Below are 57,671 nucleotides of genomic sequence, written 5' to 3'. Positions count from 1 at the left end.
CGGGCCCACGGCAAAACTGCCGAATTATCGCCGACTCTCACCTCTGATGGTTTGTATGAGGGGGAAGATTTTGTTCGCATCGCTGCCGCTGCCAAGGCAATGGGATGTCCGGGGAAATTTTGGTTTACAGGGTTTTCTTTAGGAGGGCAATTGGCACTATGGGCGGTGAAGGTGGCTGGCGAGGTGATTAGGGAGTATGGAGATTTAGGACTAGAAGATAGCGATATTGGCGGTGGTATGGTGATTTGTCCGAGTTTGGATTCGGAGCGATCGCTATCTTATCTAGTTACAAAGCCCTTCGGCAGATATTTGGAAGCAGGGATTGCCCAAAATTTAAAAAAACTGGCATGGAAGATACACGATGCCCATCCTGGAAGTATTGACCCAGCGGCGATTGAACGGGCAAATAGCATTTGGGGTTTTGATCATGAACTGGTAATTAACCGGCTAGGTTTTTCTTCTGTGGAAACATATTACCAAGCGAGTAGTGCTTTACAAATATTGCCGCAAATCTCGAAACCGACTTTGATTTTATATGCTGCTGACGATCCACTTTTTGACCCAGCCATCATACCAGAATTACAAGAAGCGTGCGATCGCAATTCTGTAATAGATTTGTTCCTCACTCAATACGGTGGCCATGTTGGCTATTTGAGTAGCAAAGAGTGCCAGCGTGAAGTAAAGGATTCCGATCCTTGGTGGGCATGGAATCGGGTTTTAGAATGGTTGGAGGAAAAGCGAATAGCCTAAAAATACGGCGTCCTGACTTCAGAGCAACTAAATTTATTTACGGGGTTGACCCAGAAGCTACCACAATATCATTGGTAAACCAGCAATGACAGAAGCAATACCTGTCCAGAGGGTAAAGCGTTCAATATCTAGTTCATCCAAAGCAATGCTCATTTGCCTAATTGCTAATAGCAGCGCTGCCAGTAGTAGTATAAAAAAGGCAAAGTATTGCAAATTCATAATCATTCATCCTCACCAAAAAAGTTGTTCTAATAGGTTTTTAACAAGCTTTTGCAAGGTTTTTTTGTTCCAGATTTAACACTTTCAGAGATAAACTATTTATCAGTGAAGAGATACAGCAGATTTCAGGTAAATGAGGTGCAAAATCTCATAAAAAGATCCACCCATAATAATCGTTGTAATTAAACAAACTATTAGAGTACAATTCCCTTGACTTTTTGACCCAATGATCGGTTCTAATGATATTTGGCAACCTGCACCAACAGATTTAACTCTATTACAGGATGAGATTCATGTCTGGCGCATAGACCTTAACCAACCAGAATCACAGCTGCAAAATTTAGCTGCAACTCTTTCCAATGACGAAACGGCTCGTGCTGAACGGTTCTATTTTCCAAAGCATCGGCAGCATTTCATCGCTGGTCGCGGTAGTCTCCGAACTATATTAGGTCGCTATTTGGATATCGAGCCATCACAAGTTCAGTTCAATTATCAACACCGTGGTAAACCAGTATTAGCGGATACATTTGCCGATAGTGGACTGGCGTTTAACTTGTCTCACTCCCAAGAATTGGGTTTGTGTGCGGTGAATTGTACTCGCCCAATTGGTGTAGACCTAGAATATATTCGCCCGATGTCTGACTTGGAAGCTCTTGCCAAACGGTTCTTTTTACCGAGAGAATATGAGATGTTGCGATCGCTATCTCCCAACCAACAGCAAGAAGTATTTTTCCGTTACTGGACTTGTAAGGAAGCTTATTTAAAAGCAACTGGAGACGGACTATCCCAGTTAGAGCAAATTGAAGTGTCGCTAACTCCTACAGAACCAGCCAAGTTAGAGATATCTGAAGACTGGAGTCTTTTTGAACTAGTACCTGCTAACAATTATGTTGCTGCTGTTGCGGTAGCAGATTTTGGCTGGAACTTAAAATGTTGGCAGTATTGGTAAACTTCTAAGATTTTATAGACAAATAGGTAATTCTTCAGGATATTGCTATACATCAAAGTCTAGTTTTTTAGATCAAGATGATATACCAACTTCCAAAAAAGGTGTTAAACATTCTTTTAATGGGAAGAGAATAAAACGAGGTCTTTATAAATCTGCTAATGGAAATTTAATTAATGCAGATGTTAACGGGTCGTTAAATATTCTAAGAAAAGCAATCCCTAATGCATTCGCAGAAGGGATAAAGGGGATTGTAGTTTCTCCAGAGAAGGTAAAACTTCAAAAGTAAAAAGTGAAGGTTTGTCCACACTTTTTACAACTATTAATCTTAGTCATTAGTCATTAGTCATTTGTTATTCTTCTCCAATGCCCAATGCCCAATGCCCCATCCCCCTACTTATCTTCCTGCATACTTCTAACAATTTTTGTCACCAGCTTTCTAGGTGCAAATCTGACGCTTTTTGCCAATAGTTTATTGATAAAACCGGGAATAACAATGGTTTTGCCCTTCATTAAGGCGTGAAAACCAATTTCGGCTACTGTTCGCGCATCCATCATCTTCTTACCCTTGAGCAGCTTAGAGTCAGCCATTCCGGTTCTTTCATGAAAAGCAGATGCGGTTGAGCCTGGGCAAAGAACTGTCACAGTGACACCTGTACCTTCTAATTCATTAGCGATCGCTTCAGAAAAAGATAAGATATAGGCTTTAGTAGCAAAATAAACCGCCATCAAAGGCCCGGGTTGAAAAGCAGCAGCCGAGGCAACATTTAATATTTTACCTTCACCTTGCTTGACCATATACTTCACGAATAGCTTAGTTAAATGGGTGAGACACACCAAATTTACCTGTAGCATTTCCAATTCAGTAGCTAGGTCTGTTTCGTGAAATAATCCATAGATACCAAATCCAGCATTATTTACCAGCACATCAACCTCAATATCGGCTTTTTGCAACTCTGTAAAAATTTCTTCAGGAGCCGTTGATATAGATAGATCCTTAACAATAGTTTTGACAAAAATTCTAAATTCTTTTTGGAATTTAACTGCAATTTCTACAAGCTTTGGCCCGTTTCTGTCTACTAAAACAAGATTATAATCATGAGCAGCAAAAATACATGCTAATTCGTAGCCAATTCCACCGGCTGCCCCGGTAATAAGAGCAGTTTGTTTGCTCTGTCTTTGATGTGTTGTGTTCATGTAAGAATGTTGGTGAATTCAATTTGATGAAGCTGCGTTGCATTTACAGTGGTTCTCGTTCTACAATTAAGTACGCGTAATATCTGAACCGACAAGAAATGTCTTGAGTTATTACCCTTGCAAATGCTTGTGTGATGCGTTGGATAAATGTAGCAGTCCAAACGTAAACTTAGGATTTATGCATCGAAGAAGTTGGGCTTTAAAGGAGTTAGGTTACTTCAGACTGCTAGCATTTGGCTTTTGATCACTCACAAAAAGCCAGCGGTTAAAATCAAACTTTTATGCGCGACACTAACCATTCTATCCTCGATTGCTTCTGTCAAGGGGTGAATACTAAAAATTTACATGATTGAGCATAAAAAACAGGGCAATTATATTGCCGCTGTTAGTGTAGGAGTTGTTGCTGGCATTTGAAATATTGTCTATTCAGTAGTACTGAGTTTTAAAAAACATGGACTAAATAAAATTATCTTGTAGGGTGCGTTATGGAAGCAATAACACATCGAAAGTATCCAGGATAATGCGTTACACGTTGGGAGCATCTCACTTTTGTAGAAAGCTCTTTAAACCTCACCCCAACCCTCTCCTTACTAAGGAGAGGGAGCAATACTGCGTAGGTTTTGGAATTTCTTGGTTGAGGCAAGCTGTTCAATAGCCGGGGGAGAAATGGAGGCTGGCGTTGAGTTTTGCTTCCCCTGCCTCCCCTGCTTATCCGAGCAGTATTGGGAGAGGGAGCAAATATCTTGTTTCCCCCCTTACTAAGGGGGGTCGATTTAGAGTACATTTGCAAAACTGAGATGCTCCCTTACACGTTCCTAACACATCCTACGCAAGTTGTGAATTACTAAGCGATATTTAAGAAGCCGCTTTGAATCAAGTAGGCGGTATAAGTCATAAACAATTGAGAGTCAATTGGGGGACAAGCAATAGAACTACCTGCTAGTGCATGAAGAGTGTCTTGGCAGCTAATATGAGGTCTTCTAGCTTGTAAGTACAAATCAGGAATAGTTAGTTGTTCATCAGACCAACGCTCTAGTAAAAATGGTCGCAGAGTATACAAAGGATTGTCCACAGAAGAGACATTATTGATTAACTCTGATTGCCATTTTTCATAAGGAATCATCTCAACTGAATAACCAAAAGAGCGTATCCACTCAACGAGCATTTTCAAAGCAGCAGGTTGGGGATGTTGTAAATTGAAAGCCTTACCTATAGATTCTTTTTGCCGTGATAGATAAACGATCGCTTTACTTACATAGTCTACAGGTGACATATCCAACATATAATCTACATCAGGGAAATATCCCATTTGTAGACAGCCCTTGGTCATCAAATTAATAAAGTCATGTGTGTTACAAATGCCTGTTTTGCTATCACCGGAAATCAGTGGTGGTCTGTGGATAGTTACAGGAAGTCCCCGGTTACGGGCAATTTTGACTAACTTTTCAGCTACCCATTTAGTTTGAGAGTAACCAAGATAAATCCCTTCCCAATGATTGAATTCATCCTGTTCTTTGACAACCTTGCCAGCATAAGCTGTGGATTCAAAAACAGCCACACTAGAAACGTAATGTACAGGCTTGACTTTAATTTGACAAGCCAATCTCAAAACTTCTTGAGTGCCTAAAACATTGGCTGCCTTCAGTGCTGAGTATGGGAAAACATAATTCAACAAAGCAGCACTATGATAGATGGTATCAATATTGGCAGCTAAAATTTGAAACTGTTCCGAACCAATACCTAACAATGGCTGAGATAAATCGCCGACAATCGGAATAATTCTGGAGTTAAATTCTTCTTGCCAGATTGCATACTGCTGTAGATTTTTTTGGAGTTTGCTTTTGCCTTCTTCAGCATTAGCAGCACGCACTAAGCAATAGATATCCGCATTAGTTTCTTGTAGCAATTCCCGGATGATGAAAGCTCCTAAAAAGCCTGTTCCTCCAGTTAAAAAGATGTTTTTGGGTTCACCTATAACTACATTAGATGCAGCACCAGGATGGATGGTGGGGTCAAGAACAGCCTCAGCACCTAAATCTAGAACAGCGGGTGCAGTGTTAGCATTAGAAGCTGTCACCTTTGTATCTTGAATCGGTGAACCTTCTTGCACTTCTTCAGCTAAACGCTGTGAAAGAGCTTCAATATTTGGGTAATGCCACAGTAGCAACGGAGATGGTTGAAATCCGAGCAACTTTTCTAAGTTACTGACTAGAATCATTGCTTGGGCCGAATCCAACCCATAGTTTTCTAAATGTTCTTTGACATCTATTTCATCAGTTGCAACTCCTAGCAACTTAGCTAAGTTAGATACCAAAAATATTTGAATATCGTCTGCTGTGAAAGACTGTTTTATAGTCATTTTTAAATCTCCAACAATGATGTAGAACGAACAGGGTGATATTGACTGTAATAATCGGAAGTTTGCAGCCCTTGAATTTTCAAATTTTGGACACGATACAAAAAGGCTGCACCAGTCATAATTTGATTAGCAACATCAACTACACCACGATTATTTGGTTCAGACAGGTATGAACCGCGTACCCAGTCATTGAAACCGCCCATTGCCGGGCCACACCAAATTTGATAATCGACTTCTCTGCCTTTTTCACCAGAACTAGACCAACGAGAAGATAATCCTAGATACCAGCGAAAAATCAACGCCATTTTCAGTTTAGGATTATTGACTGCTTTCCCAAGTTTCTCAGGATTCTTTTGGGATAAATAAGCCGCAGTTCCTTCCCATACTTCAGCAATAGTTTTGCGAAAAACTTGTTTTTCTAATTTCTCTCTTTCTGCAAGGGGGATGCTTTCAATGGAATCATAAGCGCGATAGAGTTCAAATAATTTCTGCGCTCGCATGGGGAACATTGTACCCCGTTTGAGAACTTGTAATTTGACACCCATTTCAAACATATCTGCTGCTGGGGCCATAATCATATCAGCCATTTCTGCTTGGGCTAATAACTTTTTGGTATGTTCACAAGCCCCAGATTCAACGCATGACTGATTAATGGAACCAGTCATTACATAAGCAGCACCCATCATAAAGGCTGCTAATGCTGATTGTGGTGTCCCAATTCCCCCCGCTACTCCGATTCTAATGGGTGTTTGGTAATGATATTGTGCTTGAATTTCATCGCGCAAGGCAATAATAGAAGGTAACAAACAAACCAGGGGACGGTTATCTGTATGACCTCCAGAATCAGCTTCGACAGTAATATCATCAGCCATCGGAACTTTGGCTGCAAGAGTTGCTTGTAACTCAGTAATTAATCCTTGTTCAAGAAGTTCTTTGAGAATTTTCGCTGGTGCTGGTTGCAGAAATTTAGTCGCAACTTCTCGGCGAGAAATTTTGGCGATGACTTTATTTTTGATTTCAATTTGATTGGCGCTATTCAACCCCAATCCAGCAACGCGGTAATAAACAATGTTGGGGGTTAAGTCGAGAAATGCAGAGGCTTCTACTGTTCTTACTTGATATTTGAGGTATAAATCCACAGCCCGGCGTTCAATCGCAGGTTCATTCGGGCTGTGAATTAAATTAAATGCATAAGGCCCTTGAGGTAAAGCTTGTTGAATGCGATTTATGGATGCTTCCAAACGTTCTGGGGTTAAACCACCTGCACCAAAGGAACTCAAAATTTGCTCTTTTCCGAGTACAATGACCATTTCTTCAGAAGCAATTCCGCCAGCCATTGCGCCGGTAACGTAGGCATATTTCACTCCATGAGAGGAGAGAAAATTGGGATCTCCAAACTGTTGAATACGGATTGGGGCTGCAAATGTTAACAGTTCTACTTGTGCTGTTGTGCCATTATCACCTGGGGATAAATACCCCTCATTCGTGACACCGATTTTTCCGGCAACTTTCACGATGTAGCAGGGTTTATTTAACACCATCAATTTGTCTTTGATGGTTTGTTTCTCGAAAGATACAGTTTCTAAAGAACCTTTCCAAACCTGGTTTTTGTTATAAGACCAGGCGGAGAAGTTAAGGCCATTATCATGTTTACTTAGTACCGTATCTACGGTTGTCACGGCAGTTATCCCTCGGATTACAAGCAATGGATGATAAAGTTGAAGGGTGTAGACTCTTTATAGGAGTCTAGATTTTCATACCAATTCTCTAGGAAGATGCACGTAATAATTTTTAAACGAACCGCGAAGGACGCAAAGAGCGCAAAGGAAGAGAAAGTTGAGAGAGAATTGGTATGAGATATTAAGATTCGTCGTTAAGCAAGTTTTGGGCGCAAGCTAGTTGCAATTGAATGATTTCGCTCATCTGTTGACTGTAATCTTGTCTAGCTTGCAAGAAGGCAGTATGTGCTTTAGTTATCTTTGAATTATTAGCATTGAGCTTTTGATACTGTGTCTTATTTAAATCGAACATGCTGATGATGCTACTAATTTTTTTAGTGATGACAGGTGGTGAATGAAGAAGGTTTTGCTGCCCAATTGCGCTTGACTCAGAAGATTGTAATTGTTCTCTCAGTTCAAAAACGTTATCAATGATATTTTTCGCTTTTACTTCTTCTGGCTGAGGCAATATGTTAGGGAGGTAATTTTCTTCTGAGGTTATTGGGTTGGAAGTGTTAAGAGAATCTGTGATTTCAGATTGTTGGATGTTAGGTATATCTGGATGCTGTATTTTGAAGCGTTCACTCCTAATATCTCCAACAAAATCTTTAACAATCTGGCGATTTCCGTCGGTCAAAATTGTAGCAGTAATTGCTTTTCCACCCAAAGTAACTGTTCTCAATGTTGCTTTATTTGAATTAGCAGTTTCTTGGACTTTGCTATACAACGGTGATAAATCCACCTTCACCTGATGACTGAGTAGTTTTGCTAATGCTTTGACCATTGCAGCATGGTCATCCATCCCTCTACGATTTAGAGAGACTGTAATATGTTCTTGGTTGCCGAGAATTTTATCAATCCATCGTGAACAGACATTACCTGCACCGGCTTCTAGAAATATTTTGACACCATCGCCGTAGACACGATTAACTAATTGCGGAAAATCAAGTTCTTGACATAATCCTTTGGCGATGTTGTGCGCGATAGTGTTACTATCAAGTGTAATTGGTTGATAATCGGCGGCAGAATAAAACACAATACCAGGGAGGTTTTGAGATGGTAAGGTGTTTACCTTCTTGATTTCCTCGTACTGCGATCGCATCGCTTCACAATGTATCACATGGTCGAAGGGAGCGGGGAAAGCGTTGCAGCCTAGAGTTTCAATCACTCGCTTACAGGCGGCATCTTCACCAGCAATTAATACTTCTTCTGGTGTATTAATTTGAGTTAAGTAGACGCGCTTCTCATGTTTCAGGCATTCTCTAACTTGAGATGGTGTAGCCATGAGAACATAGGTATTCCAAAGATTGTTGTTTGGCGAATCGCTTAATCCCCAATATTCACGCACAGCATTTTTTGGCCCAGATAACTTATCGCCAAATAGAGGGGATGAGTTTAAGGTGTTACTTCCACCCTCAAAATCACTCCAAACCCCTTGGGCAACCATCATACTAGTTTCACCCAAACTATACCCAAATACAGATTGCGGCTTGACTTGAAAATCATCTCGGAAAATTGCTGTCATATATCTAGCAAAGGCGATTTCACTTTCAAACATTGCCAGTGAATCATCTAACAATTGCTTTTCGAGTGTTTCTAGTTGCCTGGTTGTCAATTTAGGTAAACTTCTGGGATAAACTAGCTTTTCAACATCGGCAGCCCGATTGTAGAGATTGTTACTTTTTAAATCCTCGAAGACTTTCGGAAATAAACGGAAGACACTGCGACCAATGCCGATATAAGAATTGACTGCTGCGGGGTAAACATAAGCAACTGCTCCAGTTTTGCCCAATGGTTTCGCTGTGAAATAGCTGCCTAGTGGTGTTTGCCAATCTGTGCCATTTTCAAAAGCATTGTTTACACCTTTGCGGGCAGATTCAATTTCCTTGAGTAAATCTTTTGTGTTACGTCCTGTAATTGATAAGACGTATTTCGGATTAGAATGCTGTTCAAAGGTAGCGAATGTTTGACTGGCGGTAGCTGATAAAGAAGAACTCGCTTCTATGGTATTTTGGAGATTGTTGAGAAGATCGGGGATGGTGGTGCGATCGCTAACTGCTATCGGAAACAGATGAAAAGGCATTTGCTGCAAATATCTGTTGTCGCGCTCCTCTTGGCTGGGTTCCTCCGATAAGATTAAATGGGCGTAACTGCCATCTATACCCATACTATTAATTGCTGCTATTCTGCGTGTGCCGCCTTTATCGACAAACCAAGGTCTTGATTCCATCGCCACATAGAAAGGACTACCTTCCCATACTTGCGGTATTTTGACACCAGACCATTTAGGTGTGGCGGGAATATACCTGTAATAAAGACAGAGAGCGGTTTTGATTAAGCTAGCAATTCCCGATGCTGTATAGGTGTGGCCGATATTGGCTTTGATGCTGCCCAATGCACAGTGCAGACCATTGCCCACTTTCGGATAAGCTTGGAGTAAACCTGTGATTTCGGCTTCATCCTCCTGGGGAACGCCACTACCGAAGACTTCCACATAGTTAACCTCTGTGGGTTGAATATCTGCCATCTGGAAGGCTTGTTTGCAGACGTTGCTGATAGCTGAAGCATCAGATTTTACCAGAGCGTCACTCAAAGTAGAATTACCTTGTGCGAAACTCATAGCATCAATTACTGCATAGATGCGTTCATTATTTTCTTTAGCAGCTTCGTAGCGCTTGAGGACGACAGCACCCGCACCTTCGCCAACCGTCCAACCATTGGCTTGTTGGTCAAAACCCAACGTGTTGACACCTGTATTAATTGGTGCAAATTGGCTGCGGAATAAGACATTTTCCACACCACCGGCTAAATCTACCGCACCCACAACCACCGCGTCTACTTCTCCCGTAGCGAGTAGCATTTGGGCAACTTCCAAAGCTTTGAGGGCAGAATTTTCGCCAGCGCTGACGGTGAATGCAGGGCCAGTGAAATTCCACAAAGCAGAAATCCGGCTGGCCATGATGTTGGCGATGTGACTCACATATTCGCCGATTTCTACAGGTTGGTGAATGCTATCTTTGACAATGGTTTCCAGTTGGGCAAGCTGTTCAGCAGGTAGAGAAATTCCTTGATTGAGTAAGCCATCCTTAACCTGCCAAGAGAGATTCCATCTTTGCTGTAGCTGATGTACAGAGAATTCTGTCTCGGCGGCGACTATAACCGCTACATTGCCGCCTTCCTGTAGTTTCGCATCTTTTAGGGCGCGATCGCTAACCTTCAGGAGCAACAATTGTTGTGGGTTTAACTTCTCTATTTCATTTGGTGGGATTTTGCACGATAAAGTATCGATTTCAAAATCTTTGATATATGCCCCTACTGGTGCTTTACCATCTGCTAAACCGTACTCTTTCAGGACATTTTCTTGATTTTCTATACCATGCCATCTTTGAGGCGGTAGAGAAGTAAAATGTTGTGTACCATCATAAATACTGCGTTCAAAAGCATCTAAGCCATTACAGTTACCGAAAAAGGCATCCATGCCGATGATAGCAATTTTACTAGGTGGAACAGGCGGAGTTGATTCAACTGATTCTGTTGTATTTCCTTGTTCTAAAATCAGATGAGAATTAGTGCCGCCAAAACCAAAAGCACTGATAGCCGCCCGTTTAATTGGTGCATTATTATTAGGCCATACCGTAGCCGTTCTAACAATTTTTTCGGCGGAAATTGTACTTTTTTCTGACGTTAAAGGATCAGAAACGTTCATGGTTGCTGGAATTACACCATGAGACATACTCAAAATCACTTTAGTCAAGCCAACCATGCCAGCAGCAGTTAGCAAGTGACCTGTGTTTGCCTTAGCAGAACCCACCAGAGGCGCAGCTTGATTTTGACCAAAAAATGTTTCTATGGAGTTGAATTCGGTTGTATCTCCCAGCAATGTGCCAGTGGCATGACACTCTAAATAATCGATGGTTTTGGGACTAAATTTCGCCTCATTATAGGCTCGTTCAAAAGCTAGAATTTGTCCTTTAGGATTCGGACTCAATAAATGCTTACCTTTGCCATCATTCGAGAGTCCATTACCGCAGATAGTGGCGAGAATATTATCACCATCTTTAACGGCATCAGAATATCTCTTCAGCATCACCATCCCAACACCATCGGCGGGAATTAATCCTCTAGATGACTTATCTAAGGGGCGGCTGATGCCGTTTTCTGCATACCCTTGAACACCGGAAAATAACATCCGCACGAATAGGGAATCTGCACAACTGATGGCTCCAGCTAACATGACATCAGCTTTGTGTGACCATAAGTAATGAGATGCTAGTTTAATCGCATAAAATGATGATGAACAAGCAGCATCCAGACATAAATTAATCTGAGATAGAGATAGAGCTTGAGCAACGATAGATGCTGGTAAACCAGATATCATCGCATTGTATAAAGACGCTTTAGTTGCACCTGGAAGAGCAGCTAAATCAAAGTCTTCATCCTGCAAAAGTTCTCTGACGGCAGGGGTAATAGCTTGCTGGTAAATTGGAGAGAATAATTGATTAGATAATTTTGTCGGGAATGACAAATTACCTAAAATTACGCCACATTTTGCCAGGACATTTTGATTACCCCAATAACCACTGTTTACAACTGCTTGTTTAGCCGCATACAATGACCATTTGAAGGTGTTATCTAAACCAGCAACAAATTCTGATGGTAGATTGTATTCAGATGGATTAAACTGGAAGTTGCGGATGTAACCGCCTTTGAGAGAATAGGTTTTGTCTGGTGTACCTTTAACTGGATTGTGAAATATTGTCGGATCTACTCCGATTTCTTCGACAGTTGCAGAGGATGTCGAATCTTTTTGATTAACGATATTTTGCCAATATTCTTCAGGATTCTTTGCATCGGGGAATAGGCATGATAATGCGATGATGGCTATTTTTTCCACGATTTATATGCTCCGAGTTTGGGTATTTAGCAAGAGATAATTAAAAGGCAGGATTTACGCTGTTCCCCAAACTTTGAAGTGGCAAGTTATAGCAATCCTAAGATTACTAATAGTTTTGATGGTTTGCAGTAAAGACTTTATTGCTTAGTACAAGATTTCTAGCGAAATCTCTGCGCTCCTTTGCGTTTCCCTTTGCGAACCTTTGCGTTTAAATTTAAACCCTCAATTCGCCACGACTTTACGCAAAGCTGTACTTATAAAATAAAAACTAAAGTCCTGACTACAAACTTTCAACAACCGATTACTAGCTTCTAAGCATTTTCATTGACCAAATAATGGCATGGGCACCGAGCATTCGTGAATAGATTTTACCTTGACGGTCATGTATGATGAAGTTTGCGATCGCACTACTTGGTGTCTTAGCGAGTACTTCACAAGAAACGTAAAATGTTTCGTTATGTGGTATGGCTTCAAACTGTTCAAACTTTTCCACTTTTCCAGGTAAACAACCTTCTTCATGAAAGTGTTGTGTCCAAATCCATAAGGCGTGCATACTCAAGTCAGTTGTATAAGGATTCACCCATTGGACAGGGAATTGTCCTTGTTGCTGTGCGCCCAGTTCTGGCCAAAGACATTCTGTAGTGATTTTTTCAGGGCTGATGTTTAAAACTCTCTTAACTTCCTGAAAACCGGGGCCGTGAAATAATGTAGCCCCACCATTTTGGTAAAAAGCTTTTCCTGTCGCAGTCATGATATTATCTGATTCGAGATTGAGAGATTCATAAGTTGGTGCAACTGGGATTTCTCGCTGGAGATTGAGTTGAGCGCTAAAATGAAAATGGATTCTACCTTCTGGGTTTTTACTCGAAATTTTGGCTTGAAGTTCGATTCTTTCAAGATTAACTTTAGAAATTTCTTCTATTTCTAAAATATGTTCCTTCGCTAATGTCTCATTAAAAGTAATCCCCTTTAAAACTTTGAAATCTTGGTAATTGAACAACCGATAGCCAGGATATAATTGTTCAGAAGCATTGATAATCCACGTCATTGCACAAGTTGCTGGTAAAACTGGATAACCAGCAATAGTATGATCGTGTAAAAATGGGTTAGCCTCTAATGTCATTTGGCGACGAATACGATAAGTTTTTAGTTCTGAATCTAACTCCGCCGCCAGTGGAACAAGTGGACTACCAATAACAACTTGTGAGGTTGCATAATTGGCATTATCCATTTCTTTCACAAGCATTTGTGCCCCAACTGCAATGGGAATTATATCGATTTTTCGCTCTTGAAAAATCTTCTTTAATTCTGCTGTCACCATCCCACTGTCCCAAGCGCCCCAGTTGATAGCGACTACATGACATGAGGGATAACTTTGCTTAAATATATGGGCTGATTTGTTCAGAATTTCATTTGCGATCGCATAATCAGATTGTCCAGGATTTCCGTAAAAGCCTGTTACGGAAGAAAACAAAACTAAATGCTGAAGTTGATTAGGGTTAACGCAAGTTAATAGATTTTCTAATCCCTGAACTTTGGCGGTGTAAACCTTTTCAAAATCCTCTCCTGTTTTCTTTTCAATTAACTTATCAGCTAAGTTTCCCGCGCCGTGGATGATTCCGGTAATTGGCCCAAGATGTTGCACAGCAGTGGCAATTTTTTCTTGTAAAGCTTGTGTATCTGTAACATCGACGCTGATATATTCTGCTTTAGCTCCGGTTTTTTCAATTGCTGCTAGGGTCTTTTTAATTTCACGGCTAGAGGTAATTTTGTTATATATTTTTTGCACATTCATGGGTGTGGGCTTCTCTCCTTGAGAAAGAAGATTTTCCATGATGCATTTTTTCAATGCGGATTCATCGGAATTTTGAGCATAATCTGGCTCGATTTCTAATAGTTCGGAGCGACCGAGGAGGATGAATTTGCAGGGTTGCTGTTGGGCTAATCTGATAGTACACTCAGCCGTAATCCCTTTTGCACCGCCGCTGACGACAAAGACAGATGATGGACTAAGTTGGGCTGTTTGTGTCATAAATCCTCGTGAATACCTACATAAATTGGGTTTTTTGATATACGAACCGCAAAGGGCGCAAAGGAGAGGCAGCGCGGTCTTCTCCCAAGGGGAGACGCCAAGGGCGATAGCGCAGCGTTAGCGAGTCCGCGAGCGTCTGGGGGTTTCCCCCATGAGCGACTGCCGTCGCCAAGTAAGAGAAATAAGCAATATTCTTGTAGTAGGAAGGAACGAATTAAAAAGCATACTAATAGCAGTCCTAAAAAATTTGTGAAATTCTCTGTTTATTTCTTTTCTTCGCGCCCTTCGCGCCTTCGCGGTTCGTTAAAAACAGGAATTTTCACAACTCAAATAAGACTGCTATATCAAAGGACTAATTAATCGGCAATAATGGTAACTCGTCCTTGTGAGCCGTAGCCAACTTCACTGATATAAAGGTTGGGGTCGTGAAGTTCGGCGATGATGTTTTGTACTGACTGTTTAGCATCAAGTCTCGGACTTAAGTCGATCGCACGAGTAAATACCTTTGGCCATTCCCATCTCAGGGTTTTGGTTAATCCGAATAAACCAGCGCCGATCGCACCGAAGTTGACTTTGTACTCTAAACCGAAGGCGCCATCAAGATGAGCAACTGTGCAGAAGCAAGTACGTCCATGCTTTGCGGCTTCGTTGAGGGAGGGTTTGAGGTGTTTCGCCATCAAAAATACGTGCTTGACGATCGCCTTTTCTGATTCGTTATAAGAAATACTTCCGGTGTGATTGGCTACAAACATCGGATGTAGATGGATGAAAGCCCCAATCGCTCCGCAATGAGATGCGATCGCTTGCAATTGTTGTTGGAGATGTTCTTCACTCAAGTTTGCTAAGGTGACGCGGGTTACTCCTGTGGGTAAGGGCGCTTGTTGGGCGATGAGCGATTGGGGGAAGCTGATAACTACTACTTTCCAGCCTTTCTCGATTAGGGATTCAGTTAATTTATAAGTGGTGAGGGAACCATCATCGGTGATTAAACCGATGTGTCCCTCTGGTAACGTGAAATCCAAATAATCTGGCTGTGGTAGGCTTTTGAGTTTGACGAGATGGCGCTGGATACTATGCTCTAATTCCGGTGGCTGCTGTTGGACAAACTCAGGCTCAGACTTTTTTTTTTCACCTCCAGCCAACTGCTGTAGGTAATCAACTATTTGACCAATGGTGCGGAGTTCTCCAAGTTCTTCGATATTTGGTTTGGGTAAGTTGGGATACGTTTCTTGCATCGCCCCTAAGATTTCTACCCGTTTAATTGAGTCAATCCCTAAATCAGCCTCCATGTCCATTTCCAGTTCCAGCATCTCCACTGGATAGCCAGTTTTATCACTGGTGATGGCTAACAGGGTTTCACCTAAGTTTGCAAATTCATCACCCTCCGGGTTCGCCAGTCCCTCTTTGTTGGAGGAACAAGACCGGGCTGGCTCAGTTGTTGCAGTTTCTGGTTCTGGGGTGAAGGCGACAACTACGCTTACTTCCGGTGCAGTCTCTACTGGAATCTCGGTTACTTGCTGTACTTCGTGAATTGCAATTTCGACAGAAACACTTTTGGAAGCGTGGGATTGCAGATACTCGACAACTTGACCGATGGTGCGTTTTTCTGACAGTTCTTCTAAATTGGGTTTGGGTAGGCTGGGGTACATCTCTTGTAGCGCCCCTAAGATTTCTACCCGTTTGATAGAGTCAATCCCTAAATCCGCCTCCATGTCCATGTCCATTTCCAGCATTTCGACTGGGTAGCCGGTCTTATCGCTAGTGATGGCTAAGAGGTTTTTATCCAAGTCAACAATATCGATGGTTGCGCCAGATACAGGTGTAGCAGTTGTAGGCGGTGCTTCTGGGATGAATGCAACAATTTCGTTGGCTGGAGGTGAGCTAATTTTGACTACAACCTCGGTTTGAGGTTCTACTACTGGGACAGGTGGCTCTACTGTCTCAACAGTGGCAAAGTGGGGAGTGGGCAGTAGAGACGCGATTGATCGCGTCTGTTCCGGGGAGTAGGAAGTTTCAACTACAGGCTCTACAGCAGCCGCCAGAGGTACTTGGGTAACATTTAAGCCATTTTTAGCTACAGGCTCAGTTACAGGCAAAGGCAGGCTTTCTACTATCTTAGTATTGGGCGGTACTGGTGCATCAGTAACAGTTGTTTCTGTGGTGAAGGGAGTGAAATTGCTGAGTTTCTCTGTTAGTTGAGTTACTCCCTCACCTGAGATAATTTGAGAATACTCTTGCTGTATGAGTTGGAAAAAGTTTTTAGTATATTCCAACTGCTCTTGAAGATACTGCTCATGGATGCGTAGAGTTTCACCTTGTTGGGAATGAAACTGCATCATGCTGCGCTCTAAGCTTTCCATGACAACGAGCTTCATTTTGGCAGTTTCGGCTGTTGATTTACTTTCACTCAACAAGGAATTCTGCTGCTGCATCAGTTGGAAAAATGCCTTGGCGTATTCCATTTGATGGTTGAGATAAGTTCCGTGAACTTGTAAATTCTCGGCTTGATTTTCCTGAAACTGTGTCAGGAGGTATTCTAAACTTGCTAAAAGTTGTTGGTAATTGGTAAGTTTTTCTGGTGTTGGTTGCATCTTAGATTCCTGGGCTGGTTGTGACAGGGTAACAGGATTCATCTGTTGCTCTGGCTGGGTGATGATATTAGCAGTCACACCGTTCATTACTGGGGTAAGTTTTTTATGTCCGTTAGTCTCTATCACTGCTAAAGGTGGAGTCACACCTGGGTTGCTAAACAAAGGAGCCGCAGTTTCAGAATATTCGGGGGTTGGTAATGTGACTTTGTGTCCATCCTGCAAAGCTAGAGCGAAGGCATTTTTCGTTTTTTCGGATCTGTAGTTGATGCCGTTTAGACGGACATTTAATGTCTTCTTCGTCTCAATTGGGGGTATAGTTTGGGGAAGTTGGTAAGGATCGAGGTTATTCAAAGTCAAACCAATTACCCGCAACTGCACAACCGCTTCCCGCAAAGAGCGATCGCTATTCTTTTGAGTACTGGGGTTCAAAGATACGGTAATATGTGGGCGATCGCCAAGGATCTCTTTCACCAAGTTGCTCAGAATTCTCCTCGGCCCAAATTCCACAAAGCAAGTACCACCCGCCGCATAGATATTTTCAATTTCTTGTTTAAACAGCACTGAATTAGAAAGGTGCGTCTCCAGGATTTTTTGAATACCTTGGGCTTCCTTGGGATACTGCTTACTGGTAACGTTGCTGTAAACAGGGATTTTGGGAGTTTGGAATTTGACAGACTTAGTCGCGATCGCAAAGGATTTCTGAGCAAAGGCAATTAGCGGTGTATGGAACGCTGCTGAGACAGGTAACAATACAGCTGTATATCCTTTCTCGTGTAAAGCTTCTCTGACTCTGGCTATTTCTGCGGTAGGCCCAGCCAAGACAAATTGAGTGGGAGAATTTTGATTAGCGATCGCAACTTGGGGAAAATGTCTCAGCACGGCTTCCACTTTGCTGATGTCTTCTTTGACAGCCAGCATACTACCCGCATCATGATCTGGATCTTCGGGTGCAGCCATTGCTTGACCCCTAGCTTTCACTAGGAACAAGTAATCTTCGGTACTCAAAACCCCCGCAGCCCATAGCGCTGTGAGTTCGCCAAAGCTATGTCCTGCCACAAAATCTGACTTAAACCCAGCTTGTTGCAGGATGCTGTACATCCCTGCACTCAACACCCCGATGGCTGGTTGAGCATATTCTGTGCGTTGTAAGGCAGCAATTTGGACATTTTTTTCTGCCTCTCCAAACACAGGATGAGGAAAAACGATTTCTGACAATGGCTGCAAATTATCTTTGAGCAAGAGGCTATCCATATAGCCATGAAGACGGCCCATCAAAGGGAAATTCATCACCAGTTCGCGGCCCATCTCCAGGTATTGCGAACCTTGACCAGAAAATAGAGAGACAACTTTTCCGCCCAACTCCATACCAGAGGCGCGGTAATAAATCCCTTGGGGATGTTCCCAAGATGCTGCTGACCCTTTGAGTTTCAACCAGTCAATGCTAGTTTGCAGCAACTTGCAAGCTTCTTCGAGATTCTCAGCGACAAACCCAAATCGGGGAGCAGAGAGGGGAATCTGTGGCGACTTGCATTCCTTGACTAATTGTGCATAATGTGTAGGTGCCTCTGGTGAACGCAAATTACCTAAAATCTCTTCAGATTTGCTCAACAATTGCTCTACTGTGGGAGCAAACAACAGCACTTCACTAGCACCACTATGTAAGCGGTAAGCGTGGTTTTGGTCGGCTTCATATTCTTCCAAAACGACGTGATAGTTGGTACCACCAAAGCCGAAAGAACTCACACCCGCACGTCTTGGTGCTTCCCCTTCTGCCCGAATCCAAGGTCTGGTTTCAGTATTCAAATAAAAGGATGAATTTTTAATGTTGAGTTTGGGGTTTGGCTCAGTGATGTTAATTGTGGGCGGTAATACTTTGTGATGTAAAGCCAAAGCAGTTTTAATCAAACTTGCTGCACCCGCAGCCGCTTTTGTGTGTCCGATTTGTGATTTCACACTACCCAAAGCGATGTGCTGCTTTTTGTCATCATGCACATCAAAAAAGTCTTTTAAAGAACCGAATTCTGTCGGATCTCCAGCCATTGTACCGGTACCATGTGCTTCCATCAAACCAACAGTAGCGGGAGAAAAGCCGGCATCTTCATAAGCACGTTCTAAGGCTTTAACTTGGCCTTCTTTGCGGGGAGCATAAATGCTCTTGTAGCGTCCATCGCTGGAAGTACCAATACCTTTAATTACGGCATAGATTTTATCGCTGTCCCGTTCAGCATCTTCTAACCGTTTGAGGACAATCATCCCAATACCTTCACCGAGCATCATCCCATCGGATTTAGCATCGAAAGGTTTGACATTTTCACTGGGAGAAACCGCCGGTGTTTTGCTGAACGAGATATAAGCCATGATGGTGTTGTCGGTATCAACACCACCAGTTAGCATCATGTCAGAACGATGCTCAACTAGCTCACTAATGGCCATTTTTAAAGCACCAAAGGAACTAGCACAAGCGGCATCAACTACACAATTCATTCCGCCAAAATTGAGGCGATTGGCAATTCTACCCGCGACTACGTTAGCTAACATTCCTGGGAAAGCATTCTCATCCCATTTCACATAAGCACTTTTGATTTTTTCAACGATTTTTTGCGTATCTTCATCAGATAAACCACTGCTTTTGAGTGCTTTTTCCCAAATCGGATATTCCAATCTGGCAGAAAGTGGCATTCCTAATTGCTTGGCCATAGCCACGCCTAAGATTACACCAACAGTCTCGCGGCTAAACTCACGTTTTTCGCCATAACCGGCATCTTCCATCGCCTCTTTCGCAACCACTAAACTTAATAGTTGCGATACATCTGTGACTTCCAAAATACTGGGTGGAATGCCGAATTCCATCGGGTTGAAATCAACCTCTGGAAGAAACCCACCTCTTTTACAATAGGTTTTATCTTCAGTAGTTCTGGGATTTGGATCGTAATAATCTTCCACGCTCCAATGTGTGGAAGGAACATCAGTAATACAGTCAATTTTGTTTACTATATTTTGCCAGTATTCTCGTAAATTTCTAGCTTTAGGTAATAGAGAAGCCATCCCAACTATGGCGATAGGATTGTGTTGTAATTGTCTGTTAATTTTGTTGATTGACACTGATTTATTTGGCTTATCTGACTTCATCTTTTTTTCCTCAATAGACCTCATCACAGCCTGTTCACAATTATTGACAAGGCTCTCTAACTCCGCTAAGGCAGTATCAATTGAATAAGCAGACATAGGGCATAGTTAGTACTGTGGATTGTGTAGCTACAGTAATTTCTGTTGCCTACTAAATAATGAAAATCTCTCGTCTTGTTAGCAGCTAGCTATCCTATCTGCCTCCAAATCGACACCACACGATACATACTGCCCTCATAAAGCCTTAGAAGGCGATTTTGGTAGCGATCGCGGAAAAATGTTATACAACGCTAGACGCTTAATATTGGGCCAATCAATTTTGGATTTTAGATTTGTGTTAGTGAGTCTTAAAGTGTCTTTTAGATTTGTTTCACCTACAATGAGTGCAGGACGAACCAAAAAAATCCAAAATCCAAAATCTAAAATGTTTTGAGCAATGGTATCCTAATGGAGCGATGAAAACTGAGGAGTAGCTAAGAGAACAGAAACGTTTTTTCACCCGAAACCGTTGGATTATCTAGCCTAACCACAACAATATAGCTGGTGTTAATGACAACGTTCTGTATCTTGATGAATGTCATAGCTAGTTTCAACGTCCGGGATAACATATTTTATGGTATTTGACCCAGTAAAGTTGACAAGTTCGTTACAGAAAAGACACCACCTTTAATCCGAGTTGAAAAAGTAATTAAACGATCGCAAGGTGATGACAAAGCAGTTATCTTTAGTTATTTTTAATTTAAAAATCTCAATTAAATAACTAGTTTGTCTAACTACTTTAAGGCATTGAATTAATAAAAACAATAACACACTTTACAGAAACTAAATCATTACTTTAAATTTATTTTATAAATAACCCGATACTCTTACTGATGTAAACTTTGAATAAAATTCAGCACTAAAAGTATAATTTATAACTATAGAAATGTATCAGAGATTTTCTTGTCTACGGGTTAGACATAAATATTCTCTTGATTAAATTAACAGTACAAATCTGTTGTTTAGTAAGTAACAATTCAATGAATACATAGATAAATTGAATAACCATAAGTATTTTTTCTCAGAGAAACATGATAATTGAACTAAAGTTTTTGGTCATTTTTAAATATAAGTCAAGTCAATAAGTAAAGCGGTTATTTATAAAGCAAATGTTAATTTTTAGTATGTTCCTTATTAAACATAATATGAGTGAAATGAGTCTTCAGTAAAAAGTTAACTGGAAACAAGGCTCAGAGCTTACATCTACGCGCTCCGCAATCAATAGTGTTCATAGCTCAAGTAGAGGCAATTCATAAATTACCTCTACTACGAATCACTATAAGAATGTCTTATAGTACACAACCTTGTTAATAATAATCTGTTAGTAATATCAAATCTGCTTAATAGCTAACTATTGGTTGGTATTCAATTGCTAGACAAGAGATTAGTAATGAGTAAATTCTTCAGTCTCTAATCTGACGATGATGAAATATTTTAGTGAGAGAATCAGGACTTATGCGAATTTAATTGGTTGACAAATCTCAATTTTTACGCCATGCTTAATAGCAAGTTTATCCCACCTTTGAGTTCATTTTTATTAGCGCTTCGTTGTTTTTGAGAGTTAAGTTTTCTGGCTAGCGCGATTGTATTTTACGCTACTGGACTAGATATCAAATTAGGATATAACTTAGGAAGCTTTGAAGTAACACGCCATTAATTTCCACGCCACAATAGTAAGTTTGGGCGGTAAAAGCGTACAAAAATCATATAAAACCAATTTAGATTCATCCACTTGATTAAGGTAGAAAACCTAGAGGAAAAGCCTCTTGGTAATTTGCGGATGAGTCTATTGTAATCGACTAAATATAACCAGGTTATCTCCTAAAAAAGCAGAATTGGAATGAAAATATGGCAGTAAATAAAGAAAGTCGATTATTCACAAAACCCGTAGGCCGATCGCAACTAATTTTAGCAGCTTCTCTCACTTTAGCGGCTGGATTAATCGCTTTCTATAGTTTGGCACCCTATTGGTCTAAACCCAAAGTTGTGACATCGCAAGCGTTTCCTCCCAAAGCTGCCACACCTGCAAAAGTTGCTGTGACAGCCTTGGGACGTTTAGAGCCAGAAGGCGAAGTTACTACTTTGACTGCTCCTACTTCTAATAATGGGGTACGAGTAGACAGACTGTTGGTGAAAGAAGGAGATATGGTTAAAGCAGGGCAACTATTGGCCTATCTCGAAAATTATGGTCGTTCTAGAACAGCTTTACAACAGGCTTTAGACCAACTGCAAGTTGCCAAAGCTAAACTAGCGCAGGTGAAATCTGGAGGTAAAACCGGAGATGTCGATGCTCAAAAGGCTGTAATTGCCCGGTTAGAGCCACAATATAAAGGGGATGTTGCGACACAACAAGCGACAATCGACCGCATCCAGGCGGAAGTAGACAACGCCCAAGCTGAGAATAATCGCTATCAGCAATTATATAAACAAGGTGCGATCGCAGCTTCTATAGCAGACACCAAAGCTTTGCAACTAAAGACTACACAACAGCAGCTAACAGAAGCGCAAGCCACCCTCAAGCGGACTCAAGACACATTCCAAGAACAACTCAAGCAAGCAAAAGCGCAACTCAAGAGTATAAGCGAAGTGCGTGGGGTAGATGTTCAAGTCGCACAAACCGAAGTCAACAGTGCAACAACTTCTGTGCAACAAGCAAAAGCTGACTTGGATTTAAGTTACATCAAATCTCCCATCAATGGCAAAATTTTGAAGATTCACGCCAAAACTGGAGAAGTCATCAGCACCAGCAGAGGATTTGCTGAGATAGGTAAGACATCTCAAATGTATGTGATTGCAGAGGTGTATCAAACCGATGTTCAAAAAGTGCGTGTAGGACAAAAAGCCACCATTACCAGCACTGCATTTACTGGAACATTAAAAGGAACTGTCAAAGAGATTGGTTGGCAAGTTGATAAGCAAAGCATCTTCAGCCTTAACCCTGGTTCAGATACAGACCGCAGAATAATTGAGGTCAAAATCTCCATCGATAATGCCGCAGATAGTGAAAAGGTAGCTCGTTTAACCAACTTACAAGTGGATGTTGCCATTCATATTTAGTCTATTAGGCATTAGTTATTAGTCATTCACAAATGACCAATGACCAATGACCAATGACAAATAACAACTAACAAATAAATCCATGATTTTCAAAATTCCTTTAGCATGGCTACAGCTAGCCCAGCAAAAAGTTCGTTTACTAGTAGCTGTAGCCGGGATTGGTTTTATTGTGCTACTCATGTTTGTGCAACTTGGTTTTCAAGACGCTCTCTATTCTAGCGCAACCGCAGTACATCAGAATCTCAAGGGAGATTTATTTTTAGTTAGTTCGCAATATAAATCTTTGACCTCAAATCAAAGCTTTTCGCGGACTCGTTTATACCAATCTCTAGGGTTTGATGGCGTAGAGTCAGTTAGCCCGATGTATTTGCAATTTGCTAAACTCAAAAATCCGGCAACTGGTGAGAAATATTCAATATACGTTATTGGTTTCGATCCAGGTAGACCTGTGATGAATATTCCAGAAGTCGAGAAAAATTTAGATAAACTCAAAATTCCCGATGTCGTGCTTTTTGACCGGAGTTCTCGTCCAGAGTTTGGCCCAATAGCTGAAAAATTTAATGCAGGAGATACTGCACAGACAATTGAAATATTTCCTTTCAATTCATTAATTGGCTATAAAGTGAGAATTGGTGGCTTATTCAGCTTAGGGCCTTCCTTTGGGGTAGACGGAAATTTACTCGTCAGTGACTCAACTTTTTTGAGGATAAATCCCAATACTCGTCCGGCAGATATGATAGATATCGGTTTGATTTCCCTCAAACCTGGTACTAATGCACAAACAGTACTAAAAAATTTGCAAGCAACTTTGCCTAATGATGTCCAAGTTTTTACACGTCAAGGCTTCATTGATTTTGAGAAAAAATATTGGGCTGTTAGAACACCCATTGGTTTTATTCTTAACTTGATGTTGACAATGGCTGCGGTTGTTGGTGTAGTAATTGTTTATCAAATTCTTTACAGCAACATTGCTACACAATTCGTTGCTTATGCAACTTTAAAAGCCATAGGATACGCCAATAGATATTTGCTGAATGTGGTATTTCAGCAAGCTTTAATTTTGGCAATTTTAGGTTATATTCCAGGATTTATTACTTCTGTCTTGTTGTATAGTTTTGCAGCAGATGCAACTAAGCTACCCATAATGATGACTAATAACAATGCAATGCTTGTCTTAACTTCAACAGTTTTGATGTGTATAACTTCTGGGGCGCTTGCTATCAACAAACTCCGCTCCGCAGATCCGGGAGATATCTTCTAAAAAAGACAAGAATACAAGTAAACTTTCTCCACAGCTTACTAGGCTTTTATTTTAATCCAAAATCCAAAATTGGCATACCCACTAATATATGAACCTCAACAACAAAACTCTTCTAATTACTGCAATTGATGAATTTGTCGGTTTGCGTACAGCAGAGTTAGCAATAGCGCAGGGAATGAAGGTTCGTGGATTACAAAGTTCTACAGAAAAGAACAAACAATTACAGGATTTAGGTGTTGAAACAATTATTGGTAGCATCACCGACTCTGCTATTGCTCAAAAGGCTTGTCAGGGAGTAAATGTCGTTTTACATACAGATCAAATTGCCGAAGAAGCTGGTGCAATTAGCCATTTTCGTGATGTCAATGTTGGGGCTACTGTCAACATGGCTAAAGCCGCGAAACAGGCTGGCGTCAAAACATTTGTGCATCTATCCAGTATAATGGTTTACGGTTTCAACTATCCTAATGGTGTTACAGAATCCGGGCCACTATCTGGCGAAAATAATCCCTACTGTCAAACGAAAATAGAAGCTGAAACAGCAGTCTTAGAACTAAATAATCCCTCAGATTTTGGCATCATTATTATTAGAGCCGGAGATGTTTACGGCCCAGGAAGTATCCCCTGGATAGTCAGACCAATTCTGATGATGCGTCAAAAGTTATTTGCCTGTGCCAATGATGGTAAAGGAGTGATCAATCATGTATATATAGATAACCTGATTGATGGCATCTTTCTGGCGATAGAAAAAGAAACCTACGGTGAAATATTTAATATCACCGACGGACAAGAAACTTCGTGGAAAGAGTATTTTATGCGTTTAGCAGCAATGGAAGGGTTACAAGCACCCCTTTCATTACCGAAGGATGAAATTAAGTTGTTTCTCAAGCTACGTGTTCAAGGGCAAAAACTTTTTCGGAAAAAAGTTGATATTTTACCAGAGTCTATAGATTTTATGACTCGTCCTTATGCTTGTTCTATTGTCAAAGCCCAAAGTCTGTTAAATTATAAACCAAAAATTGACTTAGAATCAGGAATGCAGCTAACACATGAATGGCTGCAAAAAACAGATATTCAAAGCTTGGTGAAATAGTTCACAGATTTTTTAAATCATTGTTGGATTGTAATGACGTAAAAATTTAGATCCCCGACTTCTTTAAGAAGTCGAGGATCTAGACACCACACATTATTCTGACTTCTGAATTCTGAACTCTTACGTTGCATCTACCTAACAGTTAGTTGTAATTAAGCATAAAATAATTCACCATTTTCCGAATACTTGTTTTCTATGAGTAGCAATCAGCCACGATTGAGCATCGGATTACCTGTATACAATGGTGAAAGATTTATCAAAGAAGCCATAGATTCACTCTTGGCTCAGACTTTTGAAGATTTTGAGTTAATTATTTCAGATAATGCTTCTACAGATAAAACTGAGGAAATTTGTAGAGCTTATGCAGAGCAAGACCAACGTATTTGTTACTACCGCAATGATACAAATATTGGTTGCGCCCGTAACTTCAATCGTGTCTTTGAATTGTCTTCAGGTGAGTACTTTAAATGGGCAGCTTATGATGATTTACACGTTACAGATTTTATTTAAAAAACAGCAAACCACACTTTGAATGCATCAATTCAGAAATAAAAGCTGGGGTTTGCAGTTTTTTATTCAGTTCCAAAATTACCTATTCTGACTACAAAATTATGCTGAAACTATCTCAATTATCTCATGTTTTGCTTGCTGCTTTAGTGAGCATCAGCTTTGCTAAAACAGTGAATGCAGAACCAACTGCGACACTAACTGTTGTAGTAAATGGAATACATCACAAAAAAGGCGAGATTTGCTTCAGAGTTTACGCAAATGAAAAAGGATTTCCGATGAGTAACTCTAGTGGATCTCAAAGTGGCTGCGTTAAGATTACTGGCACTTCTGTAAAAAAAGAATTTTCCGGTTTGAAGCCTGGAACTTATGCTGTCAGCGTACTTGATGATCAAAATGGCGATCGCAAACTCCATAAAGACTTTTTCGGTATTCCTAAAGAAGGTTTTGGGATTTCTAAAAATCCAACTGTGTCCATACAAACAGGTACACCAAAGTTTCGTGATGCCAGTTTTGTTGTAAACAAAAATACAACAGTCAACATCATCATGAAATATTCGCTTGATTCGTAAAGGGATTGGGGAGTGGGGAATGGGGATGAGGGGGATGAGGGGGATGAGGGAGATGGGGGAGATGGGGGAGATGGGGGAGATGAGGGAGATGAGGGAGATGAGGGAGATGAGGGAGATGAGGGAGATGGGGAATAACCAATGCCCAATACCCAGTGCCCCATACCCAGTGCCCCATGCCCAATGCCCAATGCCCAATGCCCAATGCCCCATGCCCCATGCCCAATGCCCAAGCAAGACAAGATTCTACCGGAGATTAAAAATTTAATGGAAGATTTGGCAATATTTCTGTCTAAGTCTTTGATGGGTTGGCTGGTTATTCAGGTGTGTTTAACGCTTGTCTTTATATGGTATCTGCGGTCATCTAAAAAAAACTTGTTACCAGATGACCAGTTGCCCAAAACAGCAGTGATTCTTTGTCTACGTGGTGCTGATCCGTTTTTGCCTAGATGTTTGCGATCGCTCCTAAATCAAAACTATCCACAGTATGATTTAAAGTTAATCGTTGATAGTCACGAAGATCCCGCCTGGAAAATTGCTAGTGAAACTATTACTGAGCAAGAAGCAACTAATGTTCAAATCAGCCCTTTGAGAATAGTCCGCAACAGTTGTAGTCTCAAATGCAGTTCTTTAGTCCAAGCTGTTCGTGACTTAGACGACTCCTATAAGGTGGTTGCCTTAGTAGATGCTGATACTATAGTTCATGTGAATTGGCTGCGAGAATTAGTCAGTCCTCTGGGCGATGCTAAAGTGGGAGCCACAACAGGTAATCGTTGGTATGTACCGACAGGTAGATATTGGGGTTCTTTAGTGCGCTATGTCGGCAATGTATCTACAGTAGTGCAAATGTTTATCTTCCAGATTCCTTGGGGTGGAACTTTGGCTGTGAAAACTGAAGTACTTCGCCAAACAGAACTCCTAGATAAGTGGGGACAAGCTTTAGGCGAAGATTTTATGATGCACGATATTCTGAAAAAACATGGTTTTCAGGTAAAGTTTGTGCCTTCGCTGCTGATTGTAAATCGTGAAGAGACTGATTTATTCAACTTAATAGACTATCTCAAGCGCCTCATTCTTTTTTCTCGACTATATCACCCACGTTGGTTAGCTCTTGTTAGTGAAGCTGTTTCTAGCATTTTGTTTCCGACTTTACTGATCATTTTAGTTTTAGAGTCGTTGTTAGAGGCAAAGTGGGAAGTTGCGGCTTTGTTGTTAGTCTGCTATGGAGTCTACACTGTCGGATTACTCTTGATAATGCTGGTGTTGGAATTAGAGATACAGCGAGTGGTTCGCTCTAATGACCAGGCGATCGCAAAATTATCAGCTGCTACAATCATCAGAATGTTAATTGGGATTCCCTTAACACAATGGGTTTATGGGCTAGCAATGCTATCAACCCTGTGGACATCAACAGTCACTTGGCGCGGTGTCAGCTATCGAGTTCAAGGGCCTTGGAATGTCCGCCTAGTGGAATATCGCCCTTATCAATGGTTAGATCAACCTATTAATAGCAAGGTTTCTCTTTGAATTGAATCGCTAGATATGAACTAGGGCATGAAACCCGCATTTCTCACAAGTTTGAAATGCAGAGGGGCAGAGGGGCAGAGGGGCAGAGGGGCAGAGGGGATTGAACTTGGCACATTGAACTCTCCTCTGCTCCCCTGCTCCCCTGCTCCCCTGCACAAGCACAGGCTTTGAGCATTGGTGAGAAATCCGGGTGAAAGTTCTTACACTAAACATTCCCTAGTATTCAAATTATATTATCTTATATTTAGTAGAACTATATTAGCTATAACCCTTGTCGAAATACACGCTTCTTATTGTTGATTAACAAAATGTATTTGCATTAATGGCAAGGGCTTAGACAAATATATTAAGGGGAATTTTGACTTAGTATTTTGGATGTTTTGATAGTTTCAATCCAGGTTGATAAACATCCACTTCAAATCGATAATTTCGGATATTTGACAATGCGTGAATCCTTAGTCTAACTGTATTAGTGGGGAATTTTGAGCCAAATAATCAGGATACTCATAAAACATTTGCTGCGTAAATCCTAAGTTCAAAACCAGCAATTTTGTGAAATATTCTCCTTTATTATGACTAAGCAAAAACTTCGCATTGCATTGTTTACAGGGTTGTATGCTCCTTTCTTGACTGGAGTTTCTGTTGCAGTTCACCAACGGGTTCGTTGGTTGCTAGAACAGGGACATGAGGTTTTTCTAATCCACCCGCAAATCAACGATCGCTACCCCAAAAATGTCGGCGATCGCCCCATGCCAGGTTTAGAAGAAATTCAGTCTTTCCCCAACTTCTCTGCTTACGCATTCCCTACAGAACCACTAGTATTCTACAAGTCTCTTCCTCAACCGTTGAACCATCGGCATTGGAGTGATACCAAGTTGCTGGAAAAATTCAAGCCTGATATTATCGTGGTTGAAGAAGCAGCACAAATGAGAGGTTTATACTCATTTTTCTTACAAGGTTATGGTCGTCCGATTGGCACCCAATACGCAAAACGAACAGGCACGCCAATAATATCACTCTTCCATACAGATATCGTTGCGTATATCAAATATTACTTTGGGGATCGCTTCTTCAATTTGGTTCGTCCTATCGTTCCCGTTTTAGTCAAGCAATTTAGTGAGTTTTATGACTTCAATTACTTCTCTTCTAAAGAACAACTCACTAAATACGAAGAACTGAAATGCCAACGCGCTGAATATGTCGCTTATCAAGGCATCGATTGCGAAAAATTTCACCCGCGAAACATCTGTTACGATCCAATTCCGAATGATAACCGACCAACTCTTTTGTTTGTTGGACGCATCACCCCTGAAAAGAATGTCAACCAATTGCTGGATATCTTTCCGGTCATAGCTGCTAAAATTCCTGATGTCCATCTGGTAATTGTTGGTAGTGGCCCGCTAGATGAAGAGATCCGTCAACGTGCTAAAAAGTTTGGATCGGGTATTACTATATGGGGTGAGTCTCATGGTACAGAACTTTTGGGCTGGTTTGCCAGAGCAGATATTTTTGTCAACCCCTCTGTCACCGAGAACTTCTGCACTACAAATAACGAAGCATTAGCGTCTGGAACCCCTCTGGTTGCCGTTGTTGCACCGTCTACCTCAGAACAGGTATTTCCTGGTCGTAACGGCTTCCTTGCCCAACCTAACAATCCTACAGACTTTGCCCAAAAGGTAATTGCGATTCTAGAAAATCCCGATTTGAAAGCAGATATGACTAGACACGCTCGCCCCTCTATACTTGACTTTGATTGGTCAGCATGTATGCAGAAATTTGAACAGAAACTTTACCAAATCGTTGAAGGATCGCAGAAGGTGGAGGTAGGTACAGGCAGTATAAGACACTAAACTATAACAAACATAGCGATCGCTAGTGTTTACAGTACTGGCGATCGCTAATTAGTTACTTTGAGTGACATACTCCTACACGGACTGCAAGCAGTGCAGTGTAGGCTTCTCACCCAATCCGGCTATTGCTTAGGAGGCGAGTAGCTCTATTAAAGAGACGGAATGCCCTACCGCCCCTATTTATTAATTTTAACTTAGATTTGTTCGTTTCCTCCACATCCCTTTTTCCCGTGCTTTACACATCCAAAAAGGGATAGTCGTCACCTCACTCGCATTCATCTCACACTCACTTTTAGGAGTGTGAGATGAATGCTGATCCAGCTAAGACAGTCCTGTGGCAATACTGTTCGGTTAAGACAAAAGACGCGATGAATCGCCGTCTCTACAATAATTTCTTGAATCTTTGCACTCTACAATTTCCATCAAAAAACCTTAACCGAACCGTATTGCCTCGCCACCCATGCAAAATAGGCATAGTAAACAATCCCCATGCCAAACCTGTAATTAACCCAAAAGGCGTAACTACATAGTTATTAAAACTCCACAAACCAAAAACTTGTGCTGCCAATTCCAAAGGATAAGCCATCATCAGCACACTAGCTAAAGCCGCACCACTCCAGCCATACTGACTTAACCAGTAAAATCCCTTACCACCGGTTAGCCCATACAGCAGACGAGTAATCAGCAAACCCGTGACAGTGCCATAGCAGCGCATACACACAGCCATAATAAACGGTGGTGCTAAATCAAACCCCATATCTGGTTGCGGACACACATGATTACCCATGAAATAAATGATGTCCGCAATCCCAGGAAGCAAAAACACTCCAGACGCAGCCAGAAAGGGAGCAATAGGCGGGCCAAAAACCATCCCTACCAACAAGAAATCAGCAATCAAACTGACCCAATTAACCTGCAACTCTTCACTAAAAGCTACTCTTGTCATCTCCCTTTCTCTGCGCCCTCTGCGCCTCTGCGGTTAGCTCTCTTAACCTACCTTATTCACATACGGACTTGTCAACTTATCCAACTGCTGAATCAACAGACTGAGGAACAAACCCACATCTGTCACCACACCCACTGATTCTACAGAACCGCGATCGCTTAACTTAGTTACCACAGCAGGATTAATATCCACACACACCATTTTCACACCTGCCGGGGTCATATTCCCCACGCCAATGGAGTGCAGCATCGATGACAACATCAAAATCATCTCTGCACCTTCAAGATGTTTGGCATATTCCTCCTGTGCTTGAATCAAATCCATTTGGGTATCAGGTAAAGGCCCGTCATCCCGAATGGAACCAGCAAGCACAAAAGGTATATTATTGTGGACACATTCATACATCACACCACTTTTAATTGCTCCCGCCTCCACAGCTTTCGGAATGCTGCCATAACGGCGGATACTATTAATTACCTTGAGGTGATGGCGGTGTCCACCACGGACGGCGACACCCCGCTTCATGTCCACACCCAAGGAAGTGCCCATGATATTTTGCTCGATGTCGTGAACTGCGATCGCATTCCCACCCAGCAACGCCTGTACATATCCTTCCCGAACTAGTTGCGCCAGGTGTTCGCCGCCACCAGTGTGAATCACCACGGGGCCAGCCGTGACAACTACTTTACCACCAGCATCGCGGATTTTACGCAATTCCCAAGCCACTTGCTCAACCACCAATTCCACGCGCCGTTCGCTGGAAACACCCGCCGACATGAAGCTGAATTCTTGGGTGCTGCGGAGTTCCCGCGATTCAGTTTTGCGGATGGTGCGGATACCTAAAACGTCTACAATTACCTGTTCGCCAACTTCTAAATCGCGTAGTATTTTACACCGAGCAACGGAACCACTAGGAGTTTGAGTAATGGCGATCGCGCCATCCATCCGCTGATTTTCTACCTTCACCCACTGACCATTAATTCTAACTTCGGTGGGATAAATGGTACTGACGTAGAAATCATCAGGCGCTACACCATCTTGGATTACCGGCTCCAGTTTGGCATCTCGCTCATCATGGGGTAAATCTACAGCACCCAAATCAATCAACATTGAGATGATTTCTTCCATCACCTCATGAGATGGTGCTGATACCTTCACCTCTGCGGCTGAGGTACTTTGGCGCTGTTCTCCCAAGTTGAAATTTAGGACTTGGAAACTTCCCCCAGCATCTATAATCAAATCCAAAGCGCGGTTGATTAAGCCAGCATCTAGCAAATGTCCTTCCATGCGAATGACGCGGCTTTCTACCGAGACATTGGCATGAATTTCATCTCTAACTGGTTCTGTAACCCGCAGAGTTAAGCATTTAGCCGCACCACCAGCTTTGAGAAATTCCGTCAGCGGTGTTTCCAGCACTTGGAAACCTACATCTGCAAGACGGGTTTTCAAAGCATCACTCGCCTTGTTCATGATGACGATGCTATCCACATTCACTGTATTACAAGCAAAGTTAACTGCATCGGCTTCAGCAATGGCGATTCGCTTTTCTGGTGCGACTCGCATTTCAATTAAGCGGTTGGAGTAAGAATCAAAAGCACCGGGATAGTATAGCAAATAGCCATTTGTTAAAGGACAAAAGCAGGTATCCAGGTGATAGAAACGTTCGTCTATTAATCGTAGGGATAGCACCTCAATATCCAGCCATTTAGCTAGATAAGGGTGAGAATCTAATTCCGAGCGGAAACCGTATCCCGCCCATAACCAGCGTCCTTCCCGATCCAGCAGTGCGTCTCCTGCTCCCTCAAAGGGCAAATCTTTGGGAAGCTCATTGACTGTGTAACCATTTGCCTCAAACCATTGTTTGAAGAAAGGCTCCTCGCCCTGACGTTCTTTGTGCAAAAAGCGACTGAGAACGACGTTATCACCTAGAACTAAGCCAGCGTTGGCGGTAAAAACCAAATCAGGCCAACCTTTTTCAGGTGGTACTAAATCTACAATGGCGTGTTGTTTGAGGATTTGATGTAGTCCCTGCCACTGTTCCACGGCGCGATCGCGCGATGATTTGTGAATATTCCCTTCCATCCAAGGATTAATCACATAGTCCACGTCGTAGTGGTCAGGAGGGCACATTAAAAAGCGAATCCGGGAAGTCATAAAAATCTTACAAGCGTTTTATATGCTACAAGCTTACTTTGAATACAGATTTTCGTTTCTCTACAGGTAAAATCTGCTACTAGAGCTTCTATTTTTTGAGAGTTGAAGACTTTACCAAGCCTTCGTTATCAATTCTATTACTGCAAGATGGTAATAATACTAATTCAAAATTCAAAATTAATAAGGGAACTCCAAGAAATAAATTAGACATAGGAGTGAAAATTAAATATCATTACCTGAAACCCTTTGTAGGGACAATTCATGTAGACGCAAAGCGGCTTCCCGCAGGGTATTGTCCAAAGTCCAATTCTTTAGATGTCTATTATCCAATATTGTGGGGTGGGCATCTTGCCATCAGTGTCAACTTAACGCGAAACGGGCGGTTAGAAACCGCGTCTACACAAACAAAAGCTACCGATCCTGGGTTTCAAAACCTTGATTTGACCTTAGTCTGCGGAGGCGGACAATGCCAGTGTAGCCGCGTACTCCTGCACAGAAGCAAGCTACACGAAGTGTGCCGCAGGCAATTCCATTCGCCAGGGCAAAAGTAGACACCAATGCAATACTGTTCGGTTAAGGCAAGAGACGCGATAAATCGCCGTCTCTACAATAATCATTCCTTTGTAGAGACGGCGATTTATCGCGTCTTTGGAATTTAGAATTTTAATCAAAAAACCTTAACCGAACCGTATTGGACACCAATGGCATCTTGCCCGCCATATAAACTGGGATCTCGTGTCGCCCACCCCACAAGAGTTAATTGGATATTTTGTTATTTGGAAATCCCTAAAGCCTGCTTTCATCTGGATTTCCAGGAAAGCGGGGCAGGTGAAAACACCGTTAAAAGCAGCAGATATTGGTAGAGATCGCGTCCCTTCCTCTTCCTTATCCTTTATATGACAAGGGATTGGGAAGGGGACAAGTTTTGCCCTTGTCCCCTTCCCAATCGCCAATCCCCAATACCGAGTTCAAGCAGTCACGATATAAGGCGAGTTGATCGCTGCTACACGCCCAGCATCCACCAAAGCTTGATACACGATCGCCGCTACCTCTGCGCGCGTAGCATCGTGGGTAGGATTGAGTTGTTTCAGGTTCGGGTGATTGACGATAATTTCCTTGTTGATAGCTTTTACTACCTCATCCTTGGCATATTCAGGAATCTTGGCTTGGTCATCGAAAACTTGGATAGTTGCCGTACCATCGCTAGATAACCCCAATCCATTCACCAGGGAGACAATCACTTGCACGCGCTGGATGTTTTTGTTGGGGCCAAAGGTATTATCGGGAAAACCAGAGAGAAATAAACCTTGATATGCCTGCTGAATTACCTTGGATGCCCAGAAGTCTGCTGGTACATCTTTGAATTTGCTCGCTGCACGATTTGGTGATGGGTTGAAAGCTTTTACCAATAATGCCGCATATTGTGCCCGTGTCATCGTTGCATCGGGCTTAAATGTGCGATCGGGAAAACCATTAATTATCCCCAATTTCACCAACTCCCGAATAAACCCACCTGCCCAATGATTCGCAATATCGGTTAATTCGATAGTTGGCGTTGGAGTTGTCGGTGTTGTCGGCGTTGGAGTTGTCGGTGTTGGAGTTGTTGGAGTTGTCGGTGTTGTCGGCGTTGGAGTTGTTGGAGTTGTAGGCGTTTGATTTGTCGGTGTTGGAGTTGTCGGTGTTGGAGTTGTCGGGGTTGGCGTTGTCGGGGTTGGAGTTGTCGGAGTTGGCGTTGTCGGGATTGGCGTTGTCGGGATTGGAGTTGTCGGAGTTGGCGTTGTCGGCGTTTGAGTTGTTGTGGTTGGCGTTGGAACCGAACTATCTGCAAACTCTATGTTTCCGGTGACTTTAGACGCATCTATTTTATTTCCTAGAGAAACCAGCTTGTTGGAACTGGCATTTTGCAAATCAAATTTACCGTTATTGCGTAGAGTATTACCCCCTGGATTATTGATACTACCGATATCTGGGAGAGCAGTTCCAATTACTGTGATACCATCATCAGTGTTATTTTCACTGACATTATTACGTAATATAGGACGAGCGCTACCAGAGATGATAATCCCAGAACGGTTTTCAGAAATTCTGTTATCTCGAAGAATAGGTGATGCAGTATCACTAATGGCAATGCCAAAACCTGTTTTGGAGCAGGTGTTATTTTCAATTTGACCTTTAGAATTTTTAGCGATCGCAATTCCATTAGCTGCATTATCACTGAACACATTACCTAGAACAACTGGATTAGCATCGCCTGTAGCAAATACTCCCTCCCGCTTATTATTGATGAAGGTGCTATTAGCAACAGTCGGGGCAGTTGATTCAATCCAGACACCACTACCACGGCTAGCCAAATTTGTTACAGTCACTCCCCGCAGTTCGGCTTTGTCCAGCAACACAAATGTGACATTCTGACCAGCAAAAGTACGGCTTAGGTAGTTACCACTTCCTTCAATCAAAATACCATTACCTTTGTTGGTTTCATTCCCCACCACTGTCACACCAGATGGAACCGTTAGCGGAAACACTTCACCGCTAGCAGCATTGTAATTACCATCTGCCAGTTGAATCTTGGTATCAACAGTAGCTACCTTGAGGGCTTGGGTAATGGTTTTGAAGGGGGCTTGTTGATTACCGGCGTTAGTATCGCTTCCTGATGCTGGATTTACGTAAAAAGTTTGAGCCATATTTATACTTTAATAAAATACATAGCTATCCTAGCGCTAACCGTGAAAGTGGGTAGCGTTTGATGCGTTAAGTAACTTAAAGTACTTCTCACTGCAAAGTAAAAAACTTATGCAAAAGCATTCATATAAGTTTTTATTCTCGCAAAAGCTATTAAAGAAGGATAATCTGCAATACCTCTTTTAGAGAACGAGAATCTATTACACGCTCAATCCAGCACTCAAAATTGGGCGGGAATAAGCTTATCGATTCTTATATAAGGGAACTCCAAGAAATAAATTATTCAATAAGGGTAAACGCCGTATAGGTGAGATTTACATATTATCTATCAGCAACACCTAACCTGTCGGCGGTTATCGGTGATAAATATTGAGCGTATTTCCTAAACACCAACTTTTAGGAGAAAATCACATGGTCTTCACAGTGGAAACAGCCCAGTTAAACAACCAAAGCATCTTACAAAATTTTGGTTTGGTTGAAGAACTTGACGCGCAATCTGCTGAAATAATTTCTGGCGGTAGAAATCGCCGTCGTGATGGCTGGGATCGTGATCGCCATTATTGACGACTCCCGCTTACAAACGAAAAAAAGCCAACTGCAAACTAATATTGAGCAAGCTAAGTTACAGCTAGTGCAAATTAAGGCTCAAATTCACACTTTTAACAGTCAAATTACCGCCGAAACTGCTAAAGTTAACCGGATTATCACTGCTACTAAGGCTGCATTAAGCGATCGCCATCGCCAATATCAGGAAAAAAAAATTACTACTGTGACTCCACCAACAAATAGCACAAATGGATCGCTTCCTTATGCCAATACCACTCCGAAAGCGGCTGTCTCAGGTACTTTTTATCACGTGACTATTGAGCCGGAAAGTCTGTTTTTAGGTAAAGGTAAAAATCTGTGTCCCATTCAGTTGGGAATGGAAGGTAGAGTGGATATTATTTCCCGTGAAGAAACAGTACTGCAATTTTTCTTGAGAAAAGCGAGGTTAATTGCAGATGTATGATTTTATCAGAAGAATTCATACTGAATTCTGTACGAGTGGGTGATAGCTTGCGGAGTGTGAGTCTACGATGCTACACGCCAAGAATCGTAGAGTGTGCGATCGCCTAATTTTATAGCGCAATACAGTTCAGATCAGCCCAAAACACTTGTAGAGACGGCGATTTATCGCGTCTTGAAAGATCAATTATCTACACTGAACCGTATTGTTTTATAAAAATGCATTATTGCACCACACAATATAGCCAAAAACCTTAAGTTGTGTAGGTTGGGTTGAGGAACGAAACCCAACCTTTTCATAGCTTTGTTGGGTTGCGCTTTGCTTCACCCAACCTACAATTTATCTCTTGCACCACACAATGATAGACAAAAACCCCCTTACTTTATAAGAAAGGGGCTAGACAATTTCTGCATTACATAAAAATCAAAAAGCGTGTCTTCTTCTTAATAAGGCCACTTCCAGTCACGAATTTCCGGCACATCGTCGCCGTACTTCTGAATGTAATGCTTGTGTTCAATCAGCTTATCCTGCATCTGCTGTTTGACATAAGCGGCCCTAGATCCTAATTTTGGCACGCGATCAATTACATCAATTACCAAATGGAAGCGATCTAAATCGTTGAGAACAACCATATCAAAGGGGGTGGTGGTAGTTCCCTCTTCCTTGTAGCCACGCACATGGATGTTTTTATGATTAGTGTGGCGATAGGTTAAGCGATGAATCAGCCAGGGATAGCCATGAAAGGCAAAGATCACAGGTTTGTCTGTGGTGAAAATTGTGTCAAAGTCTTTTTCACTCAAACCGTGGGGATGTTCACTTTTGGGCTGGAGTGTCATCAAATCGACTACGTTCACTACCCGCACTTTTAAATCTGCGAAATGCTGACGCAGGATATCTACAGTTGCCAAGGTTTCTAAGGTGGGAACATCCCCAGCACAAGCTAGGACTACATCTGGATCGCTGCCTTCATCGTTGCTTGCCCATTCCCAAATGCCGATGCCTTTGGTGCAGTGCTTGATGGCTGCATCTATGTTGAGATATTGCAATGCTGGCTGTTTCCCAGCAATGATGACGTTAACATAGTTGCGGCTTTTGAGACAATGGTCAGTTACCGACAGCAGAGTGTTGGCATCGGGCGGCAAATACACGCGAACAATCTCGGCTTTTTTGTTAAGTACATGGTCGATAAAACCTGGGTCTTGGTGAGAGAAACCGTTATGGTCTTGTCGCCAAACGTGAGAGGTGAGTAGGTAATTGAGAGAAGCGATCGGTCTACGCCAGGGAATATGTTTGGTGGTTTTCAACCATTTGGCGTGTTGGTTGAACATCGAATCAATGATGTGGATGAATGCCTCGTAGCAAGTGAAGAATCCGTGACGACCTGTGAGGAGGTAGCCTTCTAACCATCCTTGGCAAGAAGTTTCGCTGAGAATTTCCATCACCCGACCGTCGGGGGAAAGGTGGTCATCTTCGGGGTAAATCTCGGCTTCCCAAACTCGGTCTGTAACTTCTAACACAGGGTCTAGACGATTCGATGCTAATTCGTCCGGGGCGAAGATGCGGAAATTGCTACTTTCTTGGTTAAGTTGCATGATATCCCGCAGGAATTTGCCGGTCACTTTGGTAGCTTCTGCGATCGCCTTCCCTGGTTGAGAAACATCTACGGCATAGTCTTGAAAGTTGGGCATCTTCAAGTCATGCAGCAAAATACCGCCGTTAGCGTGGGGATTGTCACCCATGCGTCGATGCTTTTTGGGAGCAAGTTCTGCTAGTTCTGGAATCAGTGTGCCGTTAGCGTCGAAGAGTTCTTCTGGTTTGTAACTCTTCATCCAGTCTTCTAGGAGTCTCAGGTGTTCTGGTTTGCTTGCTATTTCGCCAAAGGGAACTTGGTGCGATCGCCAAGAACCTTCAGTTTTTTTACCATCCACTTCCTTGGGTCCTGTCCAACCTTTGGGGGTTCGCATAACAATCATCGGCCACTGTGGACGTTCCGTGAAACCATGTACACGGGCTTCCCTTTGGATACTTTGAATTTGGGCGATCGCGGTTTCTAAAGTTGCTGCCATCTGCTGGTGGACATCTGCGGGATCGTCACCTTCAACAAAGTATGGTTTGTAGCCGTAACCTACAAATAAACTCTCCAACTCATCATGGCTAATCCGTGCGAGTGTCGTTGGGTTAGCAATTTTATACCCATTCAGGTGCAGAATCGGTAGTACAGCACCATCACGTACAGGATTAAGAAACTTGTTGGAATGCCAGCTAGTCGCTAAAGCACCTGTTTCGGCTTCACCATCACCAACAACAGCAGCAACAATTAAGTCAGGGTTATCAAAGGCAGCACCATAAGCGTGGACGAGGGCATAACCTAATTCCCCGCCTTCATGGATCGAACCAGGAGTTTCCGGTGCTACGTGACTGGGAATACCACCAGGGAAAGAGAACTGTTTAAAGAGTTTCTTCATTCCCTCAGCATCCTGGGAGATGTTGTGGTAATACTCGGTATAAGTGCCTTCTAAGTAAGTGTTGGCTACCAGTCCAGGGCCTCCATGACCGGGGCCAGCAATGTAGATTGTATTTAGGTCATATTTCTTAATGAGCCGATTCAGGTGAACATAGATAAAGTTCAGCCCTGGCGTTGTTCCCCAGTGCCCTAAAAGTCTGGGTTTGACGTGTTCCAGCTTTAGGGGTTCTCTTAGTAGCGGATTGTCCAGTAGATATATTTGCCCAACGGAAAGATAGTTAGCTGCACGCCAGTAGGCGTTTATCTTTCGTAATTCTTCATCTGTTAAGGTCTTTGTTTGTGGAGTCGTTGCTAATGTCATTATCGACACTCCATTCCAAAAGGTTTTTGATGGATTCATCCGTAAGCAATTTTACTTGTTTTCCAGATTATGGCCATCTACCCATGATGAATTTTTTCAGCCTTTGCGACTAAATTTCTGTCTTTTACAGAGTTCTACAAAGATTTTGTTTTCTACCTCTATGTTTAAGCATTAAAAGATACTTTGCTATAATAAGTAAATATTTTTATAAGCTATTAGGTTATATGTGTAATGGGTGGAATCATGCTCCTGGGTGTGATTGTGGCTGGGGGGGAGCCTATGGGACTCACGGCGATGGAAACTTGCTTTCACCTAGCCTTGGAAATGTGATAAATCGCAGCCGTAATTCAAATATTTTAAAAGATGAGGAAGCAAAAACATTTCCAGTTTCCTGTCCGTGGTGTAAAGCAAGCGTTTTCTACCATACCAACGGGTTTGGTGATTCGGTTTACTTTGATAGCTTAGGCTATCCTTGGCAAGTCCATGAATGTTTTAAGAGGTATTGGGAAAATAATAAAGCTTCATTAAAAACAAATTCAAACTCGCCTGAAATCAATCAACTATCTGCCTTCTTTGGTATGATAGCCAATCAGCAGAAACGATTAATACTTGTAGGGGCTGCTCGCCAAATTCCAAATGTCATAGTTGGAGAATTTCTCATCTACAAAATAACAGAAGAATCCCTAGCAAAACAGATGAAAATTCCTATACAACAGCTGAGAAATCTTTATGGACATTTATATATTCAAGAAACTACTGGGATCAAGATTTTTTCAGATGAAGAATTAGAAGATATAATAAAATCGAAAGTTAAAACAAATACAATTAATAATCAGCAGCAAGCTTTTTCTCATAAATCTAATCAACCAAATAATCTTATTCCATCTCCATATGACCGTGTTCCATGTCGATATTGTAAACATAATGTTAGAAGCGACCGATTAGAAGAACACATCAAAAATAAGTGTGTAGTAAAAAATAGTCGCGTAAATGCAATTACCAACGAGAAGCAAATTGTCTCTACTAAATTTAATCAGCCAAATAATCATGTTTCGTGTCCTTATTGTAAGCAAGCTATTAGAAAAGACAGATTACAAACCCATCTAAACAAAAAGTGTTCCAAATTTTTCCGTAAGTAAATACAAATCAATCTGTCGCCTGGTCGATCATCAGAGGCTATGGAGGCAGATTAAGGAATAACCTAATTATTAATTTCCAATAACCCAGGCGGTGGTGTAATTTCAATGCGATTAGATTTCAAATCTACCACTGGTGCGATCGCTTCCACAAATGGAATCAAAACAGTCTTTTGCTTTTTATCGCCAGCAAATGATTCATGGAACTTTACTTCTAACAAATCATTGCCAGCAGGGATAATGTCTACCACCGTACCCACGAGTTCGCCAGATACCTGCATGAAGACTTCCAAACCAATCAAATCGAGGACATGATATTCATCTTCGCCTAATTGGGGGCGATCGCTAGCTGGCACCATTAACGTACAACCGCGCAACGCCTCCGCTTGATCGCAATTTTCCACACCAGCTAATTTGATTACATACAAGTTTTTGTTACTGATATAACGCCCTGTTAATAATTCGATTGGTTGCGGTTCTGTGTCACCTGAACGCAACAACCAACGTTTTCCCGGCACTTCAAACCTTTCAGGAAAGTCTGATACAGGATAAACCCGTAATTCTCCAGACAATCCTTGAGGGGAAACAATTTTACCAATTTCTAGCCAATTATCTGATTTGTCATTAGTCATTAGTCATTTGTTATTTGTTATTAGGCATTGGGGAAAGAATTCTTATAACTCCTAACTCCTAACTCCCCCTAATCAGGCAGTCACAGCCGCACGCTTATAAGCTTCTTCAGCTACTTTTGCTAAACGTTGCATAGCAGTGGCAATTTCCTCATCGCTGCCGGTGAGGCTGATGCGGAAGCATTGGTGCTTGTGCGCCCACTCTTCCTCTAAACCGGGGAAGAAGGTACTTCCAGGGACAATAATCACACCTACTTGCTTAACTTGCTGATAAAATTCCCAATCACTTATGGGTAAATCCTGTAACCATAACCAAGCAAAAATTGCTCCTTCACCGCGATGGAGGAACCAAGGTAAATCCTTGGGCATCGCTTCTTCTAAGCTGGTTTCTAAAACGGTAAATTTATTTTGGTAAAAGGGACGGATGACAGTGTGGGAAATTTCCACTAAAGCACCAGAATTGATTGCATAAGCTGCGATCGCTTGGCCGTAACGTGAAGAATGGAGACTCATATTTGCCTGAAAACACTCCAGCACCTCAATCCACTTTTCATCCCCAATAGCTATACCAATTCTTTCCCCTGGTAATCCCGCTTTCGATAAACTCATGCAGTGGAGGATATTTTCACCAAACACTGGTGTCATTTCGGTAAAGTTTAATGCTGGGAAGGGAGGCGCATAAGCGGAGTCAATTAACACGGGTAGATTGTAAGGCGCAGTTAGGGCGGCAATCTTTTTCACCTCATCATCGGTGAGGACGTTACCAGTAGGATTACAGGGGCGAGAGAAAAGTACACAACCAGTATTTTCTGTAATCGTAAGTTTGCTGAAGTCGGGGCGATATTTAAATCGGTGGGCAGCTGCATCAATATCGAGAGTTGGTTTGTAGGCAGTTAAGGCTTTTGGAACTAAGCAGATACCACCGTAACCTGTGTAGTCAGGGCTGAGGGGCAAAACGATTTGTTTTAACTCGCCGCTGGGGGTGTAGCCACCGAAGGTATTGGCAGCGTAGAAGTAGAGGGTTTGACTACCGGGGGTGATCAGGATATTGCGATCGCTTAAGTTTAACCCGTAGCGTTTGTTGAAGTCGTTAGCGATCGCTTCAATGAATGGTGCATAACCCTGACTTGAGCCGTAGCGGCAAACTACCTCACCATATTCTGGACTAGCAAGAAGTTGTGCAGTACAATCCCGCCATAATTGCTCTACCTCTGGCAAAATCAACGGATTACCAGCACTCAAATTAATAAACTGCTGCCCTGCACCCGCTCGTAATGTTTCGATAATATCCTTCATGATTGCTCTGACGCCAGTCAGGTTGGACATTTGAGCGCCGATTTGAGTTAGGGCAGGGTTCATAAGCTGTAATAAAATATATTAATTGAGGGGTGGACAAATTATTTGGGGTTTGCTGCTGACATCCAGTTTACATCGTTGTCAAAACAGCTGTTGCCGCCTTTAACCAATCTAGCTAGAGAATGATATTTTAACAAAGGTAATAATATTTATCGTTATAGCGGCGATCGTGCTGAGTAAATCCAATGAAGTAATACAAAAATTTATCATGTGTTTAATATTATGGCTCTTCAGTACTTGTTATACTAAATACGTCTGTAAATTAGCTTAAAACCCTTGCTGGGCAATAATAACAGCCGTCACTCTTAGCGCTTGAGGTAAGATTTTTGAAATTGAAGCTATAACTCCCTGTAAGGCTTGATTTTCAAGGCAAGTGACGGACTTTAATTAAAAGTTCAGCATAATACGTACTGAAGAACCAATATTATTTGATGAGGGGACTGGATACTGGGGATTGAGGACTGGGGACAAAGAGAATAACCAATGCCCAATGCCCAATGAAAAAACTATACAGGAGCGCTGACATTGGAAGTTAAAGCAGCAGTAGCTTACAGCGCAGGTAAGCTGTTGACGATTGAAACCGTTCAACTATCGGGGCCACAAGCCGGCGAAGTCTTAGTTGAGGTGAAAGCAAGCGGGGTTTGTCATACCGATGCTTTTACCTTATCTGGTGATGATCCCGAAGGTTTGTTTCCGGCTATTTTGGGACATGAAGGTGCTGGTGTGGTTGTGGAAGTAGGCGCTGGTGTCACTAGTCTCAAACCAGGGGATCATGTGATTCCTCTCTACACTCCCGAATGTCGCCAGTGCGAATATTGTTTGAGTTTCAAAACTAATCTCTGTCAAGCCATTCGCCTAACTCAAGGACGCGGTGTAATGCCCGATGGCACCAGTCGCTTTAGTGTGGATGGGCAGATGATTCATCATTATATGGGTACATCCACTTTTGCTAACTATACGGTGCTGCCAGAAATCGCCTTAGCAAAAATTCGCGAAGATGCGCCGTTTGATAAGGTTTGTTACATTGGCTGCGGTGTGACTACTGGTATTGGTGCAGTCATTAATACTGCCAAGGTGGAACCTGGGGCAAATGTCGTGGTTTTCGGTTTGGGTGGTATAGGCTTAAATGTCATCCAAGGGGCGCGGATGGTAGGGGCAAATATGATTGTCGGGGTAGATATTAATCCCAACAAACGCGCCTTGGCGGAAAAGTTTGGTATGACGCACTTTGTTAATCCTCAAGAAGTAGAGGGTGATTTAGTTCCCTATCTGGTTGATTTAACAAAAGGCGGTGCTGATTACAGCTTTGAATGTATTGGTAATGTCAAATTGATGCGTCAAGCATTAGAATGCTGTCACAAAGGTTGGGGTGTCAGCGTGATTATCGGTGTTGCTGGTGCTGGACAGGAAATCAGTACTCGTCCTTTTCAACTAGTAACTGGGCGCGTTTGGAAAGGTTCGGCATTCGGTGGCGCTAGAGGGCGTACAGATGTGCCAAAAATTGTTGATTGGTATATGGAAGGTAAGATAAATATTGATGATTTGATTACCCATGTAATGCCCATTGAGCAAATTAATGATGCTTTTGAATTGATGCACAAGGGTGAATCAATTCGGAGCGTGGTAACTTTTTAATTCTTAAAAGGGCGGTTAGAAACCGCGTCTACATAGGCAAAACCCACCTCTGTGGGTTAAAAAAAGCTTTATAATCGCCAGTTTTACCCAACATTATAAAAAAAATAGAGCAGTTGCACTGTAATACAACTGCTCTAAAAAGTACTTAGATAGATATTTTCTATCTATCCACAGATCCCATAATTACGTCAACACTACCGAGAATGACCACAATATCTGCAACCTTCATGCCACGCAGTAAATGTGGGACAATCTGGAGATTGTTGAAGTCCGCTGCGCGAATCTTCCAACGTGCAGGAAAGACGTTATCATCGCCAACCAAGTAAATTCCCAATTCACCTTTACCACTTTCTACACGAGAGTAGATTTCACCTTTGGGAATCTTAAAGGTGGGGGAAACTTTTTTACCGATGAATTGATAATCAAATGCGTCCCACTCGGATTTTTTACCTGCGGCTAAACGCTTGGCTTCCAGATTTTCGTAAGGGCCGCCAGGAAGTCCTTTAATTGCTTGGCGAATAATCTTCACAGATTCGCGCATTTCCCGCATCCGCACCACGTAACGGGCAAAGCAATCACCAGCAGTTTCCCACTGTACATCCCAGTCGAAATCGTCGTAGCATTCGTAATGGTCAACTTTCCGCAAATCCCATTGCACGCCAGATGCGCGTAACATTGGTCCAGAAAGTCCCCAGTTAATTGCTTCTTCACGGGTGATAGTACCAATACCCTCAACACGTCGCCGGAAGATGGGGTTATCGGTTACTAAGCGTTCATACTCATCAACTTTGGGTAATAGGTAGTCGCAGAATTCTAGACACTTATCTACCCAACCGTAAGGTAAATCGGCTGCTACTCCACCAACGCGGAAGTAGTTGTTATTCACCATCCGATAGCCTGTGGCAGCTTCCCACAAATCATAAATCATCTCCCGTTCCCGGAACTGGTAGAAGAAGGGAGTTTGAGCGCCCACGTCAGCGAGGAAAGGGCCAAACCATAGCAAGTGGTTTGCGATGCGGTTCAACTCCAGCATGATGACGCGGATGTAGCTAGCGCGTTTAGGGACAGCGACACCTGCAAGCTTTTCTGGGGCGTTGACAGTGACGGCTTCGTTGAACATTCCCGCAGCGTAGTCCCAGCGACTAACGTAAGGGACGTACATTACATTAGTGCGGTTCTCAGCAATTTTTTCCATTCCCCGGTGCAAATAGCCGATAACTGGTTCACAGTCAACGACATCCTCGCCATCCAGAGTCATGATTAGCCGCAGAACCCCGTGCATTGAGGGGTGGTGTGGCCCCATGTTTAGCACCATTGGTTCAGTGCGGGTTTCTAGTCTGGTCATAGATTTTGTGTTCTCCGTTCGTGAAAAGATTGAATTGAATCGCCCAGATGCCAACCAGACCCGATTTATCTAGTCTGCCAAAATGAGGTTTGTAGGAGCAATCTATATAATTAGGACTCTACAGGGTTATGTTGGAGAGAGGATAGCAGGCGAGGAGTTGTAATTGATGTTTCATTTCGTTGCACCTCTTCAATTATTATAGGGAAGCTTGATATGCAAGGGATTGAGGCACAGGTTTTTTTCATGTAATCTCTTTTTGCATTTAAAATCCTGATGTTGTTAAATCCTGTTCAATCTTGTATAAATTAGTAGCCCTGTTACAGTGAAACAGCCCTAAATGGTGAATCTCCCTAATTGATTTTCTCTGCTTGCTCTGTGCCTCTGTGGTTCGTTAAAAAAGCCAATTCTTACAAATCAGATAATTAAATTTATAGCCGCACAACTAAGAAATTAGTCCATCCCATTTATTTATCAAAAATAAAATTAAAGATGAAATCAGATTCACAAACACCGCTAGATTTAGAATATCTGGCTTTTTCCCATATTTCTGTTTTGGGTCGGGAGGTAATTGAGGGTTTGGCGGTGCGTCCAGGCGGACATTATTTAGATGTGACGGTAGGCGGTGGGGGTCACAGTCGCCTAATCTTAGAAGCTGCTGCGGATGTGCGGGTAACAGCAGTTGATCAAGATGAGGATGCTTTAGCAGCAGCGAGGAAAGAATTAGCTGAATTTGGCGTTAGCGTTCGCGAAGCGTCTCCGTCAGGAGAAGCTCCTCCGAAGGAGGCTCGCATACAATTTATTCATCGCAATTTTGCTGACTACGAATTTCCCACCAACACTTTCGATGGTATTTTAGCCGATTTGGGGGTGAGTTCTTACCATTTAGACCAAGCAGAAAGGGGTTTCAGCTTTCGCCAAGCTGCAAATTTGGATATGCGAATGGATCGGGGGCGATCGCTAACTGCTGCTGATGTGATTAATAATTGGGATGAAGCCGAATTAGCAGATATTTTCTTTAAGTACGGTGAAGAGAGATTATCGCGGCGTATTGCTCGTCGTATTGTCGAACGGCGACCGTTGCACACAACTACAGAATTGGCTGATGCGATCGCTTCTTCTGTTCCCCCTAAATACCGTTATGGGAGAATTCACCCCGCTACCCGTGTTTTTCAAGCTCTGCGAATTGTCGTCAACGATGAGTTAAAATCCCTAGAAACCTTTTTAGATAAAGCCCCAAATGCCCTTGTCCCTGGTGGCCGAATTGTGATTATCAGTTTTCACAGTTTAGAAGACCGCCCGGTGAAGCATGGTTTAAGAAATTCACCTTTATTAAAAGTCTTGACAAAAAAGCCGATTATTGCTCAAGAAGAGGAAATTGCGAAAAATCCGCGATCGCGATCGGCCAAGCTAAGAATAGCCGAAAAGCTGCTGTAACTGCAATGCAGCCTTAAACTGCTCCATCTCGTGGCTCAGGGCTGCTGCTGCATTAGCTCAATGGCTACTACTTACCTTTTTTCTTGTCTAGTGCTTCTTGGATAGCACGTCTACAGAATTCTGGCGGGTCTTCTTGTGCTTTCACCTCTTCCTTCATATCCTTAGTAACCCGGAAACTGAGATTATCGGTTAACTCTCTACTTGGTTGAGATGATTCAAAATTTTGAGGGTTCCCCTTGGGGTTAGGCATTGTTGAGATATATAAATAACGCTTGATTTGATGTATACAAGGAAATAGAGTTTTAAGTCGGTAGGTATCATCCCTGGAAAAGTTGTTACCTACCGATACCACTTTTACAAGAGGTAACTCTATTTTATGTTCACGCGTTCCGAGTTAGAATTGAACCTCACACCACTAGAAGTGGCGTGATTCCTGCTTCAACGATCTGAGCCGGAATAGAAAACAGGACTTACAAGTTCTTTCCCCTCTGCCCCTCTGCCCCTCTGCCCCTCTGCATTTCAAGCTTGTGAGAAATGCGGGTATAGACTTGCGATGCCTATAACGGGCTGCGCCTATGGAAATTGCCTGTTGCTCATACTCTTGCTCAAGTGTTGAGTACAAAATTTTTTTCACCACCACCAAGCCTTTCAGGTCACATAAGCGTTAGCTTAAGAAGATGTACCAGTTGTGCCAAACAAAAAGTAATTTTTAGAGATTTCTAGGAAACTAGTAAATAACTATATAATGAAAAACTTTCAGGAGGAGCGGTAGTGAGCCTACAGACTCTCGTTGACCAAGCCACCATCCCCCCAGATTCAGGGTCAGCATCTAGTCCCTTTGAGGTAGATAGCTTTAATGAAGCTGTCATGTCCACCTACGGCCGGTTTCCCTTAGCCCTAGAACGGGGTGCTGGATGCCGGGTTTGGGATACACAGGGAGGAGAATATCTGGACTTTGTGGCGGGAATTGCCACTTGTACTTTAGGACATGCCCATCCAGCGATGGTAGAAGCGGTGACACGTCAAATCCAGAAGTTGCACCATGTCTCTAATTTGTACTATATTCCTGAGCAAGGTGAATTGGCAAAATGGCTTGTCAATCATTCCTGTGCCGATCGCGTATTTTTCTGCAATTCTGGGGCTGAAGCTAACGAAGCCGCAATTAAACTAGCACGAAAATATGCTCACACAGTATTAGACATTGAAAAACCAATTATTCTAACCGCCAATGCCAGTTTCCACGGGCGGACTTTGGCGACCATTACCGCTACGGGACAACCAAAGTATCAAAAGTACTTTGACCCCTTGGTTCCTGGGTTCCACTACGTAAATTACAACGATATTAACGCTGTGGAAGTGGCGATTAGTGAGTTGGATGAAGGCGATTATCGGGTGGCAGCAATTCTAATCGAGCCATTGCAGGGAGAAGGCGGTGTACGTCCAGGAGATGTTGCCTACTTCAAAAAACTCCGGCAGATTTGCGACGAAACTGGCATTTTATTGATTTTTGATGAAGTGCAAGTTGGTATGGGGCGCAGTGGCAAATTATGGGGTTACGAACATCTCGGCGTTGAACCGGATATTTTCACCAGTGCCAAAGGCTTAGGTGGCGGTATCCCTATCGGTGCAATGATGAGCAAGAAATTCTGCGACGTTTTTCAACCAGGGGAACACGCTAGCACCTTTGGCGGAAATCCTTTTGTGTGTGGTGTAGCACTCGCTGTTTGCCAGACATTGGAACGGGAAAATATTTTGCAGAATGTGGAAGATAGGGGTGAACAGTTGCGAGATGGATTGAGAGCGATCGCAGCCAAATATCCTCAGCACATTAGCGAAGTTCGGGGTTGGGGTTTAATCAACGGTTTGGAGTTGCGAGCCGACATTGCCCTAACCGCAGGCGATGTTGTCAACGCTGCCATCAAAGAGGGCGTATTACTAGTACCAGCCGGGCCCAAAGTAGTCCGGTTTGTGCCACCGCTAATTGTCACAGAGGCGGAAGTAAACACTGCCTTGCAAGCTGTAGACAAGGCAATCGCGGTTCTCACCAAATAGAATACTGTTTGTTTTGTGTAGAGACGTTGCATTGCAACGTCTCTTTTTCATTCTGGGGAAATTTCCCGATAAGCTTGCCGACACTGCTCATAATTGTCTGGCAAAATATCGGCATTACCAAAACATAATTGCTCGTGAGTGGTAATTAAAGTTTCATAAGGCTGTATGGGAGTCACAGCCGATCGCAGTAATTGCAGATATTCTCCATCTGTACGGCTGAGTTTGTGAGGTGCGATCGCGTTTTGATGTAACTGCTGCAACATTGCTAAATAAATACAACGGCAAGCTTCACGGTAGTTACCTTGACGGTAAAATTCTTGCGATCGCTCCAACAAAAGGGCTATGGATGATTCACCAGAGGGAGTTTTGACGCGAAAATCAATGAGATTGCCAGTTTTATTGAGCCAAGAATATATATAAGGACTGAATTCTCGCCATAATCGCCAACACACCCAAGCGATAAATAAGCCCAGTACCAGCCAAAACAAGAATTTCAGCAACTCAGCAAGCCAAGGGCTAATCGACCATCCAGTAGGCAATTCTGGCAAAGCTTGCTCAAAGCGGTAAAACTGGTATTCCCACCATTCACCCGCTTGTTGTTGGAATTGAGATAACTGCCAACTCCAGCTAGTTTTTTCAAAAGTTTCTGTCATAGGGGGGAGTGGGGAGTGGGGAGTGGGGAGTGGGGGAGATGAGGAAGCAGGGGGAGCAGGGGAGAAGCAAGGGAGCAGCGAGCAGGGAGAAGAATTTTCCCCTCCGCCCCCCGCACCCTGCCCCTCTGCCTCTTTTCAATGCCCAATGCCCTTCAGGAGTGCTGAGTGCCTAGTGCTGAGTTGGGAATTTCACTTCTTTACTCAGCACTCGGAACTCGGAACTGTTTTGCCCAATGCCCAATGCCCAATAACTAACGACTCTTTTTTATCATTATCGAGCCGATAACAACAAGTAGGGCACCGAATGCAAGAAATCCTAAATCCCAAGCTAACTGATTTGGGCCTGGTTTCACGTGATGGATACCGAGAATTTGGTGGTCAATTAAACCTTCAACCAAGTCGAATAACCCAGTTCCAATCAGTATTGATCCAATAAAAGTCTGTGATGACCAAGGAACATCATCACGCCCTCCAGCACGCCATAGTAACACAAGTCCGACCACGGTAAATACCCAATTCAAGGTATGAAATAACCCATCCCACACAATGTTCAAATCTATATTTGCCGTGTTGGTCAGAGGTCGGATGTTACTGAGCATGTGATGCCACTGGAGGATTTGATGCAGTAAAATCCCATCAATAAACCCTCCAAGACCCACACCAAGAAAAATTCCAGCAGTAATCAGCGGTGCGCGTCGGTTGAAGGTTTCACTTTTCGCCTCCATTGTCAACCTCATAGATAGGCTTTTTTACCATACTCAGTGCTGAGTGCTGAGTGCTGAGTTCTGAGTAAGAAGAGGAGTACTCGGTACTTTCGCACTTGGGTTTTTGCCCTGCCCGAAGTCAAGCGGAATTTTTTTCTATGGAGTTGGTTGATACCCCGCCCCTTGTGGGCGGTCTTTCAACTCAGCACTCGGAACTCAGCACTCTTCATAAAAATACAACTCTTTGAGGAGAAATATCTTCTATCTTGAGGCAAGTAAAATCATTCAATTGACGGCGTTTTTCAAGTAATTGAACTACACCATTTACTTGAAAAATGCTGTAAATTAATCAGTCTTCAAATTTAATCTGCATACCCGCCTTCACTGGATCGAAATCTTGGGGAAAATGGGTGTTGCGTTGGCGTAGCCTACCGTAGGTAATCGTAGTCTACTTTTTCCAGGTTCGCTCCTTTGAGAGAGGCTTGGCGGAGATTCGCTGACATCAATAATGCTCCCCTAAGATCGGCATCCTTCAGATTCGCTTGACCCAGATCGGCAAAACTCAAATCAGTTCCCCTTAAATTAGCCCCACTCAGGTTAGCTTCACTCAAGTCAGCATAACTAAGGTCAGATCCTTTCAAGTTAATGCTTTGCAAGTCAGCATTACCTAGTTCTGCTTTACTAAAGTTCCGTTTTCCGGCTGCATAACTCTCCACAAGAGTAGCGGTACTATTGATGGGCTGCTGAGAATTGACTTCAGGCATATAACAGCGTTACAGGTTGCTAGTTATTACTTTCAGATACCCTTTTTAATTACGAATTAGTAATTATTTGGTCATCCTTCCTAAATGTAATACATTAGTTCCTTCTGTTCTCGGATTGCTCTTCGATCGCAAAGGTCTTGGAGTGTATATTTTTCCAAAACGGAGTTAGCAGCCTGACGTGCTTCCTGCCAGACTTCCTGAATTAGCTCACCTTCTACCGTGTTGGGAGTCGGCTCACAAGGAGAGACAACAATATCTGACCCCTCCATGCAGCTAAAAGCATCAAACACTGTAATCTTTGAAGGATCTCGTGCCAAAACATAACCACCTTTGGCTCCCCGTATACTTTTAATTAAACCTCCACGTCTTAATGTTGCTAGAAGTTGTTCTAGATAGCGGTTCGGTATGTCTTGCAATGCCGCTATTTCTCGAATTTGCAGGGCTTCACCCTTAGGGTAGCAGGTTGCCAACTCTAACAGGGCTAGAAGCGCGTATTCTGATTTATTAGAGATTACCACAGGCGTAATATTTTAAACTCATACCTAAAAATACAAAGTCTTGAAGTCTGTTTCCTTAAGCTAATGCTAAGAAAACTTTACAATCAACCTATTGTCGACCGGCTAACTCTACTTTAAAGACCTTTTAGGATAGAAGCAAATACTTTTTTTTTTAAATTCAATAAATAAAAGTGATTGATTATTATACAGTCTTCATATCTGAAAAGTGAGTTAAAAGCTTAGTGTATCTAGTACCGCAAGGCGGAAGTCGCTTCTCTACGAGACGATGCGCTAACCAGTCATACAGAATTCATTCTGTAACTTGCTTCCCTGAAAGGGTATTCTGACTCCTGAATTCTGTTCGATAAAAGCACTTTTTTGGGGCTGTGGAATTTTTACACTTACTCTTTGGCGCATTTGAGATACAGGAACCTAAGTAGAAGGGGGTTCAGCAAAGAAAATTGTTTCGTCTCGTGGCTGTTCTCCGCCAATACGTTCGACTTTTCGCTGACAACAGCCACAGAGAAAATAAAAGCGAATGCTGTCAGTGTCGGGTTTTATTAATTTAGCTAAACGCGATCGCAATTTAGCATACTGAGTGGAAGTAATATCGCATTCAAACACACTCAGCTGCATCCATTGTCCGTAAGACTTGAGAATTGAATGAATTTTAGTCCGACGCTTATCTTCTGGAATGTCGTAGCTGACAACAATGTACATGGGAGTGGGGAGATGGGGGAGATGGGGGAGATGGGGGAGGTGAGGGAGATGAGGGAGGTGAGGGAGATGGGGGAGATGGGGGAGGTGAGGGAGATGGGGGAGGTGAGGGAGATGAGGGAGATGAGGGAGATGAGGGAGATGAGGGAGAATGACTAATTATTTGAGAATTAAAGGGGGATATTTATCGATTTCGTTCATGAGGTACTTACTCAATAACCTCGCCTGAATTTCAAAGGCTTCTTGGTAGGTGCATTTGTTTCCCATGACTGGATGTTTGAAAGTTGATAGTTTCTTTTGTTGGTAGGCGCTAAGAAATGTACGTAATCCTTCTTTGGTTAAATTTACGGCACCACTGAGCGGTTCGGTGGTAAAGTCAGGTAAGGTGAGCGATCGCTTGTTAATCAGCGACAATACTACAGCATCCACTATTAAAGGACGAAATTCTTCCATCAAGTCTAAGGCTAGGGAAGGTCTACCATAACGCTCGACGTGTAAGTATCCGAGATAGGGATCGAAGCCGACAATATTTAAAGCACTTTGCACATCATGGCGTAGTAATGAATACCCAAAACTCAGTAGGGCATTAACTGGATCGGTTGGTGGGCGGCGGCGTCTGGCTTCAAATTGAAATTCTGAGGTTTTAATTAGCTGTTGAAAGCAACCGAAATAGGCTGCACTACCGACACCTTCTAAGCCTCTGAGGGAATCAATATTGTTAGTGTTTTCAATTGGTGCGATCGCGTTTTCCAATCGAGTGATGTTATTATTCAGGTCAATATCAGGATGTTCTCGCTGAGTGCGAAGTAAGCTATGACGGTAATTTTTTAATTTACCCCGCACAAATCCTTTGACTAAATGTATCGCTGGTTGTGATTCTCCTACAGCTTGCCATTGGGCTTTACGAACAAAGATATTTTTAGTAACTTCTGGTTCTAAACGCCCTAAATATCGTCCGTTTTCTGTGAGAAATGTTATACAAATATGACGATTTAAAAGTTCACTTACAACTGATGGTGAAACGGTAGCCCGTCCTAGTACTACAATTCCTTCTATTTTAATTAAAGGGATATCCAAGATTGTTTTTTGTTCAGCTTTGACAGTGAGACGTTCGTCAAGTTTGCCAATAAAAGCATCAGTTTGTGTTACGTAAACTGTTCCCATTTTTGATGATTCCTAGTAATAATTGGTGGTGGGCGAATTCTATTGGCCAGGGTATGATTTAATTCAATACAGTTCAGTTAAGGGCTAATGGTAAAAATTTTGGGTTTTTGAGACGCGATAAATCGCCGTCTCTACAAGTGTTTTGGTCTTATCTGAACTGTATTGTGATTTAATTTACTTCTTGATAACTTTTGACTCTATCGGTTGCTTTGGGTAAACATTGCGAATAAAGACTGCATCCTTGGCAGCGTTTGCTGTAAACTGGTTTTGGCATTGCTCCTGTTTCTAGGAGATTTGTGACAGATTCAATAGTCGCGATCGCACTTTGCCGTAACTCTTGATTAATCTCTACTAATTGCCGTTGATGGGAGTGGGCATAATAGATATATCCAGTGTTAACAGGTTGTCCTGTCATTTCTTCTAAACATAAGGCTTGGGCACAAACTTGTAACTCATCGTTATCCCATTCGCCTTTGCGTCCCCGTTTGTATTCCACTGGGTAAATTTGACCGGATTCGGCTTCAATCAAATCAGATTTACCGATGAGTTTATATTGCTCCGACTTGAGCCAAATTGCTCGAATCTGCCAAGTTTCTCCTCGCTGTATATCGCTTGTCGTGTGGACGCGATCGTGTAATGTAGTGCCTTCAATTGTATATTGATTATCCGTAAATTCCCCTGCACAAAACATCCGCCAACAGCGATGCGGACAATAGGGCTGCTACAATGTTTGCATATCAGTTAACAAAAAGCTGATTTCCACATTCTGAGCATTTATTGAGCATTATGGTAAACAGTAGTAAAACACCGACTGGGAAAGCTAGAAAAGGGCAAGTAACCATAAGGGAAGATTCAGGGTCAATCAAGGCTTGTTTCCCTAGGACTCATTTTGCTGATGAGAAGCAAGTCAAGTTAGCGACTGGTATCTCCCTAGTAGAGGGATGGGAAGCTAAAGCAAGTCAATTACAGCGACGATTACAATTAGAACTTGATGAAGGTAAGCTGGGTAAGGCGGATGGAACCTTCAATAAAGATAGATATCATGAAATACTGTTTGAGTATGGCTTTAGACCGAATTTAAGGGTCGTGAAAGGAGAAGACGTCGTAGGATTAGATAGTCAGCTTCCTCCCAAGCCTGAGTTATCTCTAATGGAAGTATGGGATATGTATTGTTCGTTTAGAAGGGAGAGTCTTGCAGAAACCGTATATCAATTAAAATTCAAGGGAGAGTATTTACGTGCCATCAAAAAATCATTAGATGAAGTTGGTGAGCGTCCTCTGGAGATACGTAATTGGTTACTAGAAAACTACAGTCATTCAACAGTTAAGCGAATTTTGTCTTGCTTATCAGAGGCTTATCGATTAGCTATTAAGCAAAAAATAGCTAATCAAAATCTTTTTGACGGGATGGCAGAGGATATTAATACCAAAAAAAAAGGTGAGCGTATTATCGACCAAAACAAAGAAATAGAAAGTGATGACGATGTATTAGACAAAAGTAAGGCTTACACGTGGGATGAAGCACAAGAAATATTGAAATATATCCAAAATGATAGTAGCAAGATCAAGCATTACTACAATCTCATTAAATTTAAATTCCTTACTGGATGTAGGACAGGTGAGGCGATTGCTATTTGGTGGGCAGATGTTGACTGGGGAAGAGAAAGGATACTGTTAAGAAGAAATTACAACAATCGTCTCAAAATCTATAAGTCTACTAAAAACGACACAACGCGTATGTTCCCCATGCCTAGAGATGGTGAACTATGGAATCTCTTAAAATCGATACCACAAGGTGAACCAAATGAGAATCTATTCAAAAATAAGGCGGGCAAAGCGATAAATGCTGATTCACTTCAGCGTGTATGGCATGGATACGAAGCCTCTCGCAATAAAGGTATTATCCCTGAGTTAATCAAACAAGGTAAGGTGAAAAAATATCTACCTTGCTATAACACACGGCATACCTTTATTACCCATCAGATATTCGATCTGGGTAGAGATTCAGCGATAGTAAATACATGGTGCGAGCATAGCGAGGAAATGTCTAGGAAACATTATAGAGATATTGCAAAGTATGCAACTCAAATTAATCCTGAACTACCAGCTAATAATCAGCAATCAGAATTTAATCTACTCAATGAACAACTTCGTAAACAACAAGAGTTGATTGATAAACTTCTCAAGGACAAAGAATGATACCCCATAAAATAAAGTGACAAAAAAACTGACATAATTTCTGTCAAAATAAATGACATAAAAAGTGTCACTTTAAAATATAGGGTATACCTCATAAAAATACCCCAAGATTGCAATACTGCTTTCCTGGGGTATTAGTGTGCTAACACTTTCTAGGAAGCAGTATTCCAAGTAATTCCATACATCGAAGAATAGTAAGCACCGATGCTATTGATGTTGGCAAGAGTTGGGGAAAGTACTATTGTCGTTTCTGCAATGTACCCATTGGTGAAATTTTGGGCGCTTCCATCCCACTTTGCACCAATAATATCGCGATTTTCGTACCCTCCGCTTACTCCTCTGATTGCCCCACTATTACTGCCACCGCTAATATTAGTTCCACCGTTCACCCAAGATTTCCACACATTACTCAGCCGTGCGAAAGCTTTGATGTACCAGGTATTGAGCGACATTGTGAGATTTGTTTGCACGAGTGAACCACCTGCGACACTGTAATCATTTGTGCAACTCATTTGTAATCCCCAGTTACCAGAAGTGGCATTCCCACCACCATAGCTGCAAGAGGCAGTAGTGCCATAATTTACTACTTGAAATATTACAAAATCGCCTGGGTCGGCTATCAAGTTTGCATTACCCAAGTCTAGGTAATTCGTGGAGCCATTGAATAGCAATGCTGGATAACCATTGATGATATTGGTTTTATAGGTTGGCTGGGCTGTACCCGATGCCGTTGCAGTAATGTTATTCCCGCTACTATCGCTAATCGACCCTACGCTAACGCCATTTACATATCCCGATTGCTGTGCTGCGCTAAAGCGATATTTTGGGGTAAGTGGGAATGTTGGCACTGTGGGTATGCTGCTATAGCTACCGATTATACTCCAGCCAGTAGAAGTGAAGTAAACTAACGTTACTTCAGTATTTGGGGTATTGATGTAAAAACTACTGTACGGGAATCCACTAGACGCAGCGATGCCTACAATATTGCTATTGCTGCTGTTGTTTTTCCCCAAGCCAATCGTTACTGCCTTGCCATTACTAGGAGCCGCTGGCAAAGTAATAGTAAAGCTACCAGACGAACAATCAGCAATAATGTTGTCACCCGAACTTGCGGTATAGTTACTATTTTTGTATATCCATACTGGACTGCTGCTTCCACTTGATAAGCCTGAAAATAAGTTTGCTTCAGTAATTTTGTAAGGAGTACCACTACTGCTAATTGCAAAAATATAGTCACCACTCACAGGTGAAGTTTGCACTGTTGATGGTATGGAGTTCGCCGCTACACCATTTTGCAGTGACGATATTTCACCATTTATTGTAGTAATGCTGGATGCTTGGGATGTTTGTGTGCTTTGCAGTGAAGATACTTCTGAGTTCAGAGTATTTATGCTACTCGCGTTAGCTGTAATGTTTGATGCGTTAGTAGCAACATTGGAGTTCAACGTTGTAATGCTGCTTGTATTACTAGATATGTTTGCCGTATTAGTAGCCACTTCACTATTAAGTGTCGTGATACTTCCATTAATAGAAGTGATATTGCTACCTTGGGATGTTTGGGCAGATTGTAGTGTTGATACTTCAGAATTTAGTGTAACAATGCTAGCTGTATTAGCCGCGATATTGGTCGTATTTGTGGCTACTGCTGTACTTGTTGCAGTGTTATTTTGCAAGCTTGTCACTTCACTTTCAAGTGTCGATATTTCACTCTCCAATGTTGCTAATTGTGAATCACTACTTCTATAAAGTGGCATATTTTTATCCTTCTATTAAATCGTTAGCGTCAACAGTTTCTGTGTACAAAAATAGTGTACCTATCACCACATCAACACTGTTATCTTCCTTGTCAACGGCGATAATTGTACCGTAATTTTCCTTCCCTAGCGAGTCCCAGAATTTCACTTTCTGCCCTATAGTGACAGTAATTTCTTCGTACTCTTCACTTCTTATTTGCTGGTTTGTATACAACATTTCGTTTTTTACCTGTAAGGTCTACTAAGTTAATCGGAGGAACACTTGTGCCTACATTCAAGTAAGC

At 42.3% G+C, this 57,671-nt stretch carries 40 protein-coding genes and 3 pseudogenes (1 of these 43 running past the window's edge); 18 read left to right on the top strand and 25 right to left on the bottom strand.

The genetic code is table 11. From position 1 onward, the window contains the following. Window positions 1–750, top strand: the 3' portion of a protein-coding gene (locus V7K67_RS21950) for a YheT family hydrolase (RefSeq protein ID WP_335168383.1). It extends 315 nt beyond the left edge of the window; 750 of the gene's 1,065 nt are visible here — the last part of the coding sequence; its start codon lies off the left edge, out of view; it ends in the stop codon at window positions 748–750. Window positions 751–807: 57 nt separating this feature from the next. On the opposite strand, the gene V7K67_RS21945 is transcribed toward V7K67_RS21950, so the two are convergent. Beyond that, entirely contained in the window at window positions 808–969 is a 162-nt protein-coding gene (locus V7K67_RS21945) for a hypothetical protein (RefSeq protein WP_334706303.1), read from the bottom strand. A 226-nt stretch (window positions 970–1,195) separates the two neighbouring features. Between V7K67_RS21945 and hetI the strand changes: the two genes are divergently transcribed. Beyond that, the gene (gene hetI, locus V7K67_RS21940) at window positions 1,196–1,918 is read left to right on the top strand and encodes a 4'-phosphopantetheinyl transferase HetI (RefSeq protein ID WP_334732874.1); all 723 of its coding nucleotides are present in this window, start codon (window positions 1,196–1,198) and stop codon (window positions 1,916–1,918) included. 390 nt (window positions 1,919–2,308) lie between these two features. Here the strand turns inward: hetI and V7K67_RS21935 are convergent, their stop codons facing one another. From V7K67_RS21935 to V7K67_RS21910, 6 genes are all read right to left on the bottom strand, one after another. Beyond that, window positions 2,309–3,112, bottom strand: coding sequence for an SDR family NAD(P)-dependent oxidoreductase (locus tag V7K67_RS21935; protein ID WP_334732873.1), 804 nt, complete (start codon window positions 3,110–3,112; stop codon window positions 2,309–2,311). Between the two features lie 844 nt (window positions 3,113–3,956). Further along, window positions 3,957–5,471, bottom strand: coding sequence for a thioester reductase domain-containing protein (locus V7K67_RS21930; protein WP_334732872.1), 1,515 nt, complete (start codon window positions 5,469–5,471; stop codon window positions 3,957–3,959). Between the two features lie 2 nt (window positions 5,472–5,473). Then, window positions 5,474–7,150: a PfaD family polyunsaturated fatty acid/polyketide biosynthesis protein gene (locus V7K67_RS21925; RefSeq protein ID WP_335168380.1), complete on the bottom strand. Its 1,677-nt coding sequence runs from the start codon at window positions 7,148–7,150 to the stop codon at window positions 5,474–5,476. A gap of 181 nt (window positions 7,151–7,331) precedes the next feature. After that, window positions 7,332–12,083, bottom strand: a complete 4,752-nt coding sequence (locus tag V7K67_RS21920) for a PfaB family protein (protein WP_335168378.1) — start codon at window positions 12,081–12,083, stop codon at window positions 7,332–7,334. Window positions 12,084–12,387: 304 nt separating this feature from the next. Beyond that, on the bottom strand, window positions 12,388–14,115 hold the full coding sequence (locus V7K67_RS21915; protein WP_335168376.1) for an SDR family NAD(P)-dependent oxidoreductase: 1,728 nt from the start codon (window positions 14,113–14,115) through the stop codon (window positions 12,388–12,390). 356 nt (window positions 14,116–14,471) lie between these two features. Then, window positions 14,472–19,931 (bottom strand): beta-ketoacyl synthase N-terminal-like domain-containing protein, encoded by a 5,460-nt coding sequence (locus tag V7K67_RS21910; protein ID WP_335168374.1) that lies wholly within the window; start codon window positions 19,929–19,931, stop codon window positions 14,472–14,474. Window positions 19,932–21,719: 1,788 nt separating this feature from the next. Here V7K67_RS21910 and V7K67_RS21905 point away from each other — a divergent pair. The 8 genes and pseudogenes from V7K67_RS21905 to V7K67_RS21870 all read left to right on the top strand — a co-directional run bounded on the left by V7K67_RS21905 (window position 21,720) and on the right by V7K67_RS21870 (window position 29,735). After that, window positions 21,720–22,928, top strand: a complete 1,209-nt coding sequence (locus V7K67_RS21905) for an ABC exporter membrane fusion protein (RefSeq protein ID WP_334706311.1) — start codon at window positions 21,720–21,722, stop codon at window positions 22,926–22,928. An 82-nt stretch (window positions 22,929–23,010) separates the two neighbouring features. Next, entirely contained in the window at window positions 23,011–24,189 is a 1,179-nt protein-coding gene (devC, locus tag V7K67_RS21900; RefSeq protein ID WP_334732867.1) for an ABC transporter permease DevC, read from the top strand. A gap of 88 nt (window positions 24,190–24,277) precedes the next feature. Beyond that, complete coding sequence (locus V7K67_RS21895) at window positions 24,278–25,282, top strand: NAD-dependent epimerase/dehydratase family protein (protein ID WP_334732866.1); 1,005 nt, start codon at window positions 24,278–24,280, stop codon at window positions 25,280–25,282. Window positions 25,283–25,477: 195 nt separating this feature from the next. After that, window positions 25,478–25,789: pseudogene (locus tag V7K67_RS21890) on the top strand (glycosyltransferase family 2 protein); the annotation flags it as partial. Window positions 25,790–25,893: 104 nt separating this feature from the next. Continuing rightward, a complete protein-coding gene (locus V7K67_RS21885) occupies window positions 25,894–26,361 on the top strand; it encodes a DUF2141 domain-containing protein (protein ID WP_334732865.1) in 468 nt (155 codons plus the stop codon). 12 nt (window positions 26,362–26,373) lie between these two features. After that, entirely contained in the window at window positions 26,374–26,496 is a 123-nt protein-coding gene (locus tag V7K67_RS21880) for a hypothetical protein (protein ID WP_335168371.1), read from the top strand. Window positions 26,497–26,625: 129 nt separating this feature from the next. Further along, window positions 26,626–27,885: a glycosyltransferase gene (locus tag V7K67_RS21875; RefSeq protein WP_334732903.1), complete on the top strand. Its 1,260-nt coding sequence runs from the start codon at window positions 26,626–26,628 to the stop codon at window positions 27,883–27,885. A 572-nt stretch (window positions 27,886–28,457) separates the two neighbouring features. Further along, on the top strand, window positions 28,458–29,735 hold the full coding sequence (locus tag V7K67_RS21870; protein ID WP_334706317.1) for a glycosyltransferase: 1,278 nt from the start codon (window positions 28,458–28,460) through the stop codon (window positions 29,733–29,735). 382 nt (window positions 29,736–30,117) lie between these two features. Here V7K67_RS21870 and V7K67_RS21865 read toward each other — a convergent pair whose 3' ends face one another. The 4 genes from V7K67_RS21865 to V7K67_RS21850 all read right to left on the bottom strand — a co-directional run bounded on the left by V7K67_RS21865 (window position 30,118) and on the right by V7K67_RS21850 (window position 35,519). Then, on the bottom strand, window positions 30,118–30,681 hold the full coding sequence (locus V7K67_RS21865; protein ID WP_334732863.1) for a DUF2085 domain-containing protein: 564 nt from the start codon (window positions 30,679–30,681) through the stop codon (window positions 30,118–30,120). A 42-nt stretch (window positions 30,682–30,723) separates the two neighbouring features. After that, on the bottom strand, window positions 30,724–32,835 hold the full coding sequence (gene argZ / locus V7K67_RS21860) for a bifunctional arginine dihydrolase/ornithine cyclodeaminase (protein WP_334711652.1): 2,112 nt from the start codon (window positions 32,833–32,835) through the stop codon (window positions 30,724–30,726). A 503-nt stretch (window positions 32,836–33,338) separates the two neighbouring features. Further along, window positions 33,339–33,506 carry a hypothetical protein gene (locus V7K67_RS21855; protein WP_334732862.1) on the bottom strand — a complete coding sequence of 56 codons (168 nt, stop codon included), beginning with the start codon at window positions 33,504–33,506 and terminating at the stop codon, window positions 33,339–33,341. Window positions 33,507–33,803: 297 nt separating this feature from the next. After that, complete coding sequence (locus V7K67_RS21850; RefSeq protein WP_334732861.1) at window positions 33,804–35,519, bottom strand: DUF1565 domain-containing protein; 1,716 nt, start codon at window positions 35,517–35,519, stop codon at window positions 33,804–33,806. Between the two features lie 367 nt (window positions 35,520–35,886). Between V7K67_RS21850 and V7K67_RS21845 the strand changes: the two genes are divergently transcribed. Then, window positions 35,887–36,081: a hypothetical protein gene (locus V7K67_RS21845; RefSeq protein ID WP_334732860.1), complete on the top strand. Its 195-nt coding sequence runs from the start codon at window positions 35,887–35,889 to the stop codon at window positions 36,079–36,081. Beyond that, entirely contained in the window at window positions 36,050–36,526 is a 477-nt protein-coding gene (locus V7K67_RS34500; protein WP_442943890.1) for a hypothetical protein, read from the top strand. The genes V7K67_RS21845 and V7K67_RS34500 overlap by 32 nt, the downstream gene beginning before the upstream one ends. Before the next feature lie 440 nt (window positions 36,527–36,966). Here the strand turns inward: V7K67_RS34500 and V7K67_RS21835 are convergent, their stop codons facing one another. After that, complete coding sequence (locus V7K67_RS21835) at window positions 36,967–39,348, bottom strand: phosphoketolase family protein (RefSeq protein WP_334732859.1); 2,382 nt, start codon at window positions 39,346–39,348, stop codon at window positions 36,967–36,969. A 224-nt stretch (window positions 39,349–39,572) separates the two neighbouring features. Between V7K67_RS21835 and V7K67_RS21830 the strand changes: the two genes are divergently transcribed. Further along, window positions 39,573–40,487 carry a hypothetical protein gene (locus V7K67_RS21830; protein WP_334732858.1) on the top strand — a complete coding sequence of 305 codons (915 nt, stop codon included), beginning with the start codon at window positions 39,573–39,575 and terminating at the stop codon, window positions 40,485–40,487. Window positions 40,488–40,549: 62 nt separating this feature from the next. Here V7K67_RS21830 and rimM read toward each other — a convergent pair whose 3' ends face one another. Continuing rightward, entirely contained in the window at window positions 40,550–41,116 is a 567-nt protein-coding gene (gene rimM, locus V7K67_RS21825; protein WP_334732857.1) for a ribosome maturation factor RimM, read from the bottom strand. A gap of 72 nt (window positions 41,117–41,188) precedes the next feature. Continuing rightward, a complete protein-coding gene (locus V7K67_RS21820; protein ID WP_334732856.1) occupies window positions 41,189–42,472 on the bottom strand; it encodes a valine--pyruvate transaminase in 1,284 nt (427 codons plus the stop codon). 522 nt (window positions 42,473–42,994) lie between these two features. Between V7K67_RS21820 and V7K67_RS21815 the strand changes: the two genes are divergently transcribed. Further along, the gene (locus tag V7K67_RS21815) at window positions 42,995–44,104 is read left to right on the top strand and encodes an S-(hydroxymethyl)glutathione dehydrogenase/class III alcohol dehydrogenase (RefSeq protein WP_334732855.1); all 1,110 of its coding nucleotides are present in this window, start codon (window positions 42,995–42,997) and stop codon (window positions 44,102–44,104) included. Between the two features lie 160 nt (window positions 44,105–44,264). On the opposite strand, the gene V7K67_RS21810 is transcribed toward V7K67_RS21815, so the two are convergent. Continuing rightward, window positions 44,265–45,449, bottom strand: coding sequence for an NAD(P)H-quinone oxidoreductase subunit H (locus V7K67_RS21810; protein ID WP_179067814.1), 1,185 nt, complete (start codon window positions 45,447–45,449; stop codon window positions 44,265–44,267). 489 nt (window positions 45,450–45,938) lie between these two features. On the opposite strand from V7K67_RS21810, the gene rsmH reads away from it, so the two are divergent. Then, entirely contained in the window at window positions 45,939–46,883 is a 945-nt protein-coding gene (rsmH, locus tag V7K67_RS21805; RefSeq protein WP_334732854.1) for a 16S rRNA (cytosine(1402)-N(4))-methyltransferase RsmH, read from the top strand. A gap of 67 nt (window positions 46,884–46,950) precedes the next feature. On the opposite strand, the gene V7K67_RS21800 is transcribed toward rsmH, so the two are convergent. After that, window positions 46,951–47,133, bottom strand: a complete 183-nt coding sequence (locus V7K67_RS21800; RefSeq protein ID WP_334695333.1) for a hypothetical protein — start codon at window positions 47,131–47,133, stop codon at window positions 46,951–46,953. A 521-nt stretch (window positions 47,134–47,654) separates the two neighbouring features. Here V7K67_RS21800 and V7K67_RS21795 point away from each other — a divergent pair. Beyond that, window positions 47,655–48,935 carry an aspartate aminotransferase family protein gene (locus V7K67_RS21795; RefSeq protein ID WP_334732853.1) on the top strand — a complete coding sequence of 427 codons (1,281 nt, stop codon included), beginning with the start codon at window positions 47,655–47,657 and terminating at the stop codon, window positions 48,933–48,935. 47 nt (window positions 48,936–48,982) lie between these two features. Here V7K67_RS21795 and V7K67_RS21790 read toward each other — a convergent pair whose 3' ends face one another. The 5 genes and pseudogenes from V7K67_RS21790 to cas2 all read right to left on the bottom strand — a co-directional run bounded on the left by V7K67_RS21790 (window position 48,983) and on the right by cas2 (window position 52,273). Further along, window positions 48,983–49,588: a DUF4129 domain-containing protein gene (locus V7K67_RS21790; RefSeq protein ID WP_334732852.1), complete on the bottom strand. Its 606-nt coding sequence runs from the start codon at window positions 49,586–49,588 to the stop codon at window positions 48,983–48,985. Between the two features lie 251 nt (window positions 49,589–49,839). Next, window positions 49,840–50,313, bottom strand: a complete 474-nt coding sequence (locus V7K67_RS21785; protein ID WP_334711655.1) for a DUF2243 domain-containing protein — start codon at window positions 50,311–50,313, stop codon at window positions 49,840–49,842. A 328-nt stretch (window positions 50,314–50,641) separates the two neighbouring features. Next, a pseudogene (locus V7K67_RS21780) lies at window positions 50,642–51,056 on the bottom strand (pentapeptide repeat-containing protein). Window positions 51,057–51,136: 80 nt separating this feature from the next. Further along, a complete protein-coding gene (locus V7K67_RS21775) occupies window positions 51,137–51,574 on the bottom strand; it encodes an RrF2 family transcriptional regulator (RefSeq protein WP_179067482.1) in 438 nt (145 codons plus the stop codon). Window positions 51,575–51,985: 411 nt separating this feature from the next. Then, window positions 51,986–52,273 carry a CRISPR-associated endonuclease Cas2 gene (gene cas2, locus V7K67_RS21770; RefSeq protein WP_334732851.1) on the bottom strand — a complete coding sequence of 96 codons (288 nt, stop codon included), beginning with the start codon at window positions 52,271–52,273 and terminating at the stop codon, window positions 51,986–51,988. Window positions 52,274–52,285: 12 nt separating this feature from the next. Between cas2 and V7K67_RS21765 the strand changes: the two genes are divergently transcribed. Beyond that, a complete protein-coding gene (locus V7K67_RS21765) occupies window positions 52,286–52,429 on the top strand; it encodes a hypothetical protein (protein WP_335168366.1) in 144 nt (47 codons plus the stop codon). Here V7K67_RS21765 and cas1d read toward each other — a convergent pair whose 3' ends face one another. After that, on the bottom strand, window positions 52,430–53,434 hold the full coding sequence (cas1d, locus tag V7K67_RS21760) for a type I-D CRISPR-associated endonuclease Cas1d (RefSeq protein WP_334732849.1): 1,005 nt from the start codon (window positions 53,432–53,434) through the stop codon (window positions 52,430–52,432). Between the two features lie 169 nt (window positions 53,435–53,603). Next, window positions 53,604–54,149, bottom strand: a pseudogene (gene cas4 / locus V7K67_RS21755) (CRISPR-associated protein Cas4); the annotation flags it as partial. Window positions 54,150–54,220: 71 nt separating this feature from the next. Between cas4 and V7K67_RS21750 the strand changes: the two are divergent. After that, window positions 54,221–55,633 carry a tyrosine-type recombinase/integrase gene (locus V7K67_RS21750; RefSeq protein ID WP_335168364.1) on the top strand — a complete coding sequence of 471 codons (1,413 nt, stop codon included), beginning with the start codon at window positions 54,221–54,223 and terminating at the stop codon, window positions 55,631–55,633. A 152-nt stretch (window positions 55,634–55,785) separates the two neighbouring features. Here the strand turns inward: V7K67_RS21750 and V7K67_RS21745 are convergent, their stop codons facing one another. Together V7K67_RS21745 and V7K67_RS21740 are read right to left on the bottom strand one after the other, a co-directional pair. Continuing rightward, window positions 55,786–57,387 (bottom strand): hypothetical protein, encoded by a 1,602-nt coding sequence (locus V7K67_RS21745; RefSeq protein ID WP_335168362.1) that lies wholly within the window; start codon window positions 57,385–57,387, stop codon window positions 55,786–55,788. A gap of 4 nt (window positions 57,388–57,391) precedes the next feature. Further along, window positions 57,392–57,604 carry a hypothetical protein gene (locus V7K67_RS21740; protein WP_335168360.1) on the bottom strand — a complete coding sequence of 71 codons (213 nt, stop codon included), beginning with the start codon at window positions 57,602–57,604 and terminating at the stop codon, window positions 57,392–57,394. Between the last annotated feature and the right edge of the window lie 67 nt (window positions 57,605–57,671).

This window comes from Nostoc sp. (genome assembly GCF_036917155.1).
Classification (GTDB): Bacteria; Cyanobacteriota; Cyanobacteriia; order Cyanobacteriales; family Nostocaceae; genus Nostoc.
This window is presented reverse-complemented; position numbering and strand designations above follow the sequence as displayed.

Bases quoted from the DNA above. Each gene is read 5' to 3' on its own strand.
- V7K67_RS21885 (WP_334732865.1), top strand. From the start codon at position 25,894: ATGCTGAAACTATCTCAATTATCTCATGTTTTGCTTGCTGCTTTAGTG.
- V7K67_RS21875 (WP_334732903.1), top strand. From the start codon at position 26,626: ATGGAAGATTTGGCAATATTTCTGTCTAAGTCTTTGATGGGTTGGCTG.
- V7K67_RS21835 (WP_334732859.1), bottom strand. From the start codon at position 39,348: ATGACATTAGCAACGACTCCACAAACAAAGACCTTAACAGATGAAGAA.
- V7K67_RS21905 (WP_334706311.1), top strand. From the start codon at position 21,720: ATGGCAGTAAATAAAGAAAGTCGATTATTCACAAAACCCGTAGGCCGA.
- V7K67_RS21745 (WP_335168362.1), bottom strand. From the start codon at position 57,387: ATGCCACTTTATAGAAGTAGTGATTCACAATTAGCAACATTGGAGAGT.
- V7K67_RS21935 (WP_334732873.1), bottom strand. From the start codon at position 3,112: ATGAACACAACACATCAAAGACAGAGCAAACAAACTGCTCTTATTACC.
- V7K67_RS21865 (WP_334732863.1), bottom strand. From the start codon at position 30,681: ATGACAAGAGTAGCTTTTAGTGAAGAGTTGCAGGTTAATTGGGTCAGT.
- cas2 (WP_334732851.1), bottom strand. From the start codon at position 52,273: ATGTACATTGTTGTCAGCTACGACATTCCAGAAGATAAGCGTCGGACT.
- V7K67_RS21910 (WP_335168374.1), bottom strand. From the start codon at position 19,931: ATGTCTGCTTATTCAATTGATACTGCCTTAGCGGAGTTAGAGAGCCTT.
- rsmH (WP_334732854.1), top strand. From the start codon at position 45,939: ATGAAATCAGATTCACAAACACCGCTAGATTTAGAATATCTGGCTTTT.
- V7K67_RS21895 (WP_334732866.1), top strand. From the start codon at position 24,278: ATGAACCTCAACAACAAAACTCTTCTAATTACTGCAATTGATGAATTT.
- V7K67_RS21930 (WP_334732872.1), bottom strand. From the start codon at position 5,471: ATGACTATAAAACAGTCTTTCACAGCAGACGATATTCAAATATTTTTG.
- devC (WP_334732867.1), top strand. From the start codon at position 23,011: ATGATTTTCAAAATTCCTTTAGCATGGCTACAGCTAGCCCAGCAAAAA.
- rimM (WP_334732857.1), bottom strand. From the start codon at position 41,116: ATGACTAATGACAAATCAGATAATTGGCTAGAAATTGGTAAAATTGTT.
- cas1d (WP_334732849.1), bottom strand. From the start codon at position 53,434: ATGGGAACAGTTTACGTAACACAAACTGATGCTTTTATTGGCAAACTT.
- V7K67_RS21750 (WP_335168364.1), top strand. From the start codon at position 54,221: ATGGTAAACAGTAGTAAAACACCGACTGGGAAAGCTAGAAAAGGGCAA.
- V7K67_RS21870 (WP_334706317.1), top strand. From the start codon at position 28,458: ATGACTAAGCAAAAACTTCGCATTGCATTGTTTACAGGGTTGTATGCT.
- V7K67_RS21800 (WP_334695333.1), bottom strand. From the start codon at position 47,133: ATGCCTAACCCCAAGGGGAACCCTCAAAATTTTGAATCATCTCAACCA.
- V7K67_RS21810 (WP_179067814.1), bottom strand. From the start codon at position 45,449: ATGACCAGACTAGAAACCCGCACTGAACCAATGGTGCTAAACATGGGG.
- V7K67_RS21850 (WP_334732861.1), bottom strand. From the start codon at position 35,519: ATGGCTCAAACTTTTTACGTAAATCCAGCATCAGGAAGCGATACTAAC.
- V7K67_RS21820 (WP_334732856.1), bottom strand. From the start codon at position 42,472: ATGAACCCTGCCCTAACTCAAATCGGCGCTCAAATGTCCAACCTGACT.
- V7K67_RS21740 (WP_335168360.1), bottom strand. From the start codon at position 57,604: ATGTTGTATACAAACCAGCAAATAAGAAGTGAAGAGTACGAAGAAATT.
- V7K67_RS21785 (WP_334711655.1), bottom strand. From the start codon at position 50,313: ATGGAGGCGAAAAGTGAAACCTTCAACCGACGCGCACCGCTGATTACT.
- V7K67_RS21765 (WP_335168366.1), top strand. From the start codon at position 52,286: ATGGGGGAGATGGGGGAGATGGGGGAGGTGAGGGAGATGAGGGAGGTG.
- V7K67_RS21790 (WP_334732852.1), bottom strand. From the start codon at position 49,588: ATGACAGAAACTTTTGAAAAAACTAGCTGGAGTTGGCAGTTATCTCAA.
- V7K67_RS21915 (WP_335168376.1), bottom strand. From the start codon at position 14,115: ATGACACAAACAGCCCAACTTAGTCCATCATCTGTCTTTGTCGTCAGC.
- hetI (WP_334732874.1), top strand. From the start codon at position 1,196: ATGATCGGTTCTAATGATATTTGGCAACCTGCACCAACAGATTTAACT.
- V7K67_RS21945 (WP_334706303.1), bottom strand. From the start codon at position 969: ATGAATTTGCAATACTTTGCCTTTTTTATACTACTACTGGCAGCGCTG.
- V7K67_RS21830 (WP_334732858.1), top strand. From the start codon at position 39,573: ATGTGTAATGGGTGGAATCATGCTCCTGGGTGTGATTGTGGCTGGGGG.
- argZ (WP_334711652.1), bottom strand. From the start codon at position 32,835: ATGACTTCCCGGATTCGCTTTTTAATGTGCCCTCCTGACCACTACGAC.